Below are 57,671 nucleotides of genomic sequence, written 5' to 3' on the forward strand. Positions count from 1 at the left end.
CCACGGTTCCATTGATGCCATGGGTGGAGATCAAAATGCGGCCACGAAGGTTCAGCGACTCGCACAGCTCACGCTGCCACAGCTGAACTGCTTTAGGATCAGAAAGCGGGGTGAATGCGTAATAAAGAAGAATTTTTCCGGTAGCCACGGTTATTTAGTCTAATCCGATGTGCAGCTACCTTAAAACTGACGCTTTTACTCATAACGCAAAGCGTCAATCGGATCGAGCTTTGCTGCTTTATTAGCGGGGTAGTAGCCAAAGAATAGGCCAATAGCCATGGAAAAGAGCAAGGCAATCACAACTCCGCTCAGTGGAGGCAAAGAAATATAACCAATGGCACTGGATAGACCTAAACCAAGCGCACCACCTAAGAGCACGCCAAGGAGACCTCCGATGAAACAAATAATCATTGCTTCAACGACGAATTGAAGGCGAATGTCTCGGCGACGAGCACCAAGTGCTTTTCTCACACCAATCTCGCGGGTGCGCTCTGTGACAGACACCAACATAATGTTCATCACCCCAATGCCGCCCACAAGAAGTGAAATGCCACCAATTGCTGAGATACCTAAGCTCATGGCTCCGAGGATGGTATTGAACTCTTCAATCTGCTTACGGAAATCCAACATCGCAACATGGTGTGATTCATTGTTGGCGTAGAGGGCATCGAAATATGTTTGGAGTGAATCTTTAAGCGCGTCCTGATCCACGCCTTGGGCTGCGCGGATGCTTAATGTACTAAATCCGTCTTCTGCATGAATGATGTCATTGGCAACCGGATAGGGGGTGTAAGTATTTACGGTTGGCATACTTCCCACAAGGCCACCTGCAGCGGCTTCTTTATACACGCCTACAACTCGTAGAAATGTCTCTTGACCATTGAGTTCAAAAGCTACTTCAGATCCCAGCGCCAGTTGGGGGTTTGCGTCGAAAAGCGTATTAAAAGCATCTGGCGCGATGACCGCAATGGGGCGCTGAGCGGCAACATCGTCCTGCGTGATTGCGCGGCCATAGTGCATTTCGATGCCGTTCATCCACATGTAGTCCTCGTTGACGCCCTGCAGATCAGATTTAAGATCTGCGTCCTCCCCGATCAGGGTGCCTTGGGTGCCCATTCCGCCAACGCTGATTCCGGTGATGCTATCGCTGAAACGATCTCGGAGCGTGTCCATTGTTTCTTCCGGGATGAGGTTGCCGCTAGCACTCCCGGGGGCTGCGTAGGCGAACATATCAGCTTCAGGTTCATCCTCATCAGGGCGTTCTTCAACCTGCGCCGATAAATCATTTGCCCCCAAGCTCTCCAGACTGTCTAGAGTTTGGTCCTGCAAGGCTTTACCGATGGTCAAAATTCCAATGACTGATGCAATACCAATGATGACTCCCAGAAGCGTCAACAATGCGCGCATCTTGTTGCTTCTCAGGCTGGTTAAAGCCAAAAGAATTGATTCTGCAACGCTCATTAACGTTTCACCTCTGATCCAATGATGCGCCCATCAACCATGGTGACCACCCGATCCGATTCATCAGCGAGCTCAGGGTTATGCGTAATAAACACAATGGTTTTTCCCTGCTCCTTGTTGAGCTGGTGGAAAATATCCATCACCATCCGGCCAGTTGCAGAGTCCAAAGCACCCGTTGGTTCATCGGCAAGAATTATTTCTGGATCATTAGCCAACGCACGTGCAATAGCCACTCGCTGTTTCTGACCACCAGATAGTTCATTTGGCTCATGGTTTAAACGTTCACCCATGCCCACCATCTCCAACAATTCCACCGCACGACTGCGCCGCTGTTTAGCAGGAATTCCCGCATACATCATCGGCATCTCAACATTTTTCAATGCATCAATTCGCCCAATCAGATTGAAGTTTTGAAACACGAAGCCAATTGATTTAGCACGGTGACTAGCCAACGCATCATCACTGATATCCAGCACATCCACGCCATCAAGGGTGTAGCTGCCATCAGTGGGTTTATCCAACAAGCCAATGATGTTCATCATTGTTGATTTACCTGAACCAGACGTGCCCACAACAGAGACGAACTCACCGCGCTCCACATGGAAATCAACACCATGCAAAACTGTCAGTTCACCTTCGGTTCCGATGTTGTACGTCTTTACAATATTTGTCATTTCAATAAGGCTCATGGGATTAAATCGCCTGGCCATCAGGTGTTGGTGAGGTGGCGAAAGCTTGTGCCACTGTATCTGTCTGGAGTTTTACTTCTTGTCCGATGAGGTTTCGGTAGTTTCCGGGCTGGGTCAAAACTCGGGCATCTGATGAAATTCCAGGGCCGCTGACAGCGATATCAAAATCATCGGATTCCGCTGTGGTGACTTCTACTTCTTCCACTTTGTTATCGTCGCTGATAATCAAAACAGCATCCTTGCCTTGATCATTTTGGTACACGGCCTCCAACGGAACAGTCAGCGCATGTGGTGCGATTTCATGAACAATGCGTACGCGCGCTGATCCACCAAGGTTGAGGCCTTCACGGTCGCCGGTGACGGAGATTTCAATGGGGAAGGTGACATCAGTGTTCGTGGAGACACCTTGGCCACCTGCGGTACCTTCTTCCGTTACCGGAGCTGAAGCAGCAATCGGAGAGACCTTGGATACTCGGCCGGTAAACTCTTTAGTACCAGTTGACGGTGTAGTGAACGTGACCCTCGATCCAACAGCAACATTGCCGATCTCGGCTTCTTTCACATTGGCGGAAATTTTCAGCTCGGAATCATCAGCAACGCTCAACAAAGCACCGGATGCTGGTTGGCCTTGGGCTGCCTGCACAGATGAGACAATGCCGGAGTAAGGGGAACGCACCGTGGTGTTGTTGATATCCATCCGCAGTTGGGAAGTGGATCTGGCTGCGGCTTCATTATCTACTGACGCCAAACCTAAAGCTGCATCGATCGCGCTTGATTGGGCTTCCAATTGGTGCTGAGTGGATAGTTGGGCTGCTTCCAAGCTAAGTGCAGCGTCTTGCTGGGCAGCGTGTGCTGCAGCTACTGCGCGTTGAGCAGCAGCTAACTCAGCATCAACTTTTCCAAGTGAATCAATGTACACCCGTTCAGCTTTTTCTAGATCTTCGGTGGTTGATGCTACGCGCCGCTCAGCTTCCTCCAGCGTGGTGTAGGACTGCACATAGGTTTGATCCTGGCTGGGCCATGCGGATGTTTTTGTGGCAATTGCTTGTTCAAGCCCATCTACTTTTGTTTCAGCCGCGGCGATGGCTTCCGGGTCACCTGAAGTCCGTGCCTGGGCTAACTCAGCTTCCGCAGCGGCTAATGCTTCTCTGTCATCTAGCAGTCCAATGACATCGTTCAGGTTGCTGCGATCATTGTTGATCAGCCCAAAATCTGCACGTAGTCGCTCAATTTCCGCTGCATCTGCCTGCTCACGCGCTGCTTTAAGGGCATCTGATTGGGCAACCATGGTGGAATCCAAACCGCCATCCACATCTTTTTGCTTCGCCTCGAAATCACGAATGGCATCTTGATACCCTTGAGATGCGGTTCGAAGTGAAGACTGCGCAGAGTTAATCTCCGGGCTCAGACCGTTATCCAAAAGTTCTCTGGACTGCTCATATGCTTGTTGCGATTGTGCAATGGAATTACGGTTCGTCATTGCAGCTCGTGCATTATTGGCATCTGTTTCATCCAGCTGTCGTTGCAGGGCAGAGGCATCCAGCTCAGCCAAAACTTGATCAGCTGCCACTCGGTCACCAACAGCAACCGGCAAGTTCGCTACCGGCACAGTCAGACTCGTATAAATGGTGGTGGTTCGCGCAGCTTCAATGTTTCCATTGACAGAAACACGAGCCACGATCCCCTCCGAGGAAATCTCACGAACATCAGAAGTGGCAATCATCTGCTCATTTGACGAAGGGCGCAGAAAATACACAGCTGCAGCGACAATGATCAAAATCAGGACCACGGCCACAATGATGAGTTTCTTTGGGACCAAGGAAAGTGAGGGTGGTAGTGCCACAGTGAGATAGCCCCCGGAACGTTAAGCTCCGGGGCGCTCCTTTCTTAAGTTTTTGCAACAAGTCTGTATTTAAAAAACCAGGGTACGGACATACCATTCCCAGCACATCGGGGAATGCCCCTAACTTATTTTCCCTCCAAAATCCTCCGTTTTTACTCTCCCAAACGGGGGTAATGCTTGATCGATCAACTGAGTTGCTTGATCGATCAGGTCTGCTTTCAACTCGCAATCCCCACATTTTGGGTCATTTTCAGACGTAGCGTCGAACAGCGTGCGGCGAAGCTTATCGGTCGCGGCCAGTATCTTTTTTAAGAGGAGAAAATTTAAATGAGCAAGTCCACCATCAGGGTTGCCATCGCCGGAGTCGGAAACTGCGCAACCTCCCTCATTCAGGGTGTGGAATATTACCGAAACGCAGATCCTTCCGAAACCGTCCCAGGTTTGATGCACGTCCAATTCGGCGATTACCACGTCGGCGATATCGAATTTGTCGCCGCTTTTGATGTTGATGCCGAAAAAGTAGGCGTTGACCTGGCAGATGCCACCGAAGCCTCACAAAACTGCACCATCAAAATCGCCGACGTCCCGCAGACCGGCATCAACGTTTTACGCGGCCCCACCTTAGACGGCCTGGGCGATCACTACCGGGCGACCATCGACGAGTCCACCGCCGAGCCAGTCGACGTTGCCAAAGCGCTTATCGACGCAAAAGCCGACGTTTTGGTGTCCTACCTCCCAGTAGGCTCCGAAGAAGCCGATAAATTCTACGCACAAGCCGCCATCGATGCAGGCTGCGCCTTCGTTAACGCACTCCCAGTCTTTATCGCATCCGACCCAGAATGGGCTAAGAAGTTCACCGACGCTGGTGTCCCAATTGTTGGCGATGACATTAAATCCCAAATCGGCGCAACCATCACCCACCGAGTCTTGGCACGTCTTTTTGAAGAACGTGGTGTTCGCGTCGACCGCACCATGCAACTCAATGTCGGCGGCAACATGGATTTTAAAAACATGCTTGACCGCAACCGCCTAGAGTCCAAGAAAGTCTCCAAAACCCAGGCCGTGACCTCCAACATTCCAGATGGTCCACTGTCTGGAAAAGTGGAAGACCGCAACGTTCACATCGGACCATCCGACCACGTCCAATGGTTAGATGACCGCAAGTGGGCTTATGTCCGCCTCGAGGGCACCGCGTTTGGTGGAGTACCTCTCAACCTGGAGTACAAGCTCGAAGTGTGGGATTCACCCAACTCTGCCGGCATCATCATCGACGCTGTCCGCGCCGCAAAAATCGCCCTGGACCGTGGAATCGGCGGACCCATCATGCCAGCTAGCTCCTACCTGATGAAGTCCCCACCAGCGCAGCTTCCAGACGATGTTGCTAGGGAACGCCTGGAGGCATTCATCATCGAGGCATAACTACATGCGAGTCGGTCAACGTTGAAAATGAGATGACCCACACTGATAAGGTTAGTGTCGTGGAAATCCCCTCAATCAAAATGAACCGGCTCACGCTTCGAGATCAAGTGCATCAAACGCTTTTGAACTCGATCACCGACGGTACTTTGCGTCCTGGATCAGTGCTTCTAGAAACTGAACTTGCAGAGTCCTTTGGCGTGAGCAGAGGAACAGTGCGTGAAGCACTGCGGTCATTGCAGCAGGCTGGCTTGGTTGACAGCGATTCGCGTGGACGCAGTGCTGTTCACGAGCCAACTCCACGAGAAATTCAAGAGCTGTTTCGCGTTCGTGCAGCACTCGAGGGTTTGGCGATCCGTGAGATCATTGAGTTACCAAATCGTCAGGAAATTGTCGCTGAATTACGCAAACAACTCCCCCCAACACAAAAAGGGGAGTTTAACACTGTCTTGAATAAGGATTTGGCATTTCACGAGCAGATCTGTCGCGCATCAGGAAACACAATCCTACTCAATTCATGGAAGCACCTCGAAGCCCAAATGCGTATTGGGCTCTTTGCCGCTGCAAGGGAGGAATCCTTGGAGATCATGGACGGCAATCGCCATATTCCAGTTCTAGATGCGATTGAAAATGGCGATCCAGCTGCAGCGGAGGAGATTATACGCGCGCATATGGAGGAAGCCTCACTACAGTGGGATTCCTCCATGAGCTAATGCTTCAAAGAAGCATGCTTTAGCTTAAACTTTTTGGGACTCTTTAGTTTTCGCCCAATCATTAGTGGTTTCAGCGGTAATTTTGTCGACTTCATCACGCAGTTCCTTAGACCAGGTTTCTTTGGTGGATACCGCTGCGATCAGACCACATAGCGCATAAACCGCGAATAGAATTGCTGGCCCATACCAATCAAACTTGATGTAGAGCAGGGTTGTGGCAAATGGAGTAATCCCAGAGATCATTGCGGAGATCTGGTACGCCAGTGAAGCTCCTGAAGAACGTACGTTTGCGCTAAACAGTTCTGGGAACCATGCCCCTTGTGCACCCGCAAGGGCATTTTGGCAAACACAATAGGAGACAATGAACACCACAATCATGAGGATAGTGTTTCCTGTGTTGACCAGAACGAACATGGGGAATGCCCACACGATAGAGAATGCACAGACGTAGATGTATTGGGGGCGCCGTCCACGTTTGTCGGTGTTTCGACCCCACCAAACGGTAGCGAAGCTGCCCAGTGCAGCAGCGATACAGAGTGCCAATAGAGTGTCACTGTTATTGCCGATTGGTGGTTCATGGTTAACGATATAGCTCATCATGTAGGTGATTGCGACTGCATAACCTGCCGTTTCTGCAACGCGCAAACCAATGCCTCGAACGATGTTGCGCCAGTCAGTACGAAAGACCTCGACAATTGGAGACTTAACCACGGTGCCGGAGTTCTTAACTTCATCAAAGACCGGGGACTCAGGAACCTTGTTTCGAATGACCATGCCAACCACTACAAGGACTGCTGAGAAGAGGAATGGAGTCCTCCAGGCCCAGTCACCTGGTAATGCAACAGATACTAAGAACACAAGGTTGGCCAACAGAAGGCCCACAGGGAAGCCAGCTTGAACAAAGCTGGTGAAGAATCCCTTTCGCTTCCACGGTGCATGTTCGTATGTCATCAAAATTGCACCACCCCATTCCGCACCGAAGGCAAGGCCCTGGAGGATGCGCACGGTGACCAGCAAGATTGGGGCAAGTACGCCTACTTGATCATAGGTAGGGAGGCAACCGATGAGGAATGTTGCCAATCCCATGAGAAGCAGGGAAGCAACCAGGACAGGCTTTCGGCCGACCTTATCTCCTAGATGACCACCTATGACGCCTCCGATTGGTCGGGCGATGAACCCTACGCCGAGTGTTGCAAATGATGCAAGAACACCGGTCATGGGGTCTTGGCTGGGGAAGAACGCCGCACCGAGGTACAGAGCAGATGCGGTGCCGAATCCGATGAAATCATAACTTTCAATCATCGCACCAACAGCAGATCCACTGGCTACGCGCTTTGCATCTTTGGTGCCATGCACTGGCCCGCGGATATCAACTTTCGAGTCTTGCATTTTTGTCTCCTAGATTCCATCTCACACCCAGATTTGTGTGTTGCAGAACACTTTGCAACAAAACCGTGCCTCATGTCAACTGTTTAACTGATAATTGTCCTACTGTTGACATTAGGACAGCCGGCACCATAATGTGTGACCTACGTCAACTTTGATTGCTTTTAGTTGACGCGATCATTTACAAAATTCAGAAGTCAGGAGCTCTCAATGCCCACCGAAAACCAGTCCGTCCTTACCGCTGTCGTTACTGGCGGAGCCGCCCCTCGTGGCATCGGCCAAGCAACAGCGCGTCGATATGCGCAAGAAGGCTGGGCAGTTGCCATCCTCGACCTCAATGAAGCCGCTGCTAAGCAGCGCGCTGCCGAGATTTCTGCAGAAACTGGCGCTCCCACTATTGGTATCCAGTGCAACGTCACTGACCCTGTATCCGTTGCCGCAGCTGCTGAAGCTGTCAAGAACTCGGATCTACCAGCGGTTGGAGCGCTCGCAGCAATCGCAGGTGTGGCTTCTCCAGTAGACTTCCTCGATCTCACTCTCGATGAATTCAACCGCATCATCGCAGTGAATCTCACTGGAACTTTCCTAACTTGCCAAGCATTTTTGCCACAAATGATTGAAAGCGGATACGGACGCATAGTCACTACCTCATCGGTAACCGCCCAGCATGGTGGTGGAGTGTTCTCTAAGACGTCCTATGCTGCTGCCAAGGCTGGCATTCTCGGGTTGACCCGTGGCATCGCTCGCGAGTTTGCACACTTGGGCATCACCGCAAACTCGATTGCTCCGGGCGTTGTCGACACCGACATCCGCGTTGGCAGCACTCCTGATAGAGAAAAGCAGCTATCTGAATCTGTCCCACTAGGGCGCCAGGCAAGCCCTGAGGAGATTGCAGCGCTATATGTCTGGCTGAGTAGCAAAGACGCAGGCTACATCACTGGAACAACTCAGTCCATCAACGGCGGATCCTACGTATCCTAAGCAACTTTTACCTATAGAAGGAGAATCATGACCAGCACACTACCTCCGGCGCAATCAATTGATTTGCGCGTATCCACTATCAAAGAAGCTGCCTACAACATCCGCATGGGAGTTCTCGAGCAGGGTGAGGCCCAGGGTGAGGGCTACGTTGGCCAGGGACTTGGATCCGCGGATATTCTCGCCGCAGTGTATAAAGACCAGCTTCGCTACAAATCAGAAGATCCAGAATGGGAGAATCGCGATCACTTTCTCTTGTCCATTGGCCACTACGCGCTTGCCCTGTACTCAGCCCTGGCAGAAGCACAGGTTATTCCACGCGAAGAGCTTTTGACCTATGCAGCTGATAACTCTCGTCTTCCAATGTCTGCCATGAGTACCTACACTCCAGGCGTAGAAATCGCTGGAGGTTCTCTTGGCCACGGACTGGGACTGGGCGTCGGTCGAGCACTTGGATTGCGTGCTCAAGGCCGTGATGATCAAAAAGTCTTCGTACTTTTCTCTGATGGCGAGCTTGATGAAGGATCAACCTGGGAAGCTGCCATGGCTGCATCTCATTGGAAACTCGGAAATCTTATCGCCATCGTAGATATGAATGGTCTCCAAGCGGATGGTCCCACTGCTGAAGTATTGAGCAACGAACCTCAAGAGGACCGCTGGACTGCCTTCGGTTGGCACACCCAACGCGTCAATGGAAATGATCCGCAAGCCTTACTAGAGGCATTTGATGCTGTATCGAACAGCGCAAACGTCACAGGTCAGCCACACATCATCATTTGTGACACCACCGTGGGCAAGGGCGTCCCCATGCTAGAAAGTCGCGAAAAGCTTCATTTCATGAAGATTGCCACAGATGAATGGAGCGTATGTAAAGAGCAGCTCACCGATGGATTCAAGAACGAGGAAAACTAACATGACCACTGCAACCCAAAAGGCTCCGCTGCGTTCAGCAGCCATGATCGCATCGATTGCAGATGCAGGCGTTCCCACTACCAAGGCTCCACTGGGTGCTGCCTTAAACAAAGTGGCAGAAATCGATCCACGCATTGTGGGTCTTAGTGCAGACTTAGCCAAATACACCGACATGCATATTTTCAGAGATAAATTCCCTGACCGCTTTTTCCAAATGGGAATGGCAGAGCAGTCGCTACTCATGGCAGCGGCCGGTATGGCTGAAGTTGGGCTTGTACCTTTCGCCTCCACCTATTCGGTTTTTGCTACTCGACGAGCCTATGACTTTTTGTGCCTCGACATCGCTGAGCCCAACATCAACGTCAATATCATGGCAGCTCTCCCAGGTCTTACCACTGGATACGGCCCATCTCACCAGGCCACCGAGGATATCAACATTCTTCGTGGCATTCCCAATCTAACCATCATTGATCCTTGTGATGCTGTTGATATTGAGCAAGCCGTTCCTCAACTGGTAGATATCCCTGGCCCTACCTACACCCGGCTTCTGCGAGGCGCCGTCCCTCGCATCCTCGATCAGTACGATTATCAGTTTGAGGTAGGTAAGGCCAAGGTTGTTCGTCCAGGCGATGACGCTCTACTAGTTTCTTCCGGATTAATGACAATGCGTGCACTTCTCGTTGCCGAGGAACTATCCAAACAAGGAATTGAAGTCTCCGTGCTGCACTGCGCAACCATCAAGCCATTTGATGAGGAAACGGTGGTCAGGGAAGTCAATACTGATCGCACCGTTTTCACGTTGGAAAACCACACTGTGATCGGTGGACTGTTCAGCTGCGTTGCAGAAGCACTGGCTAAGCAGGGCATTGGAAAGAAAATTCACCACATCGCACTTCCAGATGAGTTCCTTGCAGCGGGAGCCTTACCCACTCTGCACGATCGTTATGGCCTTTCAAAGGAAGCTGTCCTTAAACGAGTGCTACAAGAAATTAAGTAGCTTAATTTTCCCTCCGCACCCGACGTCATTCACGGCGTCGGGTTGTTTCTTTTCCAATGGACCGATCTTTCTCTTTAACCGGTGTCCACTGCAACGGACAAAGCATGTGAGCTAAAACTCTAACCATTGCCTTAATGTCCTTAGTAACAAATCAGTTGCTTTAGGGAAAGGCGGTGAACATGAGTAATTCACAGTTGTCTGCGATAGTGCAGTTGTTGATCACGGAGGGTGATTTCCTCCGGGCGGCACAAGTGGCGCAACATTTGGATGTTTCCACCAAGACTGTTTACCGCCTGATTGAAAGCGCTAAGAAGGATCCGGCGTTTAGCAACATTATTGAAAGCCAGCGTGGTTTGGGTTTTCGGATTGCGCCGGGTCGTTTTGAAGATGCTGTGGAGTTAACGCACCGCCCGAAGCCGTTTACGGAGCCGATGAAGAATGATTTCTCCACTCCGGAGGCAAGGCGTCGTTCGATTTTGGTGAAGTTGTTGCTTAATTCGCCAGCTCCGGTGAGTGTTGTGGATATTCTTGGTGAGTTTTTCATCAGTGAGTTCACGTTGCGTGCTGATGAGCCTCATTTAAGAAGTTGGTGCGATGGTTTCGGCCTAACCTTGTCTAGGAAATCTGCGACTATGTCGATTTCAGGTTCAGAGAAGTCGGTGCGGTTGGCGTTGTCGGATACGTTTTCTGCAGCTTCGGAGAAGCCTTTCCTGGCGGCTACCACTTTGGGTGATGAGCGCATCTTGGGCACGGTTGAAAAGGCTGTGTCGCATATTGAGGAAACTCTTAATGCCACGGTGCCACAGCCGTATCGGATGAATTTGGAGTCTCACCTTTATATTGTGTTGCTGCGTGCGCGCCGAGCTGCGGTTTTATCAAATTCTCTTGAGTTGGGTACAGGGCCTCATCCTGGTGCTCCGTTTGCGGAGGTTTCCTTCGAGGCGTTGAAGGAGCTGCAGAAGCTCAGCGGTTTGAATCTTCATATTTCTGAAGCTGAGTACATCCGCAGGTACTTGGTGTCCTCTAGAACCATCGGAACCCCAGAACCACAAGCAGAATCACAAGCAGAAAACCCCGACTCCGAGCACCACACCGAGGGTTTAACTGTCACTGATCGTTTCATTGAGCTGGTCGCAGGGAAAGTCGCTGGCCCGTTCCACACGGAGAAGCTGCGGCAGGATCTTGCTGATCACATCACACCGATGCTTAATCGTTTGCGGTTTGAGGTGGTGGTGAAAAATCCGCTGATCGCGCAGATCCAGAAGGAGTACCGCGATGTGTATTTAGCGGTCACGGCTGCTGCGCCGATCATCGCGGAGGAATTCAATTTGCCGCCGATCAGTGATCATGAATCCGGTTACATTTCGCTGTATTTCGCTCGCGAAAAGGAGACTCACCGGCGTCCGATCAAGACTGCGGTGATGTGTGCTTCTGGGTTTGGGGTGTCGGAGTTGCTTCGCGTGAAGTTGGAGAATCGTTTCCCTGACCTGCAGATTCAAGGTGTTTACAGCCTGGAGGACTACCCGGCGCGTATCCCCGATGACATTGAGCTAATCGTGTCCAGCGTCAGTGTTCCTCGCACGGAGTTGTCTGCGCATGTGATTTTGGTTGATTCGATGCTGACGAAGGAGAGTGAGCGCAATGTCCGCGACTCCATCCGCAAGCTTCGCTGATATCGATATCCAGGTTTTAAAAGATAAAAGCTTAAAAGAGCTTGTCGACGCCGCGGTGCGGTTTGATCCAACCTCCACCGAGGACATCCTTGAAAAAATTCAACATCGTGATCAAATAGGCAGCACTGAGGTTGCACCAGGATTTTTTATCCCACATGTGGTGACAGATTCAGTTCCCCGGATCCAGCTGGTCCTGGGAACTGAAGGTGAAGTCACTTGGCTTTTAGTTCTCATGCCGTCCAATGCAGTACCGGAAAGTAAACGGGCACTTTCACTTCTTATGCGTCAGTTGGCGTATGAGGAGGAAGTTTCCCGGATTCGATCCTTTAGCTCCACGGAGCAGTTTCAGCACTATCTTGCAGTAATCGAAAGGAGAGACCAATGAGCACTCCACAGACCATTTCTGAGCTCATCGATCCAGAGCTCGTGGAACTTCGCGCACCTTATGCCAACAAACTAGAGGTGTTTCATGCGGTGGCTAATCGCCTCGCGGAAAAAGGTGCAGTCAGTGATCCCGATGCTTTTGTCCGCGATATCCAATTCCGCGAAACCCAAGGTAAAACGGGCATTGGTAATTTGATCGCCATCCCTCATGCAAAGAGTTCCGCTGTAAATAACCCGTCAGTGTCGGTGGTTGTTTTAGATCAGGAAATTGAGTGGGAAACCCTCGACGATGCTGGTGTTCAGGGAATCATTTTGTTTGCAGTCAATGACCAACCCGAGGGTGCCCGTGAGCATCTTCGCTTGCTGAGTCTTTTTGCCCGCAAGCTTGCGCACAAAGAAATCACCGATGCACTCATCAACGCATCTTCCACAGACGACGTCGTCGCCGCTTTCGCTTAGTTTAAGTCTTTTAAGGAATCATCATGAACATTGTTGGAATCGCTGCTTGCACCATGGGCGTTGCTCACACATACATTGCTTCCGAGAAGTTGGAAGCTGCAGCTAAGGCTGCTGGCCACACCATTGCTGTGGAAACTCAGGGCACGATTGGTATTGAGAACAAGTTGCCTCAAGATGCTGTTGCCGCTGCAGATATTGTCATTTTGGCCATTGATATTGCGATTGCTGGCCGTGAGCGTTTTGAAGGAAAGCGCATCATTGAGGTCCCTACTGAAGTAGCTATTAAGTCTCCTAAGAAGTTGATCGCTAAGGCTGAAGAAGTTCACCAAGCTGATCAGGCTGCTCTGCGCTAAGGATGATGAGCTGACATGAAAGATTCACTTGTGACTGCGTGGCAGAAGATTGGTTTCAAAAATCATCTTCTCACCGCCATTTCTTATCTGATTCCAGTAGTTACTGGCGCTGGTTTCCTCATTGCGATCGGCATGGCTTTGGGTGGTTCTACCAGCGCTGATCTCACTGACGGTTCCTACACCGTGTGGGATGCCATGGCTGTGATGGGCGCTCAAGGACTTGGTCTTTTGGGCATGATCATCAGTACCGGTATCGCGTTTTCGATTGCGGCGAAGCCTGGTATCGCGCCGGGTCTTATCGTTGGTATGACTGCCATTGCGGTGGATGCTGGTTTTATCGGTGGTTTACTTGGTGGTTTCATCGCCGGTTTCATTACCTTGGGTGTGATTCGTTATCTCAAGGTTCCACAGTGGGCGCGTTCGCTCATGCCGTTGGTGATTGTCCCGCTGGTTGCCTCCTTCTTGGGTGGCATGATCATGGTGTACGTCATCGGTACCCCAATTCAGCTTCTGACCACCTGGTTAACTGAGTACCTTTCTTCCCTCGGCACTGCATCATTGCTGGCTTACGGCATTGTTATCGGTGTGCTGGCGGCTATTGATTACGGCGGACCAATCAACAAGACGGTCTTCGCCTTCACCCTTACCCTCCAGGCAGCAGGTGTAAACGAACCCATTACCGCACTGATCGTGGTGAACACTGCAACCCCATTGGGATTCTGTGCAGCACACTGGATCGCCAAATTGTTCCGCAAGCAGATCTACACCCCAGTTGAAAAAGAAACTTTGCCTTCTGCTTTCCCCATGGGCCTAATTTCCATCGTGGAGTCCGTGCTGCCAATCGTGCTTAATGACCTGGTGCGTTGTGTTCTTGCAACCGGAATTGGTGCCGCATTTGGTGGCGCTACCGCGATGATCCTAGGTGCAGATGCCACGGTGCCTTTCGGTGGATTCCTGGTGATGCCAACGCTGAGTACTCCATGGACGTTCCTGGTTGCAGTCTTGGTCAATGCCTTTGTCACAGGACTGGTGCTGGCTCTCCTTAAACGAGATGTGCGCAAGATTGAGCATGTCTTGGAAGTGGAAGAAGAAGATATCGACGACGCAGAAATCAAGATCCTTTAGGAAGGCTTCACATCATGAACGATATTCGAATCTCCCCATCACTGATGACCATGGATTTAGATAAATTCCAGGAGCAGCTTAGTTTCCTCAATTCCCGTGTCGATTCCTATCACATCGACATCATGGACGGACACTTTGTGCCAAATCTAGCGCTGTCACCATGGTTTATGGAGGAAGTACGGAAAGTCTCCGACCTGCCTCTTTCAGCCCACGTGATGGCCATTGACCCCACGTTTTGGACCAATGAACTGATCAAAGTACGCGCAGATGTTATTTGCTTACATGCCGAGGTACTCAACGGTTTAGCGTTTAGGCTCTCTGATCAAATCCATAACGCCGGCCTAGATTTCGGAGTTGTGCTCAACCCAGAAACTCCCGTGAGCACAATCCTGCCGTATCTGGATGAGGTGCAAAAAGTGACACTGATGACTGTCGATCCAGGCTTTGCCGGTCAGCGTTTTCTACCTGGTTCTTTAGACAAGGTAGGGGAGCTGCGTGCACTGCGTGAAGAGCGTGGCCTTACCTTCGATATTGAAATCGACGGCTCTTTCAACGAACAGTCCTTTGTCACCATGACTGATACAAAGGCAGATATCTACATCATCGGTCGCAGTGGTCTTTTTGGCATCGATGACTCCATCGAGGTGGCATGGGAGACCTTCGCCGACGGTTTAGCGAAGGCCACCGGACTTAACGCTTCCGGTACAGGGCTTTACGCTGGTACTTCGGCTCTGAGGTAACTAGTACTCCAAGGTTGCGGAAGATACCCTCATCAACCGATCCCAGGATCGTGGTGGTGTGGACATCGCAGCCTTGGAGATTTTTCAATTCATCCAGTGCACGGCGTGCAGTATCTGAGTTTGCCGCTGATACAGACAACGCGATCAGAACTTCATCGGTGTGCAAGCGCGGGTTCCTGGAACCCAAGTGCTGGGTCTTTAGCGTTTGGATTGGTTCAATGGACTCAGGCGAAAGCAGATCCACATTGGATTCAATACCAGCCAGTTCCTTCAAAGCATTCAGCACCATCGCTGCGGAGCATCCAAGCAGTTCCGATGTTTTACCTGTAACGAGGCGTCCATCATTGAGTTCAATGGCACAACCTGGTGCACCGGTTGCTTCTTCAACTTCCAAAGCGCGAGCCACCACTTTGCGATCTTCAACGGTGCAACCGGCCTTGCTCATGACTATGGCGATGCGCGCTGAAATCGTATCGTCGGATTCCTCGCGGCGCTCGTCGACAAGCGCTTTGAAGTAACGCCGAACAATTTCTTGGCGGGCGGCTTCCTGGCACACCGCGTCGTCGATAATTGCATGTCCCACCATGTTCACGCCCATATCGGTGGGCGATTTATAAGGCGATGAGCCCGACAGCATTTCCAACATGGTTTTCAGCAGCGGGAATACTTCCACGTCGCGGTTGTAGCTGGTGGCCTTGGTGTCATAGGCGGCGAGGTGGAATGGATCAATGATGTTGATATCATCAAGATCCGCGGTGGCAGCCTCATAAGCCAAGTTAACCGGGTGTTCCAGCGGGAGATTCCAAATGGGGAAAGTCTCAAACTTTGCGTAGCCGGACTTGATTCCACGCTGGTGGTCGCCATAAATCTGGCTCAGGCATGTTGCGAGCTTTCCAGAACCCGGCCCCGGCGCGGTGACAACAACCAGGTTGCGGCTGGTTTCCACATACTCATTGATGCCGAAACCATCCTCGCTGACAATGCGGCGCGCATCAGTAGGATAACCCGGAATCACACGGTGAGCAGCTACTTTAAGACCAAGGCGCTCAAGGCGTTGCTTGAAAGCCAACGCCTGATAATTATCATCCTCCAGCTGGGTGAGCACCACATGCTCTGCCAAAAAACCCAACTCGCGGAACACATCAATGAGGCGCAAAACATCTTCCTCATAAGAAATATCCAGATCAGCGCGGGTTTTCTTGCGCTCCAAATCCTTCGCGTTGATGGCGACAAGAATTTCTAGCTCATCTTTCAATTCAGTGAGCATCGCAATTTTGTTGTCCGGCGTAAATCCGGGAAGGACACGGGAGGCGTGCATGTCGTCGAAAAGCTTTCCGCCCATTTCCAGATACAGCTTGCCGCCGATCTGCTCGCGCCGTTCGTTGATGTGCTGCGACTGCATCTTGATATAAAGGTCGCGGTCGAATCCGGTGCGCATAGCGTCAACTCCCCAGTTGCTTCAGCTGAAATCTAACCCCTGAAACATTACCCGGACACCCCACAAAATGGGCAAGCCTCCAGGGAGTCGATTTAAGGGGCCGAGATTGCTGAGTTACCTCTTTCCTTAGTGCGGGGAAGTTAGGCCGTTAGAGACGATTTTAGAGGCGGTTAATTTCGGGGCCATTAGTACGTCAGTGACTGGTGTGATTCCTGGAAGGCTGTTGAAAGCCCGCAGGGCAAGGATCCACCACATCCGCCACGAAATCGCGATTCTGTGGTGGATTCGAGCACAATTGAGCCTTGGAACCGCAAGGATCTACCACAAATCACAAAATTTTAAGCATTTGTGGTGGATCCTAGCAAAGCTTCCCCACGCCACCCTTGCAACTGACTTTGAAGACGATAGCTGTGGGACTTGCGGGCGTAAGCCTCCCCCTGCAGACACAAAGAACCCTTCTTCTTATTTTCCTTCAGCCCCTAACGCAAAAGCGCTAACCCCCGGGCTGGTGGGGGTCAGCGCTTTAGATGCTTGTCGACGTCTTACTCTTGGATATTTCCATCTGCATCAACAATGTGTGCGCGGATGAACCACTGGAACTTCTCCAGCTCCGCTGCCTGTCCGATGTAGATGTCTTCAGTGACTGGATCCACTGGGCCAGCTGCTGCCATGGACTCACGAACACCGGTGAGCACCTTTGTGTACACACGGTTTAGATCGTTGAGGTGATCTTGGGTGTTGCCTGCATTGCGCTCGTATTGAAGTGGAGTGCGATCAGCAACGTGGCCTTCTGGGGTTCCGACTGGCTCGCCACCAAGAGTGGAGATGCGCTCTGCCACTGCATCAGCGTATGCGCGAACTAGTTCAACCTGTGGGTCGAGCATTTCGTGAACGGCGATGAAGTTAGGGCCGGTGACGTTCCAGTGCACGTGCTTCAGAATGAGGTGAAGATCGTTGTAGTCGGTGAGACGCTCCTGCAGTCCATCAATAAGCTGCTTTGCGTCATTTTCATTGATTCCGGGGACTGTGTAGTTACTCATAGCTCTCATTATAGCCACTAATAATTAATTGTCACCCATCGTTAGCCTAAGCTTATATATATGAGGAAAACCTACCCTAAGAAGCTTCATTTTCGCAGGCCACAGTTAGTTTTTTATTAAACTAACACCTCGGCTACTAGGGTTGGTAATTATGCCAGAAGGACATGTGATTCATCGACTCGCCGGGGAACTTAAAAAGACCTTCGGCGATACCATTTTGGAAGCCACGTCACCGCAGGGACGGTTTGCTGCCGAGGCGTCGATAATCAACGGACATCGCATTACTGTCTCCGAAGCTTTTGGCAAACACCTCTTCGTAGAATTCGATGCAGACCACCCAGAACATATTTTGTATATTCACCTGGGTCTTATCGGCACCTTGCTATTTGAACCAGCGCAAGAGACTCGGGGGCAGATTCGCCTGCATCTTTCCGATGGGGAAATCGCGGCTAATTTACGTGGCCCCCAGTGGTGCAGGCTGATCACCGATGCAGAGCGCACCCAAGCCATTGGAAAATTAGGAGCAGATCCCATTCGAGATGATGCTGACCCTGAACCAATCCGGATTAAGGTTCAACGCTCAGGACGCAGTATCGGTTCATTGTTGATGGATCAAAAACTTTTTGCCGGTGTGGGAAATATTTACCGCGCAGAGACACTGTTCCGCCTTGGAATTTCACCATTCACCATTGGGAAAGACATCACCACGGCACAGTTTCGGTCCATTTGGGCAGACCTTGTCGGACTAATGAAAGAGGGTGTTGTTGCTGGTCGTATCGATACTGTGCGCCCAGAACACACCCCGGAAGCAATGGGCAGGCCACCTCGAAAAGATGATCACGGCGGCGAGGTATATACCTACCGGCGCACTGGCCAAGAATGCTACATCTGCGGTGCGATCATCAAGGAACAAGTAATGGAAGGGCGCAATCTATTTTGGTGCCCAGACTGCCAACGCTAGACAGCACTAGACAGAATCAACATCAGCTGTAATGATGGCACTACACGTTTAAAAAGATCAAGGAGATGGCCGTGCGCTTTTATCAGCAACTACAACTGCTGCATAGACTTGCGCCGTCATACCTTAAAAACGTGGTGAACTTTTAAAAACGTACACGTTTACACCCTCCCGGCGCGCTTGAGCAGTCAGCAGCCGGGAGGGTTTTTTGTATCCGACTGAAACCGAATCAAAGGAATCTCTAATGAATCATGTAATTAATTTTGCTTCCCACCTGGAAGATGCAGCCTTGAAGCAAGCAGAAGCTACCGCCACCATGCCGTTTATTTACCCACACGTGGCTTTGATGCCTGATGCTCACTACGGATTGGGTTCATCGGTGGGCACTGTGTTCGGCACGAAAGGCGCGATCATTCCTGCAGCAGTGGGTGTGGATATAGGTTGCGGGATGATAGGGGTGTGTACCAATTACACGGCCGCCGACTTGGAGGGGCGTGATTTGGTTGTCCTTCGGGATTACATCGAGCGGGTGACTCCTTTGTCTCCTGGAAATTACAATTCTTCCACGTTGAAGGAGACGGCTAAGCCGAAAATCGCGGAGTTGGAGGAGCTTGCTGCACGCGATGGGGTGGATTTGTCTCATTCGCCGACATGGAAACGCCAGTTGGGTTCACTTGGTGGAGGCAATCACTTCATTGAGTTGTGCCTTGATGAGTTGGATCGGGTGTGGATGTTTTTGCATTCCGGTTCCCGCGGTGTGGGTAACAAAATTGCGCAGAAACACATCAAGATTGCCCAGGCAGCGTGCGCGGGCGAGGAACTTCCAGATAAGGATCTTGCGTACTTGACTGAAGGAACAAAAGAATTCGACTCTTATATTTCGGAACTGAACTGGGCGCAGCGTTTTGCGTTCCTCAACAGGGAAGAAATGATGGATAGGTTCGCACGGGAGCTGGAGTTTTTCGTCGAAAAGCAGCTTGAAGAGGTCGAGCGCATCAACTGCCACCATAATTACACGGTCCGGGAGGAGCACTACGGGCAGACCGTGTGGCTCACCCGTAAGGGTGCCGTGTTGGCGAATGAGGGCACGCCGGCGCTGATTCCAGGTTCGATGGGCACCGCGTCCTACGTGGTCAGCGGCAAGGGCAATGCCGAGGCACTTCGCTCGGCGCCGCATGGGGCTGGCAGGCGGATGTCGCGCAACCAAGCTAAAAAACGCTTTTCGACGGCCGACCTTGACTCACGTATGACCGGTATTGTCTACCGGCCGGGCAAGGAGTGGATCGATGAGATTCCCGATGCGTACAAAGACATCGATCAAGTCATGGAAGACGCTGCCGATTTGGTACAGATTCGCCACAAATTGCGCCAGATCGTCAACGTGAAAGGCACCTAAAATGCATTGGCGGTAGAGTGCTAACGGATACTTTGATTTAAGGAGCAAAAAGGGGCGTGAATGGTTCTTAAAATTCGCCATCTGCTTCTTAAGCGTTTCATTCCGCTGCTGCTGAGCGTCATGGTCATCTGCGGATTAGTGTTGGCGTGGTTTGTGTTCCCCTCCAAAGCTGAACCCAAAAAAGTTGATGTAGTGCTGGTCATTGCTGGTGCAAGCGATGGCCGACACGAATACGGTGCTCAACTAGTCGAAGATGGCTATGCCAGCAACTACGTGGTCTCCAACCCCAGTGGCTCCCGCGACAAAGTTGGATATGCCCACTGTGCTGGCAATAAGCGCCCCGAAGGTGCCACCAGCTACTGCATGGATCCCTACCCAGTGATTACTTCTGGCGAAGCCCGCACATTTAATGACCTCGCAAAAGAACACGGGTGGGAGAGTGCGCTGGTGGTGACCAGCCGCACTCATACTCAGCGCGTGCGCACCATGTTTGATCAGTGCTACACCGGCGAATCCACAGTGCTTAACGTCAATAGCCTTGGTCGTACTGGCCTATATAACGCAGTACTCCATGAAATAGGTGGCTACATCAAATTTTGGATCACCGCACCGTGCGCTGACATAAGCTAGCGCTGTTCTAGGTTCAGCAGCCACTGCTTGGCTTCCAAGCCACCGCGGTATCCGCCTAAAGCTCCATCAGAACGCAACACCCGATGGCAGGGAGCAAAGATAGGCAGAGGATTAGTGGCGCACGCACTTCCGACTGCACGCACCGCCCCTGTGTTGTCTAGTTCCACAGCGATCTGCTTGTATGTTTTGCTTTCCCCATACGGGATGGAGAGTAGGAATTCTTGAACTTTGCCACGGAAGCTCAGTAAGTTCTGATTCGGCCATTCAAGCGGGGTGGTAAATACTTTGCGTTGACCTGCGAAGTATTCTTTTAATTCAGATACTGCCTGCTCCAAAATGGCGTTGGTTCCAGGGGTGGATCCTACAGTGCAGGCTGCATAATTTTCATCAGAAAACGCCACATATGTCAGTCCGTGATCGCTTGCCACAAGTAGGAGTTCACCAATCGGGGAATCATAACGTAAGTGGACCATGTTAGACCCTCACTACGATTTTTCCGGAAGTTCTGCCTTGCTCAACAAGGCGATGTCCTTCCATAATATTGTCTGCATTTAGACCATCCAGCACGGTTGCTGTCACGGCTTCGAATTGTCCGCGGTCAACCATGTCTGCAATTTTGTTCAAAATCTTTCCCTGCTCACCCATGTCTGGGGTGTTAAACATTGCGCGGGTAAACATGAACTCCCAGTGCACAGCAATTGCTTTTTGCTTGAACGCACCCAAGTTTGGATCCACCGGGTCATCAATGAGCACCAAGTGAGATTGAGGCTTCATCAGCGTGGCAAGTTCCACTTCGCGTGAAGTAGTCCAAGAGCTGAACACATAATCCACATTTGAGATCTGCTCACTCAAGTCCTTGGAGTGGTCAATCACCTCATGAGCGCCAAGTTTTTTCACCCATTCTGCTGACTCCGGGCGAGATGCAGTTGCCACCACTTTCAAACCAGTCAGCGCACGAGCGATTTGAATGAGAGCCGACGGCACACCACCAGATCCGCCCAACACCAACAATGTTCCGGTAGAAGATTGGTTAGCTCCCAATCGGTCAAACAGTGATTCCCACGCAGTTAGAGCTACCAGTGGGAGAGCAGCGGCGTCTTGTGGCTCAAAATTTTTTGGCGCGTGTCCAACAAGCCGTTCATCTACTACTTGATACTGCGCATTACTACCAGGACGTTGATTGGAACCTGCATAAAACACTTTGTCACCAGGAGCAAAGAGTGATACCTGCGAACCCACAGTCTCCACAGTGCCTGCAGCATCAAAACCTAAAATTTTTGGATGTTTTTGTTTCCCGGCGCGCATACGCACCTTGGTATCAACGGGATTAATGGAGACGGCTTCAATTTTGACTAACAAATCATGCGGGCCAGGTGTAGGGCGATCTAGTTCTACATCAACCAAGAAATCTGGCTGATCAGAAGCGATGGAATCTAGCATTGCAACAGCAGACATAGTGGGGTCTGGGGTGTCAATTTGTGCGCTCATGCCCCCGATGTTAGCCCTTGAGTAGTTTTTATGCCGATATTTTTTAGCCTTTTTAGAACCGGCAGAATTTTACCCGACTCAAGCGTTGCTGCATGAAACATATGACCTAAATTAAGGCTAGGCTACACTCTCCTGATGTGGATAAAAAATTTCTAATACCTTTGTTGTGTTCAGCACTATTCCTTGGCGCATGTGGGGCTTCAAGCGATTCTGCATCACCTAACAGTTCTTCCATTGACACCACACTTGGAGCAGTGGAAGTTCCCGCCGAAATTAACTCGGTAGTCATCCTCGAGGGTCGTCGCGACCTAGACATCGCTCTTGCACTAGGTTTGCCCATTGTGGGATACCCCTACGAAGAGGCAAGTTCACTAGACCTTGAATCACCTATGGCAACACAGCTAGAAAAGGCGAAGCGCGATGGGGCAGAAGAAATTTTCGCCGCCGATGACATCAGCCTCGAAGCAATCGCTGCAGCAGACCCAGACCTCATCATCTCCAGACTCAGCGATATTGAACCAATTCAAAACGATTTGGAAGCCATCGCCCCAACTCTTCCCGTCGGCGAGCAAGATACTTCCACATGGCAAGAAGATCTCCGACTTGTTGCACAAGCAACAGGCACCGAAGAACGCGCGGAAGAATTGATCAAAGAATACGAATCTCGAATCGACGCACTTTCTAAAGAGTATGCAGATGTACTGGCCGATAACACTTTTGCACCAGTGAGCTTCGGTGGCGAAAGCTTTGAAACTCGACCCAATAGGCTTTTATCCACTGTCCTTCGCGATCTTGGAGCGCAGCCTTCACATGCTTTCCAAGCAGCCATCGACGGGAAAGAAACCGAGTACAGCCTAGAGCAGGTTCTTACAGGTTTTAGCGATGCTGATGGACTAATCATGCTGGTTAATAGCCCAGAAACGTGGCAGGAGCTCCAGGAAAATCAGCTGTACCAGCAGCTGCCATCAATTATTGAGGGGCATGTCGTGCGTTCAGATAAACAGACTCATGAAGGTGGCCCTTTAACTGCACTGCATTCATTAGATGTCATTGAGCAGTTGCTCCAAACCTTCCAATAAGGCGCAATGTGGCATAGACACCCATCCTGGCCTTCAGTTAAGTTGATAACTTAGCCAAAGATTCACCTTTTTGATCTGGCTGAAATACTTTCTTCAGACTACTGTTTTCCGAGACTTACTTGAACGATTAAGAAATGGTTCAGAAATAAGCCAGAACCAGCCAAGGTAGATGTTGTACTTACCCAAACAATCACTACCTGGCAGACTCTCAACTCAAAACAGCCCAATCAAAAAGGAAGGCCCGCAGCCATGAGCACTATTGCCGCGCCCGAAGCACGGTTTCCTGTTGTTCCTTTGACCGCCATGAGTTTCGCGGCGTTTGTTTATGTCACCTTTGAGATGTTCGCCGTTGGACTCATTAAACCAATGGCTAGCGATCTCGGCGTGGCAGAATCCAGCATCGGTCTTTTGATGACTGTGTACGCAAGCGTGGTTGCTGTGGTGACCATCCCCGTCATGATGTGGGTATCGCGGTTTAATAAACGCACCGTCTTCTTGATTACCTTGGCTTTTCTCGCCACAGGAATTGCTATTCAAGCACTGACGGTCAATTACGGCATGCTGGCGATCGGCCGCACCATCGCTGCATTAACCCACGGAGTTTTTTGGGCTTTGGTTGGCCCAATGGCAGCTCGGATGTCTCCTGGTCACACGGGACGAGCAGTAGGTGTGGTCTCTATCGGATCCACCATGGCGTTAGTTGTTGGATCTCCTCTGGCAACGTGGATTGGCGAACTCATTGGTTGGCGCCCTGCCACGTGGATTTTGGGAGCACTCACGCTGGCAGCAGTTGCTGTGCTCATTCCCACGGTCCCGTCGCTTCCTCCACTGCTTGAAGCTGAAGCTAAGTCCAAGGATAAAAAGGCTCTCCCTTGGGGGCTGATCTCCTTGGTCATCTTCCTCCTGCTTGCAGTCACCGGCGTTTTTGCTGCCTACACTTATCTGGGCCTCATCATTGCCGAAACAGCAGGGGATAGCTTTGTCTCCATCGGACTATTCGTCTTTGGTGCGCTTGGACTCATTGGTGTCACGGTGGCAACCCGCACTGTGGATCGCCGGATGCTGCGCGGAAGTGTTCACACCACCACCTTGTTTGTCATCGCTGCTATTTTCGGACAGATTGCGTTTGGTTTAGAAGGTACGTTGGCAGCGATCGTCATCTTCTTAGCTGTCACTGTTTTCGGTGGCGCTTATGGCGCGCTTCCAACCTTGGGCACCACCATTTTCCTTCATGCTGGCCGCGATAATCCTGACACGGCATCGTCTATTTACGTCGTTACCTACCAAGTGGGTATTGCTTCAGGCGCAGCGTTGGGGGCGATGGCTGTTGACGCCAACTGGACCGCAGGCGCACTGTGGATCATGGCCGGTTTGTCGCTTGCCTCCACGTTGGTTTTGGCGCTGTGGTCGCGTCCGCTACTGAAATAAACAGCCCTCAAATCCACACTTCGCAAACAATTAAATTCATCACAAAATACCCCTGCACAAAATTAGCAATAAAGGTCAGGGGTATTTTACAAATGTTCACATTGCGGAGTTTTTGTTGAGCTACAGATTTGGCTAGTGTTTTTGTTCCAGAACCTTTAACCAGGTTTCAGCTTTCCACAAAACACCGATTAACAAGGCAAAATGATATGACCATCGACCTGCAACGCTCCACCCAAAACCTCACCCATGAGGAAATCTTCGAAGCACACGAGGGCGGAAAACTCTCCATTAATTCCACCCGCCCGTTGCGCGATATGCGTGATCTCTCCCTTGCCTACACCCCAGGTGTGGCCAAGGTCTGCGAAGCCATCAAGGAAGATCCAGAAGTTGCACGCACCCACACCGGAGTAGGAAACACCGTTGCAGTCATCTCCGATGGCACCGCAGTCCTCGGGCTTGGCGATATCGGACCACAAGCCTCCCTTCCCGTCATGGAAGGCAAAGCACAGCTGTTTAGCTCCTTCGCGGGTCTAAAAGCTATCCCAATCGTTTTGGATGTCCACGACGTTGACGCTTTGGTTGAAACCATCGCAGCCATCGCACCGTCCTTCGGCGCCATCAACCTGGAAGATATCTCCGCACCTCGCTGCTTTGAAGTTGAGCGCCGTCTCATCGAGCGCCTTGATATCCCAGTCATGCACGATGACCAGCACGGCACCGCCGTGGTTATCCTCGCAGCGCTGCGCAACTCCCTCAAGCTGCTTGATCGTAAGATCGAAGACCTCAAGATCGTTATTTCTGGCGCTGGTGCTGCTGGTGTCGCAGCCGTCGATATGCTGACCAATGCTGGCGCAACCGACATCGTGGTTCTTGACTCCCGAGGCATCCTCCACAACAGCCGCGAGGACCTTTCCCCTGTTAAGGCAGCACTTGCCGAAAAGACCAACCCACGCGGAATCAGCGGTGGCATCAACGAAGCCTTCACCGACGCAGACCTATTCATCGGCGTTTCTGGCGGCAATATCGGCGAAGAAGCCCTCAAGCTGATGGCTCCACAGCCAATCCTGTTCACCCTGGCAAACCCAACCCCGGAAATCGATCCTGAGCTGTCCCAGAAGTACGGCGCTATCGTTGCCACCGGCCGTTCTGACCTGCCAAACCAGATCAACAACGTGCTTGCATTCCCCGGCATTTTCGCTGGTGCCCTCGCAGCCAAGGCCAAGAAAATCACCCCCGAGATGAAGCTCGCTGCCGCCGAAGCAATCGCCGCCATCGCAGCCGAGGACCTCGAGGTCGGACGCATCGTGCCTACCGCGCTGGATCCCCGCGTCGCCCCAGCAGTCAAGGCAGCTGTCCAGGCCGCCGCCGAAGCGCAAAACGCTTAAAGATTTTGCTTATCGACGCCTCCCTCCACCTCAAAGGCGTCAATCAAAATAACACTGCCATTGGATAAGACGCAGCACCGCTCCAACGAGTTCAGGGCGACTTCTTAACAGGCGACTTCACGTGGTCGACTTCCCTCGGCTGAGGGCTGATTTCCTAGCGAAGTCGCCACCGTGAAGTCGAACTATAGAACTTCTGAAGCTACACCTTGGAATTAACCCGACTTGGGTCAAATTAGTGCTGTTTACCCCGTGTGGATTTAGGCGTTCGTGCACTTGACGACATAAGACCAAACCAGGAGACCCAGAAATCACGTTTTCGACGTTTGTGGGTCTCCTGGTTTGGTGTATCGCGTTCAATACCAAACTCAGAGACCCAACATTTAAGTTTTTGAAGATTCTGGGTCTCCTGGTTTGGTCGCTCTCACGTTTTGGTGCGACACCTGAAAAGTCATACCTCCCCAGAAGCGCTTTTAAGGGGTTTTCAAGGTCGAGCGCATACCAAAACTCATCCAAAAACCCGAGGCTTTAAACAAGCGATAAACGCCTATCGCTAAATTTCCTGGCAAACTTACACCGTAATAAATTGCGCGTTAGTCGGGTTTCAAGTGGTATGCGCCGAAGTGCTGTTACTGGAAAGTTCGTAGTCTCTGGCAAAAGCGGCAGGGCTTCGAAAGGCTAGACCAATTTGAGGTAGAGGGCGTCGAAAAGCTCTCTTGCCTTGGCGTAATGGTGCGCAAAGCGCGGCTGATGCGTGGTGCCAAATGGTGGCGTGGCGCGTGTGCCGCCTGGTTCGAGCTGCTCAAGTGCGATAAGTGCGGTGCCGCGGAGGGTGGCGCGCTTCATTTCCAGTGGGATGACTGGGGTGTCGAGGGCATCGGACAGCATCGCAAGAAACTCTGGGTGGTCAGTGGAGACTCGACCTGATGCGATAACACGCTCTGGTGCTGCGCCGGCCTTTTCCATGTGTTCCCATACGCGCTGGTAGGAAAGAGCTAGAGCTTCAAAGACGCCGCGCCACATATGTTCGGGGCCAGTTTGCTCCTGAACATTGGTGATTGTGGCTTGTGCGGAGGCAGCCCACCCAATCGAGCGTTCACCAGAGAAAAACGGCAGCACAGCTGGAGTGCCTTCGAAGGGTTCACGGATTAACACTTCATCGAGGTTTTCAGGCTTGACGATGGTGCGTTCCAACCAAGTGACGGCACGGCCAACATCATTGAGTGCGCCACCGACAATGCACTGATCATGAGAAACGCGATAGCACCACAAACCAGAAGGGATCTGTTCCGGAACGCTAGGAAGAATCACGCGCATGGCACCTGAAGTAGCTGCGGCCACTGCGACGGTTTTGGAATCTACAGCACCGGGGCCAATGTTGGATGGCCAGCCGTCTGGAATGGCGTGGAACCAGGGGATTTCTTCCAAGTGTTTCCATTTTTTGTGGGAAACTTGTGCGTCTGTGGCGGGCTCGTCAGGGTTGCGGATTTCACCGAATAGGGCAGGGTCAACGCCGATGTGCTCTAGAATTGGCAGATAAAGTTCACCGGTGTGGGCATCTAAAATGCCACTCCACGCAGCTATCGACGTAGCCATTCCGGTGATGCCCGCAAGTTTGAAATACACATACTCACCGATGGTCATCACGTACTTAGCTTGGTTGAATTCCTCCGGGAACTCCGTTTTCAGCCACAGCAGCCTCGATGGGTGATAAGAGGTGTGTAGACGAACGCCGGTGCGGCCATGGTAGGCCTCCTCATCGATCTCTGCGCGCAGCTGTTCTACATATTGCGCAGAACGGGAATCCGCGTACGTAATGCACGGGGTGAGAGCATTGCCTTCGGCGTCTACAAGAATCAGTGAAGAAGCGAAAGAATCAAGCGCAACAGCTTTGATTTGATCCTTAATCTTATGATCTTCAGCTGCTTTAAGAATGCCGTTTATCACTTCAGTGATCTCTGAAACCACCTGATCAGCATCGATGGTAGACACACCTTCACCTGTGGTGAATTCATGGGATTCGCGCTGCTTAGTGCCCTTGATTGGGCAGCCGGAGGCATCATAGAGACCACCACGAGATGCAGTGGAGCCAATATCCATGGCAAGAACATAAGGTCCACGTGAATCATCGAAAGGGATGGACATTGTTGGAATTGATCCCATGAAGCTTCCTTTAAAGGTCTGACTAATACTGAGCTTCTTTCAAGGATATAGCCTGATCACCCCGACCATGCATAAGCTTAAGCACTATATTGAGCTGATCCTAGATCGACTACTTTTTCAGGATCACCCAACCTGGGTCCTAAAGCCACCAAAACTACAAACACCACAGCTAAAATTAGGGCAAGCCAGACCCACACTTTGAAAAAGCGCACACCAAAAATCTTTGCGATCACTGCTCCTGCGGCAGCGCCAAGGGTGTTTAAAATAATGTCGTCGATATCGCTGTAGCCCAGCATGAATACGTACTGGGATACTTCGATGAGAAGACTAAAAGCTGCACCAAACACCGTTGTTTTCAGGACAGCATTCTTGTGCCAAGACCTCGTTCGTGCGGTTTTTAGGAGCGCATAAAGAAGCACACCGAACGGCACGAAAAATGCGAAATTTCCGCCATAACCAAATAGCGGAGAAAACCACGAGGCAGATTCACTGAAATCATTAAACGGAACAAAAGACACCGAACGATTCCTATGAGCTTCCGGCACCCACAGCAAACCGATGACAAAGAATGATTTCAACATCGTCAGCGAAACCATCACCGCGCTATAGGCAACCAACGCAATGGAAATCACCGGGGCAGAAGGAGCCTTCATGCGGTCAGATCAGCCTCCAAAACTTGAGTACAACATCATCGCCATGACAGCTAAAGAACCCGCCATGATCAAACCACTAATTTTCTTCAAAGACTTCGGCGATATTAACGCAGCCACCGATGCACCAATTAGGCCACCAATCGTATTACATAGCAGGTCATCAATATCTGAATAACCAATGGCAAACACCCACTGCAACACCTCAATGCTCAAGCTAATAACACCAGCAAACAACACTGTTTCTACGAAAGGGAAGCGGTGCTCCATTTTTCGCAGCATTCTGTACAAGAAGAAACCCAAGGGCATAAAAAGCCCAATATTTCCAAAGGTGTTGGTCCATGGCGCCCACCACACCGAAGGATTTTCAAAACCATTAAACAGCTCTAAATCAATCGACCTATACTGGTGGGCTTCTGGATTCCACAGGCCACCCAACGACAACCTGTTCTTCATCAAGGTCATCATCACAAGCAGCAGAGCGTATACGCCAAAAGAAAGTGCAAACAGCAAAGAAGAAGCATCAAAGCTCTTTTTCACTGCGGTTTCCTTCTTAGACGAGGCGTAAGTAGTAGACATGAGGCTCCACCCTAAGGTGAAGCCCTGTGCATTCACTGTTAGGTTTCCTTAAAAATTCTACTGATACCCAAAGACAGTGGGGTTTTTCGTCGAAAAGCAAGCTGCTAGCGCAATGGATCGAAGGGCTTGATGATCGCATTGGTGTTGCCCGTAGCCATCATCTCCGCCAAATACTTACCAGTCGCCGGGCCCAGCACAATGCCCCACATGCCATGACCACCGGCAACGTAAATATTCTTAGCCTTCGTCTGCCCAATCAGCGGACGCCCATCCGGGGTGACCGGGCGGGAACCCACCCACTCATCCTGACGATCCTCAAAATCAATACCCCTCATCACGCGCTTCGCCTGCGACACAATTGCATCAACCCGGCGCGGCTGAAACGGCTCATCAGGACCTCGGAACTCCATGGTGCCCGCGATGCGGAACCTACCCTGATACGGCGTGCACGCCATGCGGTGATGGGGAAGATACACAGAATGCTTAGCAGGAATATCCGTTGCTACCGAGAAAGAATAACCCCGACCAGCCTGAACCAGAGTTTTCACCCCATACTCACGCGTTAAACCTGGCAACCATGCACCCGTTGCCACAACAACCTTATCGGCTTCCTCACGGCTACCATCCGCCAAGATAACCGCTGGACGATCCCCCTTCGCCACGTGCACAACCTCCGCGCCAGCCCGGATAGTTCCACCCCGCTTCACCACTGCATCCGCCAACGATTGCACATACGGACCCGGCTCAATGAAACGCTGCCCCTCCAAGCGATACGCCACCTGGATTTCCTCATTCAACATCGGTGCAAGCTCTTGAGGATTATCCAAACGAGTCATTTCCACCGACTGGCCATGCCTGATCACACCATCAATTTCCTTGATGAACCCAGCCGACTGGCTTTCATCCTCAAAACCAATAACAAATGGGCCTTCGTGGGTAAGCCCTTCAACACCACCAATAGACAGCTCATCAAACGCCTCAAGCGCGACCTTATCAATCGCCGTGAGATCCGCCATCGTGGAATCCCACTTAGTTTGAAACGCTTGCGCCATGAACTTCGCCAAAAACAGCCACAACTTGGGATCCACCCTCAGCGGCATATGCATCGGCGAAACCGGATTAAACAACTCCTTTGGGCCATAAGTCCACAACCCCGGCTCCGACAAAGGAATCGTCTTCGCCGGCGCTAACCAACCAGCATTTCCCCATGACGACCCCGCGGCAACACCATCCCGATCCAGGACAGTCACCTCAAACCCGCGCTCCTGCAAGTGCCAAGCGGTGGATAACCCCACCATTCCAGCTCCAACAACAATGACTTTTCCAGACGAACTCATGAAACCCTCCTGAATGTGGGGTGGACTCCTAGTGCCCCCAGTATCCATGAGTCTGGATGCAAATGCTGTGGCTTCTTGTTTCTGGGGTAAAAGGTGGGGTGCTGGGTGGCTCAGGTGCTGGGTGGCTCAGGTGCTGGGTGGCTCAGGTGCTGGCTACTTTTTGCGGCCTTTAAGCACCATCCAACTTGCAAACGCAGCAAACACCACAATCAACGCCACAATGGTTCCAGCAATCAGAGGGGAAAAACCGCTCTCATTATCCTCAGATTCCGCTGCCTGATCGGACTCATTTGGTTGCTCGCTAGGACTTGAAGACTCTGAAGAACCTGCCGATACTTCATCAAACACTGGACCTGGCTCTGCATCACCATAGGCATCTGCCACCAGTCGGTACCGAACAGGTGCCGATTGACGATCACTTGCATCCCTCGTGGTGCCACCGCTGAAGTCGTTGTAGTGAACAGCCAGGTAGTAGTCACCTTCTAAGGTGAAAACGCTCGTTGCATTATTCGTTGATCCGAAACCTCCATCATTTGAAAACATATTCAAATACGTCAATGGAGAAGGAGCTTCGAAGTATTCACCAGCATTTTCCCTAATTGGAACATCGGTCCATAGATCAACACCCGCAGCCTGTCGGGTTGGAGAGAACACCGCAACACCTAGTTTATCGGTCACATTGGCATCATCAGGCGCAGTGTTTTCAACGACTTCGGCATAACCATGCAGCTGCTGACCTGTTGCCATAGGAAGACGATAAATATGGTTTTCACCTGGAACAATCTCAGCTTCAATGCCTTCACCCGGAGTGAGCTCTGGAGCATTACTAAACCATGATCCTCCAGTTAAAGGCTCCCAGGAATCTACGGTCGCAACATCAATATCTGGAATATCTCGTACTTGATCACCGAGAGGCAAATCTGAGGTGTCAGCGTGCGTTAGTCGCTTGACGACGATTTCTACCGGCAGCTCCTCATTCCACTGGAATGGCTCGCTACGGGTGACAGCCAAGGTCAGTTCATCAGTATCACACTCAGTGCCAATCACATCAGATTCAACATTTGCGACTAGAGGCTTCGCAAGTACGTTGTCCAGAATGGAATCTCCACCGATTTTTCGATGGCACGTCTCTGCCTGATCTCCACCGTATTGAAGCTCATTTTTGACACTCAAATAGTCACCACCAGAGCCCACCGTCACGGGTGCTATATAGCTTGTGGTGACCTGTACTCGTTCATAATCTGCGACGGGAATCGACCAGTACTGAGTAACCTCACCATCTTTATTTTCAAGCGCGGGAAGGTTCGCTTGGAACATTTTCACATCATCTGGAATCTGCGTGGGTTCTGTCTGAACGTCATTGCCATCTAATTGCTCCAGATCGGATTCATATCCGACTGCTGTGCGAGTAGCTGCGCGCTTGAGCTCAGCAACCAAAGAGTCTGCATCACTGGCATCTGCATAGGTACCATTACCAGCCTGGGCAATGCATTCCAGTTCCGCTCGAGCAGATTCATCCACGTTGAACCCCACGGTGTTTATCACCAGATCAACACCCTGATCAGCTAGTTCTTGGGCAACTTCACACACTGGTGGTGGGGTACAGGTGGCAATGCCATCAGATACCAAAACGATAGTTCCAGACTCACCTTCTGGTAATTCAGCTGCCGCTGCTTTGAGCGAATCCCCAATGGGTGTGTAACCGCGAGGTTGGAGCCCATCAATATGATCTTTTAGCTGATCTGGCTGACCGCTGGTTGGCCCGCGTACCACCGAAATATCCTGACAACCGGCTTCATATTCTTCGGGAGTTTCGCCGGTATTTCCGCCGTAGGTCACAAGACCTAAATCAAGGGTTCCTGCGAGCTCATCAATGAACTGGTTAGCTGCTTCTTTGGCTGCATCAGAGCGACTTTGGCCACCAGCATCTTCGGTGACCATCGACCCTGAGCTGTCCAGCACCATCATGGTGGGCACACCACGGGAAACAGATTGTGTAGTTGGGGATTCTGTTTGGGCCTGTGCTGATGACACTGGGGTGCTTAAGGTAAAAAGGAGAAAACTTGTTATTAATGCAAGGAAGGTTTTATGCCTTCGGTTGGGAAATCGTCTGGCAGGTTTTCTAAAGGACTGTCCGGCTAGTTGAACCATGAATACTCGCTTAGTCGTCAGGCAGAAACGTGGTAGACCATCAATGCTCCATTAGAGGAATGAACAGAAATTCCGCATAAATAAACATTGGTTCCCCAAATTAACAGCATTTCAAAGAGAGTGAATCCTTAGTTCACAACTTTTTCGCAACAATTACCTTGCCGGGTATTAGAGGAGTATTAGAGCAGGCATTAGGGCGGGCATGAGGGCGGGCAATAGAAAACCCCGCCTGTATCTGTTGATACAAACGGGGAATTTTAAAAAAGTTGCAGATTAGAAGCGTGGGAGCTGCAGGTTGATGCCAGCTTGTGCAGCAGCCTGCTCGATTGCTGAGAAGTTAGCGTATGCCAGGCCCCAAGCAGCAACTGCGGTTGCAGCGATGGTGTAGCCATACCATGCAGAACCGAATGGGGTTACCTCTTCGAAGTCCTTGGAGGAGCCCCAGATGTTGCGCTCGTACTCATTAGCCTCAAATGCATCTCCAACCTGAGAAGATGCGGAAGAGCCGGTGGAGCCAACGGAGGACTCATCGGCAATAGCTGGAGCAGCGGTCAAAGCGAGAGCACCCGCGGTGAGCAGAGCGACAGAAGCGGTACGAAGTTTACGCATGAGAAATTCCTTTAAGTTGATTGTCAGATACCCACGTGAAGAATAGCAGTATTCCTTTCTCTTGGCATGGTAATTGAAGAAAGTACCCCTTTTATGGGAGGTCGGCAGTGAAATTAACTTCCCCGCCTTGCGATCTGACTATTGGAAGCAACGTAATCTGCCCCACATTTACTTGATATGGGAACTATTTGGGTCATGGTGAGGGTTATACAGAGTATGACTACAGTTACCCAGAACGTACTGGCACTTGATGAAGACGCACAGAACCTCCTGTTCCGTGAGGCTCGCACTGCAAACGCTTTCACCGATGAACCCATCTCTGATGAGCAAATCCAGGCAATTTTTGACCTAGTCAAGTGGGCACCAACCTCCATGAACTCACAGCCTCTGCGCGTTGTGATCCTTCGTTCCGAAGAGGCCAAAGCCCGCCTCGTTCCATTGATGGCTGAAGGCAACCAGGCGAAAGTTGCGGCAGCTCCAGCCGTAGCGCTGCTTGCAGCGGATGTTGATTTCCATGAGGAAATGCCAAAGCTTTTCCCACCATTCCCAGGTGCTCGCGACATGTTCGATGCAGATGAAGCCTCACGTGCTTCCACTGCAGAGCTCAACGCTGGTCTCCAGATTGGTTACGTCATCATCGGCATCCGTGCTGCCGGCCTTGCAGCTGGACCAATGACTGGCATGGACGCAGAAGCTATTTCCAAGGAGTTCTTCCCAGACGGTCGCCACCGCGTTTTGGTAGCAATCAACATGGGCAAGCCTGCAGAAAACGCTTGGTACGATCGCTTGCCTCGTCTCGAGCTCGATGAAGTAATCGAGACCCTCTAAGATCCACTGAATTCGATTCCAAAATGCCCTGGCCGGGAAATGCATACTGGCCAGGGTATTTTTATACGTTTGTTCGAAAACCGACAAGTGATGTCTCACGGTTATGCAAAACTACGTCCATACTTTAATTGGTTTTAAAGAATGGACTCCCGGTGAATCGCACTTTACGTAAATACGGATGGCTTGTTGCTGTTATCCAAGAAAACCCAATGCCGTGGTTTAATGACGGCGAGGTGGATTGCATCACCTATGTCAATGATTTTTCGTGGAAAGCTCTTGATCTAGTGCCGAATGCTCCCATACTGGAGCGCCGTGACACCATGTCTGCGTTAGAAAACCAGCACCTACCAGTGGCTGATTTAGCCGAAGCCTTAAGGCATATTCGGGTGTTTAAATGCGCCGATGTAGATGAACAAGAATTAGTCCTCGCCTGGGATAGTGTTCGAACAAAATCAGCAGTTGAGAAAATCGAATCATTCAAATACTCGGACATAGCCGAAAAATATCCGTACGCATTCCTACCCGAATTAGTGTTTGAAGAACCTCGAGGAATTTTTGATTTTGAGCTGGAGGGATACACCCTCAAAGTAGGACAAAGCACGTTATCTGTTCCGTGGGAAATGGTCTATCTGGGCTATGTCCCACGAGGTCTGAAAAATTTTGGTGAATTAATGGACGCAGATGCCGGAGTGCTGCTGGAGGACGCGGTTCTAAAACCTCGGGAACTAATTTTTAAGATTCATGATTACCACGGCGACAACCCCTGGGTAAGAAAAGAAACCCTAGATTTCATGCTGGCAATAGCCACTGAAAACGGGTGGTTTCAAGCACTTAATCCAACGTTGAATCCCCTTTTGGCTTTTGATCTTATTTCTCGAATGCCCGATTTTCACATTGAGGATAGTTTCCACCCACACCCCATCAATCAGTCCTGGCAGAAACTTCAAAAAATTGCCAAAGCAGTGGAATCATGCGAAATACATCAATACTGCATGGACACATTAGAGCGGTACTATCGCAAAGCTGGAATGGTTGATCCTCCACAACAGTCAGACCAACCCGATCAACCCGATCAACCCGATCAAGTTGAACAAACCGACGAGGTTAGCAACTAAAAAAACCGCACGTGCACTGGAGCTTAACTCACCAGCGTGCACGTGCGGTTTTAACAACCCAAAAGGTTTATTTCACCACTAGGTTAACCATGCGTCCTGGAACAACGATCTGCTTGATCAGGTTCTTACCGGAGATTTGTTCCTGCACTTTCTCGTCGGCAAGCGCTGCTTCAATGACCTGCTCCTGGGTGGCGTCGGCTGCAACGGTGATGCGGCCGCGTACCTTGCCGTTGACCTGTACTGGCAGTTCGATTTCGTCGTCGACAAGCCATTTTTCCTCAAAGGTGGGGAATGGTTCGTAGGTGACGGTGTCGTCGTGGCCAAGTTTCTTCCACAGTTCCTCCGCGATGTGCGGTGCGATGGGGGAGACCATGATGATCAGTGGTACAACTGCGTCGGCTGGAATGGTGTTGGGGTAGGTCTTGGTCAGGTAGTTGACGTATTCGATGAGTTTTGCAACCACGGTATTGACGCGCAGGTTGGTGTAGTCATCACGGACACCTGCGATGGTGCGGTGGAGCTGCTTGTTGTCATCGTCGGTGAGTGCTTCATCGCGGGTGAGCACTTCGCCGGTGTTTTCATCAACAATCAAACGCCACATGCGCTGGAGGAAGCGCTGCGCACCCACAACGTCCTTGGTGGCCCATGGACGGGAGGTGTCCAAAGGTCCCATGGCCATTTCGTAAACGCGTAGGGTATCGGCACCGAAGTTGTTGCAGATATCGTCCGGCGCAACGGCGTTTTTCAGGGACTTGCCCATCTTGCCGTATTCCTGGTTGACTTCTTCGCCCTGGTAGAAGAATTTTCCATCCTTCTCTTCAACCTCATCAGCAGGTACGTAGACGCCACGGGAATCGGTGTAGGCAAATGCCTGGATGTACCCCTGGTTGTACAGGCGTCGGTATGGCTCCTTGGAGGTAACGTGGCCGAGGTCGAAGAGGACCTTGTGCCAGAAGCGTGCGTAGAGCAGGTGCAAAACTGCGTGCTCAACACCACCGACGTAGAGGTCTACGCCGCCTGGATCGTTTGGTCCGTGGGTTTCTGGGCGTGGGCCTGTCCAGTAGCGTTCGTTGTCGATGTTGCAGAATTGCTCGTCGTTGCTTGGATCGACGTAGCGCAGCTGGTACCAGGAGGAACCTGCCCACTGTGGCATGACGTTGGTGTCACGGGTGTACTTCTTCTTGCCGTCACCAAGGTCAAGCTCAACCTCAACCCATTCACGAGCCTTTGCCAGTGGTGGGGAAGGCTCAGAATCTGCATCTTCTGGGTCGAAGGAGACAGGTTTGTAGTCTTCTACCTCTGGCAGCTCGACGGGAAGCATGGATTCAGGCAGCGCGTGGGCTTGGCCGTTTTCGTCGTAGACGATTGGGAATGGCTCGCCCCAGTAACGCTGGCGGGCAAAGAGCCAATCGCGCAGCTTGTATTGGATGGTGCCGCGTCCAAGTTCTTTTTCTTCCAGCCATTCGATGGTCTGGGCAACGGCATCGTCCTTGGCTAGACCATTGATGTCTAGGCCGTTATCATTTGCGGAGTTAACGGCCTCACCAGATTCGGTGAATGCAGCTTCAGCGATGTTGCCACCTGCCACAACTTCCTTGATGGGCAGACCCAACACGGTGGCGAATTCATAGTCGCGATCGTCGTGAGCTGGAACAGCCATGATGGCACCAGTTCCGTAGCCGGTCAGAACGTAGTCAGCGATAAATACTGGAATTTGGTCGCCGTTGACTGGGTTGGTTGCGTAAACACCTAAGAAAACACCGGTTTTTTCCTTGTTTTCTTGGCGCTCCAAATCAGATTTCGCAGCAATGGAAGCACGGTACGCAGCGACAGCCTCAGCTGGCGTTGCCTGGCCATTGGTCCAGCGGGCATCAACTCCTTCGTAGGAACCAGCCTTTTCAAGGAATACGTCAACCAGCTCATGCTCGGGCGCAAGCACCATGTATGTTGCGCCAAACAAGGTATCCGGACGGGTGGTAAACACCGTGATGGTTTCACCTTCTGCGGTGAAATCAACCTCAGCACCGCGTGAACGGCCAATCCAGTTACGCTGCATGGACTTAACCTTCTCAGTCCAATCAAGCAGCTCTAGATCATCAATCAGACGATCCGAGTACGCGGTAATGCGCATCATCCACTGCGACAAATTCTTGCGGAAAACAGGGAAATTACCGCGCTCGGAACGGCCGTCCGCGGTCACTTCCTCGTTGGCCAACACGGTGCCCAAGCCTGGGCACCAATTCACGGTGGAGTTCGAGCGATAAACAAGGCGGTAGTCATCCACCGCTTTTTGCTTTTCGACGTCTCCCAGCTCGTTATAATCCGCCCCGTCCTTAGTTTTCAGCTCGCCAGACTCCAGCAGCGGAATCAACTCACTAATTGGGCGGGCTTTTTGCTGCTCTGCATCAAACCACGAATTAAAAATCTGCAGGAAGATCCACTGTGTCCACTTATAAAACTCAGGATCAGTGGTGGCTACAGAACGGCGCGCATCATGCCCAAGACCCAGTGCACCCAACTGGCGCTTCATGTTTTCAATATTCGCCATGGTGGTGGTACGAGGATGCGTACCAGTTTGGATTGCATACTGCTCCGCTGGAAGACCAAAGGCGTCATAGCCCAAGGTGTGCAAAACGTTCTTGCCCAACATGCGGTTGTAGCGGGCGAAAACATCAGTAGCAATGTAGCCAAGTGGGTGGCCTACGTGCAGACCAGCTCCTGAGGGGTACGGGAACATATCCTGGACAAACAGCTTGTCCTCCGGAAGTGCTTTACCGTCCGCAGGCGCTAAATCACCCACCGGGTTAGGTGCGTTAAACGTGCCATTTTCAGTCCAGTAATTCTGCCACTCACCCTCAATCTTGTTGGCGAGTTCCGGGGTATAACGGAACGCCAGGGGAGTGGTGCCTTCGCTCGGATTAGTCATGGTTAAACAGTGTAGTAGGTACACGGGACATCTCATGTGTGGAGGGCAATTCTTCTGCTTTTACATGCCCTTGAATAAGCCTTTGTCCGCTAGATAGACTAGTGAAATAATGTGGAAACCACTGCTCATCGCCATCGGCCTACTCAGTCTTATCTGCGGAGCGATCGGTGTTGTCCTGCCAGTGATTCCTACAACACCATTTTTGTTGTTGAGCGCCTTTTGCTTCGCGCGCAGCTCCGAGAAATTGCACAATTACCTGGTCTCGCACCGAATTTTCGGTGAGTATATTTCCAATTATTACAACCATGCGATGACGCCGCAGCATAAATTCCGCACACTGTTGATGTTGTGGTGCGGAATTATTCTTTCTTGCGTTCTCATCGGGGCGACTGTTCCGTGGATTGTTTTGCCAATTATTGCCACCTGCGTGAGCATCCACATCATTCGTTTAAAACCCCGACCAGATGCCACACCTACAGCAACTACTGTGAACGCTCCTGTAGAGGATTCAACCTCCGAGCCACGTTTTGCTGACGATCATAGGGCTTGATCGCTTCCAACAGTGTCCGTGTATCTAAATACGTCACGGAAAGGTCATAGTGAGCCTGCAAGTTCAGCCAGAACTGCGGATCAGGACCTAAATATGCCGCTAAACGCAATGCTGTATCAGCGGTAATTGCACGTTTTCCATGAACGATCTCATTGATCCTTCGTGGTGGCACACCTATCGCTCGCGCCAATCCGTTTTGGGACAGTCCCAAAGGTTCCATGAATTCTTCTCGAAGAATCTCACCCGGCATTACTGGCCGATCATCATTGGTGTGTTTGCCTGCGTCCTGCACCGGCATATCGCCCCCAGTCATTTTCTAGTTGAGTCTCATCATCATAACGCTTGACACTACAACTATGTCGTAAGGGGTACTTTTAGCGTGTTACCTGGACTATGACGTTTTGCGTCATGGCACATTTTGGCCTCAAATTAGATATAACGCACCGCGACATGGTGTTGATATTGGTCTTGAAATTTCTGCGTTAGCACTTATGATTTCAATGCAGATTTCATCTAGAAAAATTGCTCAGAAAACAATTCGCTCCAAAATTCAGGGACACTCATTCCTAGTTTTCAAATCCGAAATTGGGTCAAAGTGAAAGAGAAAAATTATCCCGCAATCCCTCAAACGTGGACCGGTCAAAGCAGTAGCCCACGCGCTGAATCACGGCGAATTCGATTTAAAAAGGGGGGTACTGGACGCAGCAGCCGATTTAAGCGATCAAAGCTTTCCAATGAACTTTCATATAGACAGGCACCTTTTAGGCCCTCAGAAACGATTTTAAGACGGTACTTTTTAACGGCATCCCGGCAATTTTTTAAGAAAGCGAGCAGAGAGCAAACACACGTGACAAGAATTCTTAAAAATCCAGAATCTTGACACCCCTGTTTGGCGGCGCTTCCTTAAGAACAGACTGGCATGACAAAATTCAGGGAAAATCGAAAATTTTGTCATGTGAGTCCGGTTTTTGGAATGCCCACCGCACGATTAAGGACATTCAAGCATCAACCATGAAAAATGGCCATGCTCCACTTGGGAACATGGCCATTGTCTTAAAAACTGGGGGTCTTAGAGCCAGCGTGGTGGCTCTGGGATCTCTCCAGTAGAGGAGGTGACTCCTTCTGAGCCACGACCTGCGGCATAGCGAACAATGCCAGCTAAGCTGCCCGAAATAACAACCTCTTCCTGCCCTGGGGTGGCGGGGTAGCGGGTGTTGGAGGGCTCGTCGAGAAGCACTAGGCCTTCACCGACTCCTTGGCTGGCCCATTTTTGAGTGATTTCGCCGGCTAGCGTGCGCAAAATTACCTCGGGGATGTTGCTGAAGGTCGCAACAACATCAAGGTCAACCGCATGGATCCAGACTTCTCGGGAACGCATCCACAAGATTTCGCTGGCTGGAACTGTGCGTCCCTGCGCTGTGAAGACTTCGTGCGACCAGGCTTCTTGGGAGGATTCTCGCCAATCTACATCCAGGCGCGCTACGGAGTGTTCGTGCAGGTTTCGCAGCGCATCGGGGTTGAGCGTGGAACCGTAGGCGATTTCCTCATTGCGTGCCTGTGGTGAGGCATACATTGGGGTTTTCTCACCGGTGTTTGCCCAGTGCATGAGGTTGCACAGTGCGATGGCGTTGTACGCCACGTGGGCAACGATGTGGGAGCGGGTCCAACCTTGAAGAAGGGTTGCTTCCCCAAAATCAGCGTTATCTACAAGCGATAGCTGACGGGAGTAATGGGATGTGCCCAACCTTGCCAGTGTCAGCCGCTCCTCTAGCGGAAGATCATGGAAAGTTGTCATTTATTCAAACACCGTCTTGTTTTCGATGTAGCCCAGGCCTTCGATCTCGACCTTGACGGTTTCGCCGTCGCCGATGTAGCGCTGTGGGTTACGTGCGTGGCCAACACCGCCTGGGGTTCCGGTGACAATGACGTCGCCTGCATCCAATGGGTAAATGTGGGTGATGTACTCAATGAGCTTTTCTGGGCTAAAGACCAGGTCATTGGTAGGGGTGGACTGAACCTTTTCGCCTTCCAGGTAGGTAGCCAGTTCGCCACCGAACTCGAATGCATCTGGGGTGGTCATCCAAGGGCCAAAACCAGCGGACTTTTCCAAAGACTTACCCTGGTGCCACTGTGGGGTCTTTGCAGGTGCTTTGTACTGGTAATCGCGGGTGGTGTAATCGTTCATCACTGCGTAACCGGCGATGTAGTCAGCTGCATCGGCTTCCTTAACGCGACGTGCACGCTTGCCAATAACAACGGCCATTTCGCCTTCCCAGTCAAGAGCCTTGTTAGCCCACTCTGGAACGACGACATCATCAAATGGGCCGATCAATGCATCAGGGAACTTAACAAAAAGGGTTGGGTTTTCTGGCAGGTCACGACCCATTTCCTTGATGTGGTTAGCGTAGTTAAGGCCAACGCAAACAATCTTTTTAGGAGCTGGAACTACCGCATCTAGGTCCTTGTTTTCAAAGGTTACAGTCTCGCCAGCGGCGTTTTCTGCCAGTTCACGCCAGTTGCTTTCCTGAAGCAGCTCGCTGACGTTGGCAAAACCGTCGATAGCGGTGGCGGTGTTGTCAGATTCAACACGAGCAGCGATGGTGGTGCCGTTGGTGCGGATTGTTGCAAGACGCATGTGTTTCTAGATTCCTTCCGGAGTAAAGGTACGTGCGAGGTTTAGAGCCTCGAAAATTGGAGTGTCAGAGAAGCAGAATAGGTCTACGCCGTCTGAGCCGGCGATGACATTCCACTTCTGCCACGACGGTACATTGATCACATCGCCGTGGTTGGCTTCAAAGGTTTTATCGCCAACATTAATTGTTGCAGAACCCTCAAATACCTGGAAGCAACGGTTTCCTACCTCATGGATGGGGGTAGTGGATGCTCCTGGGCGCAGACGGTGGAACTCTGCGCGAATGGTGGTCATGACATCGCCACCGGTAGTTGGGTTGGAGAAGCGAATCGCAGCGTGACCCGGCGCGACTGTTCCTGGGTATCCTGCTTCTTCCAATGCCAGCTGATCATTAAGTGCTGCGTCGGTGTGCTCCCAGGCGTAGCGCCCAATTGGTGAGTAGGAAGTTTTTCCTGGGAATGCGACTGGGCGCAGACCTGGGTGAGCCCAAAGGCGCTCAGAGCGGGATAGATCTGGGGTGGATTCATCGGTGAGCTTCTCGGTGCCGTATTCGAAGAAGCCGGTGTCCATTTGGTAGGCAAATGGGATGTCCAGGCCGTCCAACCAGGCCATTGGCTCGGTAGCGATGTTGTGGTGACCGTGGTAATTCCAGCCTGGGGTTAGCAGGAAATCTCCGCGCTTCATTGGTACTGGATCGCCGTTGACCACAGTCCACACGCCTTCACCCTCAATGACAAAGCGGAAAGCGTTTTGGGAGTGGCGGTGCTCTGGAGCGTTCTCGCCCGGAGCAAGGTACTGGATTGCTGCCCAAAGAGTAGGGGAGATGTAGGTGTTGCCATCAAGGCCTGGGTTTGCCAGACCGATAGCGCGGCGTTCACCACCACGACCAACTGGAACTAGTTCGCCGGAGCGCTGTGCTAGTTTCAGCAGCTCTGCCCAGTCCCATTTGTGCGCTACTGCACGTGGTTCTGGGTGGTTGGGCATAAGCCCACCGATTTGGGTCCACAGTGGTTTGAGGTGGATTTCATCCATGCGCTTGTACATGGCATCCAGCTCTGCTTGCTCTTCTGGGGTTGCTGGTGGGACTTCTTGCTTGACGTGTTCGGTTGAGTAATCGTTTTTACCTGGGGCGCCCATTGTTGGAGTCCTCCTTTACGGATGTCGTAGATGATCTAGTTACGAGGCTGATCGAGCAAAAATTTCGAGCAGGAAATCCAGCAGGAAATCCAGCAGGAAATCCAGCAGGAGATTTCCTACTTCTCCGACAGGCCAGGCTTCTTTTACATCTAGCGTTTAATTGTTTGTGACTTCGAACATATTGGTCTTTGTTTCGTGACTCAAGACAATTCCGCTATGCGGAAAATGAGATTACCGGGGGTGCTTGAAAGCGAAAAAATCCCCCCATTTACGCTTTTTCGGGCACTCGATAGTCTGCCAGAGCCCTATTTAAATCACGCATATGACGCTCCAATGCCTGCACAGCCTTTGGGTACACCTCCCTGAACCGATTTGACGGCACCGCCACGGTAATTGCACCTAGAACGTCACCAACGTCGTTGAGCAAAGGCTCCGCCACAGCACTGACATCTTGCTCAAAGAAGCCAAAGTTTGCGCCATGTCCTCGATCCCTGGTTCTGCGTAGACGTTTTCTTAAATTTTCAAATTCTTCATCCCCCAAGCTTGGATATAGCGCTCGAATTTCCCTTGCGGACATCTCTGCGAGCATCACCAAACCACCTGAGTTTTGGGTTGCTGGCATAACCTGACCTCGTCTATTTCCCACACGGACTGGGTTAGAGCCTTCAACACTGTGAATGAAGTGCACGCTATCGCCTTGCAAGATGACCAAATGAGTGGTTTCGCCAGTTTCTTTACTCATGGATTCCATGTGGTGGCTGCACTTGCGTGTTAAGTCAGCACCAAGTCCTGGCTGCAGCGCTGACGTCGCTAGTGCTGATCCCGGCAAATAGTTTCGGGACTCACTTCTTACTGCAAAACCACGGTAGACCAGCATCGACATGGAGCGATGGATCGTAGACGGGCTCACGCCAAGCTCCTGCGCAGCACCTGAAATAGTCAAGCTTCCTGCATCGCGGAGCAGCAAAATCAGCTGCAGGGCAATGTCAACAGAACTCAAGAAATCTTTCGGGGGTAGTCCTTGGGTGTGGGCAACTTTATCCATAATCACTCTTTCCATATAGCGGAATTACTTTGATTGTAACGTGGCTCACCTCGAATATGTGTCTATGACATCACACGCAGATGCGTCACAGGAAGAAGGAACGGGAGGACTGATGACACAGCCACCGCAAGGAGCGACAAGCTCCCAAGAAATAGAAAACAAAGGTTTCACCTTGTTGGGTATCAGTGGCCGACGCTTGGCCGCAGTACTCATTGGCTGGTTTTTTGTCGTTTTTGATGGCTATGACCTCATTGTCTATGGCACCGTCCAGTCAGCCCTAGCCAGAGAGTGGGGCTTAAGCTCCGCAACCTTGGGCACCATCGGATCTACTGCATTCTTTGGCATGGCAGTTGGTGCAGTTTTCATTGGCCGACTATCAGACCGTGTTGGCCGAAAAGCGGCAGTAATTGGTTCGGTTCTGATTCTTTCCGTTTTCACCATGTTGTGCGCTTTTGCACCAAACCCCTGGGTTTTCGGAGCGTTCCGGTTCATTGCAGGTCTTGGCTTAGGTGGCCTAGTGCCATCGGTTAATGCCATGGTTTCTGACCTGGTACCACGTAAAACCATGTCGGCTTGGGCAACTGTGATGATGTCTGGTGTGCCAATTGGTGGTTCTATCGCAGCCGTTCTAGCGCTTCCTATTGTTCCCTCCTCAGATGAGTGGGGTTGGCGTTTCATGTTCCTTATCGCGTTGGTTCCATTAGTCATTGGTCTTCCGATTGCTATGAAGGTTATTCCTTCCGATAAGGCAATCAAGGAAGATCATGAAAAGCGTGAAGGTCATGATCAGCCTGCAGGATTCAAGGATCTGTTGGTGGATCGCTACCGCTGGATTTCCATCTGGTTCGCGTTGGCTACTTTCGTTACCTTGCTGGCTTGGTATGGCCTGGGCACATGGTTGCCACGTCTCATGGAAACCGCAGGCTACGAATTCGGCCATGCCTTGATGTTCACCTTGGCTCTTAACCTTGGCGCCGTCATTGGTTCCGTAGTTACTGCATGGGCAGGCGATAATTTCGGCCCGATCCGTTCAGGTGTTGTTGCTGCAGGTATCGCGGGTATCGCACTGCTTCTGTTGCTCACATACCCTCCGGTCACCGTTGTGTACATCATCCTCATTTTGGCTGGCGTTGGTACTCACGGCACACAAATTTTGATCATTGCAGCGGTGGCAAACTTCTACCCAAGTAATCTCCGCGGCACTGCTCTTGGTTGGGCCTTGGGCGTTGGACGTATCGGTGCGGTTGTGGCACCTCAGCTCGCTGGTCTGCTGCTGGCGTGGAACCTGGGTGTGAACTCCAACTTCATCATGTTTGGCGCTGCAGCGTTGCTGTCTGCCATTTCGCTCAGCGTGCTGCGTCGCCTGCAGAACACTTACAGCATCAAACACAAATCCGAAGTCCAAGGCTAATTCTCTTTATCTCACAGTTAGGAAAACTCACCCATGTCTCTTCCACATTCTGACGAACTTAAAGGCCAAAAAATCATCATTTCCGGTGGCGGAATCGGTGGTGCAGCTGGTGCTTTAGCTCTTGCATTGCGTGGCGCAGATGTCACTCTTTATGAGCGCGCACCTGAGTTCAAGGAGGTCGGCGCTGGCCTCCAGATCGGTCCACACGGCTGGCGCATGCTGGAGTCCTGGGGTCTGCTCGATCAAATCGTTGCTGCAGGATACCTCCCAGAGGACATGCAGTTCCGCGATGCAATCAACCGTGAAACCATCTTGACCATGCGTTTCGATGAGGAATTCCAACAGCACTACGGTGGACGTTACCTGGTGATTCACCGCTCTGATCTGCTTAACATTCTGGTCACCAACGCCATCGAGGCAGGCGCAAAGCTCCACAACGGCATCCTCGTCACCGACTCCCGCACGGTCGAAGGCGGCATCGAGGTCGATATCGAATCCTCCATCAACGAGGGCGAAGATAGAAAGACTTTGCTTGCCGACGCCTTCCTCGCCTTCGACGGCATCCACTCCGTCATGCGTAAGAAGCTTGCCGACGACGCCCCCGTCGCCTCCTCCTACGTCGCATACCGAGGCACCTCCAAGCTGGCTGAAGATGAAGAAATGAAGGACCTCAAGTCCGTCATCGGCTACATCGGACCTCACGTTCACTTCATCCAGTACCCACTTCGTGGCGGTGAATTACTCAACCAGGTCGCTGTTTTCGAATCCCAGCGTTACCTCGAAGGCCGTGCAACCGGCGAGATCCCAGAAGACTGGGGCAACCCAGAAGAACTCGATCAGGCTTACAGCCACTGCGATCAGTTCATCCAGGATCGTTTGGGCACTTTGTGGCGCAACAACTGGTGGCAGATGTCAGACCGCGAGCCTTTAGAAAACTGGCGCATCGGCCGCATGTTGCTGCTTGGCGACGCCGCCCACCCACCACTCCAGTACCTCGCCTCAGGCGCAGTCATGGCCATGGAGGACGCCGAGGCAGTGGCACTGTTTGCGGCTGATGCTGCGCGTGCTGGAAACCTGGATTGGGAAGAAGTTCTGGCCGAGGTGGAAGCAGAACGCCGACCTCGCTGCAGCCGCATCCAAACCGTTGGCCGTTTCTGGGGTGAACTCTGGCACGTGGAAGGCACCGCACGCCTGATCCGCAATGAAGTTTTCCGCCAGGCTGACCGCAGCGGCTGGTTTGTTTACGCAGACTGGCTGTGGGGCTACGACGCTTCCAAGCGCGCCCACATCGCTAACCCTGAGCTGGGCGAAATGCCGGAAGCTTTGAAGGAATGGCGTTACGCTCTGCTCGAGCAAAACTAAATCATCTTAAGAAAACTCCCCGCACATTGACTTCAATGTGCGGGGAGTTTTGTTGTGCGCATGACTTTCATAACTGTTCATCGATTTTCTGAACTGCAGCTCTATAGCCGGATACTTTCCAGTTTCAGGCTTTCGGTGCTAGTTCTTAAGTATCTGGGTGTAACACCCTCCATACACCGGCGTACTCGACCAAAACTAAAAAACGATTCGGGACTTTTGGTCGCCAGAGCAAATTTACAGAGCCAGACAACGTCATATTTGACCAAGATTTCTTTTTCCAGAGGCCCCTTGGTCAGCAGGTGAATTAAGGTGCAAAAGCTGACACAAATAAGTCCGATCGCTTAAACAACCCGCTGTGGATGGTGGCCGAGAAATCCAAGGTGTCTCTGCTTGGGGGCTAAGCAACACTATGAAAGCTAGCTTTGCCATTCGCATAAATAAATATAAATGTTTTCTGAATATATTACTGCAGTACTGACAATATTTATATTCAGTCCATCATTCGTTCACTTAATGATCTTACCTTTAAGGCAATGCATTTCCTTCTACATGGGAAATGTTTTTTGACATTTTAAAAGTGAAAGGTCCTCATGACTTCCCGTCGCTATACCTCTGCTGTACTTATTGCAGCCTTGGCCTTCGGTTCCGCTGTATCCGTCGCCCATGCCCAAGACACAGATCTAGGTTCCCGCTTCACCCTCGGTGTGCTGCCTGACACCCAGTTCTACTCCCGATATTCAACTCCAGATACCGGGAACCTGTATGAACAGCGCTATGGATCTGAACCTTTTGCTACCCAAACCCAATGGTTGGTAGATAACCAAGAAGAGTTAAATATTCCATTCACTACACATTTGGGTGATGTGGTTGATCAGTCCCCAGTCATTCAGGAGTGGGAAGTCGCTGATCGTTCGATGCAGATCCTCGAAGAAGGAGGGATGAACTACTCAATCCTTCCAGGCAATCACGACATCACCTCTAATGGAACTCCAACTCGTTTCACGGAGTACTTCTCCGCAGAACGTGCTGCTGGAAACGATACCTTCGGTGAGCGTTACGGTGAAGCAAACAATGAATCCGAGTTCCATATCTTTAATGCAGAAGGGCAGCAGTACCTCGTTTTAGCTTTGGCATGGCGTGCTGATAATGCAGCACTCGCATGGGCGCAAAGTGTCATTGATGCACACCCAACGCTCCCTGTCATCCTCACCAGTCACGAGATCTCTAACATCGATGCAAACGGCGACATCTTCCTCTCTGACAGCTACGGCCAGGGTCTTTGGGACAGTTTCATTTCAAAAAATGACCAGATTTTCCTTACAATCAGCGGACACCACCACGGCGCGGGCTACCGAATCGACCGCAACGAGGCCGGACACGACGTTGTCAATGTCCTCCAAGACAACCAAATGGCCTACCAAGGTGGCAACGGCATCCTTGGCTTAATCCAATTTGATCTTTCTGGAAGCTCCCTGGATATGACGGCGCTTTCCCCGTGGGTAGCAGCCAAACCTGCTGATTCCTTGAATCAATTCGACCATTTGATTCCAGAAGGCTCCGGGGATTCCTGGAGTGTCGATATGGACTTCGCCGAGCGCTTTGACGGTTTTGCCCCAGAGTGGACGATTGGTGATGAAAACGATCCAGATTATGCTGTGAAGGCACGCGAGATCGTCTCCGCAGGCTATATCCCACCAACCATTGAAGCCGGTGATCTACCTGTCAATAACGACGATTTCCCACAGGTTGCAAACACCGCGGTGCACTGGCGCCCAGGTTCAACCACCATCGACGGAATGCAAGCTCAAGATGGTCAAGCTGTTGCTCCCGGCGCGGTTATTCCTGACATTGCCAATGGTGACGACATGGTCCGCGCTGAACTAAACATTCGCGGAGCAGAAGGCTCTCAAGCAACAGACATCACCTATGTAGCAGGAGACACCCACGAGCTCTCCTCTGATACCGGCTCGTTGAAGTGGGTTGATCCTGCAGGAAACAGCCAGCGATTGAATTGGTTTGAGACCGCTGCTGATGCCGCGATCAACTCTGAAGACTTTGAAGACGGCTACACCTTTGAGACCTTCATCAAGATCGATGACGCTTTCGACGGTGATAACCATTGGATGGGTGCGATCTCTAGGCAGGGCGAGCGCGGTGTAATCGCAGAAAACATGCCAGAAGGTGAAGAACCACCAGCTGCACTTGCAGTCTCTTCTCTTCGCGAACTTCAGTGGACCACTGTCGCCACCGAAGGCACCACTACCGGTACTTCAAACTGGTCTCATGAAGTGCCAAAGGGCGAATGGTTACACGTTGCTATCGTCAATAATCCAGACACTGACACCGTAGAAATGTTCGTCAACGGCGCACCAATTTTGCGTGATGTCATTGGTGCAGAAGGCCTTGCTACCGCTGGCGAAGCGTGGCTAATCGGAGCAAACATGTGGGAGGCAGATCCAGCAAACCCATGGTTCGGCCAGGTTGGAGAGACTCGCATCGTTCACGGCGCCATCGACCAAGACCAATGGCTAACTGCCCGCGCTGCAGATCACGGTATCCCTGCAGAGCCTTCAGGTTCTACCGCTGGATCTTCCACCGGTGGTTTCCTTGGAGTGTTTGCTGCCATCACAGGAATAATCGGTGGCGCCATCGCTCTGTTTACTTTGAACCATCCAGTGATCAACCAGCTTAAAGATCAGCTGCGCAGTTTCGGTCTGAACTTTTAGATAACGAGATTTAGGTTAAAACTGCCAAAGCATTATGAAGCTTGGGATAAGAGACAAAATGTGCTTACCCAAGCTGGCCTCTTAATACCGAATTCGAGAATCCAATCCCTTAACCCCCCAGATAAAAAATCGCACCAGCCACATAAGCCGGTGCGATCATAACTAGCGGAATTTTATTTGCGGTGATCCACATCCGATGGGGTGATATCAAAGGCAACGCGATCGTCTTCTTCGATGTCTTCTGGGGAAGTGGTGTGAAGCTTACCCTTTGCGTATTTGTTCACGATGACAGCAATGGCGCCGTCGCCGGTGACGTTGGCAGCAGTGCCGAAGGAGTCGATAGCGATGTAAGCAGCGATCATAAGGGCAACCTGCTCGGTGTCGAATCCAAGCATGGAAGACAGCATGCCTGTTGCGGCCATGATCGCACCGCCTGGAACGCCTGGTGCTGCAATCATGGTAATACCCAGCATGAGGAGGAAGCCGATAGCAAGACCTGCATTTACTTCCATGTCATACATAAAGACCACAGCGAAAGCGAAGAGGCTGATCTTCATCATCGAGCCAGCTAGGTGGATCGTGGCGCACAGTGGAACGACGAAGCCCGCAACGTTTACGTCGACATCGTTTTTCAAGGTCTGCTGGTAGGTCACCGGAATGGTTGCTGCTGATGAGGAAGTACCTAGCGCAGTGAAGTAGGCAGGAAGCATGTTCTTAAACAACTTCCATGGGTTCTTCTTAGCTACGACACCTGCGATGATGAACTGGATTGCCAGGAATACTAAGGTTCCGACAACTGCCAGAATCAGTACCTTTCCGAAAGCGGACATGATTTCCATGAGACCGCCGTTCATGCCCATGCCTAGGAAGATGCCGAAGATGAAGACTGGCAGCAGTGGAATGACAAAAGCAGTGATGGTTTTCATGACTACTCGTTCAAGCTCGCGGGTGACCTTGAAGAGGGTGTCTGATTTCACGACAGCCATGCCCAGTCCTAGGCAGAATGCCAACAACAAAGCGGTCATCACGTCGAATGGTGGTGGCATTTCGATGTTGAAGTATGGCTGCAAGGCATCGGCGTCGAGGTCAATCTCGGAAACCGCCTGGTGATCTTTGAGCATCCAAGGGTAGAGGGCTTGGGACGCGCCATAGGCAATGAGGCCAGAGAAAATGGTTGATGCATATGCGATGGCTGCAACGATGCCCAGCCATTTGCCGGCGCCTCGACCAAGACCTGCGATTGCAGGTGCAATGAGTGCGAAAATCAGCACTGGGATGAAAAAGCCCAGGAAGTTGCCAAATAGGCCGTTGAAGGTGGTGAAGATCTCAGCGAGCCACACCGGGAAGAAGAGGCTGCAGATGATTCCGAGGATGATCGCAATGATCACTCGGAACAGCAGCGACGAGCTCATACTCTTTATATCCATGGTTGTTCCTATGTTTCTAATCAGGAGCCGTCTAGAAAACGCAAGACAGCGCGTGATGGAATTTTGTGTGCGGCTTGGAAGTAGCAGGCCAATACCTTCGAAGATTATAAAAACCTGCCTGGAGCCTTAAAAACTCCACCAACCAACTGCGACGAGTGTCAGATTACTGCAGGTTTTCGGTCAAACCTAGTTGTTGGAAGCAAAGCATCATACCTTTAACCCCTTATTCCTGCAGTTTCGGATTACTCCCTGGAATGCGGGTGGGGATAGAGTTGTTGTTATGACGGTGATCGGAATTATTCTTGGCAGCCTGTTTGGCATTTTTGCAGTCCTTCTCATCGTGGTCGGTGCTTTGGGGTGGGCGGCTAAGCTCCCTGGCAACCCGGTTGTTGGCATTCGTGTCCCTGAGGTGCGTAAATCTCAGGAGATGTGGGATATGGCGCACCGCGTTGCTGGCCCGTTGTGGGTGCTGTCTGGAGTTTCCTTTGTTATTGCCTCGCTAGTTGCTTTTGTTGCGTCTGGTTGGATGTGGCTGGTCGTGGCTTTGGGTGTTGTCGCTGGCATTGTTTTCATTGGAATGGGTGCGGGCATGGCTGCACACACTGTTGCGATGGTTGATGCCAAGCGCAGTCGCGAAAACCCCGAAACTCCTGAAGCACCAGTGTCCGCTGAGATCGAAGAGGCCGGTGGTGTGACTATTACTTCACCGATTTTGAATAAGACTCCGCAGAATGCTCCCAAGATTGATTTGGATGCGGTGCGTAGAGCAGCGCAAACAAAGCAGGACCCCCAAAATGATCAATAATTGAGACAAGTATTCCACCATGTGATAAAGTCCCATTTTGTGAATAACCCTTGTCTCAGTCAAAGCACCCAGTGGTGGTGGCGCGCTAGCTAAGCGAGCCTGACACCTCAAGTTGTTTTCACTTTGATGAATTTTTTAAGGCTCGTACTTCGTTCGACGAAGAAGCGGGCCTTTTGTGGTTGTTAAACCACAACCGGCAAGCCCTGGATCGAATGAAGCTCGCAGCCAATAAAAACGAGTAATTATTTGATTTTCCCAGAAAGGCTTAAGCCCACAATGTTCTTCCCGGTAGGTGCCCCATGAGCGCTACTCCGCACGTTATTTCTTTAGACGTCCGCTATCACGAGGATGCTTCTGCGTTGTTTGCCCATTTGGGTGGCACAACGGCAGATGATGCAGCGTTGCTCGAAAGCGCTGATATCACCACCAAAAATGGTATTTCTTCCCTCGCGGTGTTGAAGAGCTCGGTGCGTATTACGTGCACCGGCAATAAGGTTGTCACTGAGCCTTTGACGGATTCGGGTAGGGAAGTGGTTGCGCGCCTCACGCAGCAGCTTGCCCAGTACAACACTGCTGAAAACACTTTTAGCTTCCCCGCCTCCGATGCAGTTGATGAGCGCGAGCGCCTCACCGCCCCTAGCACGATTGAGGTGTTGCGCAAGCTGCAGTTTGAGTCCGGTTACGACGATGCATCATTGCCTTTGCTCATGGGTGGTTTCGCGTTCGATTTCTTAGAAACTTTCGAAGCCCTGCCGGCAGTCGACTCCAGCGTTAATACTTACCCCGATTACCAGTTCGTGCTGGCCGAAATCGTCCTCGACATCAATCACCAAGACCAAACCGCCCAGCTCATCGGCGTATCCACCGCCCCAGGCGAGCTTGAGGCCGAGCTTAATAAGCTGGCATCGCTTATCGACGCCGCCCTCCCCGCAACCGAACACGCCTACCAAATCACCCCTCATGAAGGCGATACCTTGCGCGTGGTGGCGGATATCCCTGACGCGGAGTTTCGCACCCAAGTCAATGAGCTTAAGCAAAATATTTACAACGGCGATATCTACCAGGTTGTCCCGGCGCGTACGTTTACGGCACCATGCCCTGATGCCTTTGCGGCATATCTGCAATTGCGCGCAACCAACCCTTCGCCGTACATGTTCTATATCCGTGGCCTTGATCAGGGACGTTCCTATGAACTTTTCGGTGCTTCACCTGAGTCCAACTTGAAGTTCACCGCTTCTAACCGTGAGCTGCAGTTGTACCCGATTGCGGGCACTCGTCCCCGTGGGCTTAATCCTGATGGAACCATCAACGATGAGTTGGATATCCGCAATGAACTAGATATGCGCACTGATGCTAAAGAAATCGCGGAGCACACCATGCTTGTGGATCTTGCCCGCAATGATTTAGCTCGTGTTTCTGTTCCAGCGTCGCGCCGGGTTGCTGATCTTTTGCAGGTGGATCGTTATTCTCGCGTCATGCATTTGGTCTCACGCGCGACGGCAACGCTGGATCCTGAGCTTGATGCTTTAGATGCTTATCGTGCGTGTATGAATATGGGCACGTTGACCGGCGCTCCGAAGTTGCGTGCTATGGAGCTGCTGCGCGGCGTCGAAAAGCGTAGGCGTGGTTCTTATGGCGGGGCAGTAGGCTATCTGCGCGGCAATGGCGATATGGATAACTGCATTGTTATTCGTTCGGCTTTTGTTCAGGACGGTGTGGCTGCTGTGCAGGCTGGTGCTGGTGTGGTGCGTGATTCAAATCCCCAGTCGGAAGCCGACGAAACGTTGCACAAGGCGTATGCCGTATTGAATGCACTGGCGCTGGCTGCCGGTTCCACTTTGGAGGTTGTCCGATGACACACGTTGTATTGATCGATAATCGCGATTCTTTTGTATATAACCTGGTCGACGCGTTCGCCGTTGCTGGTTATAAGTGCACGGTATTCCGCAATACGGTGCCGGTAGAGACCATTTTGGCTGCTAATCCTGATCTGATTTGCTTGTCACCAGGCCCAGGTTATCCTGCAGATGCAGGCAACATGATGGCGCTGATCGAGCGCACGCTCGGACAGATCCCGTTGTTGGGCATTTGCCTTGGATACCAAGCACTCATTGAATATCACGGCGGCAAGGTCGAGCCCTGCGGGCCAGTGCACGGCACCACCGATAATATGATCCTTACTGATGCCGGTGTCCAAAGCCCTGTTTTTGCAGGTCTTGCTACAGATGTTGAACCTGATCACCCAGAGATTCCAGGCCGTAAGGTGCCGATTGGCCGCTATCACTCTCTTGGCTGCGTAGTTGCCCCAGAGGGCATCGAGTCCCTGGGCACCTGTGCTTCTGAGATCGGTGATGTGATCATGGCAGCTCAAACCACCGATGGCTTGGCTCTTGGCCTGCAGTTTCACCCCGAGTCCGTGCTGAGTCCAACTGGGCCTATCATTTTGTCGCGCTGTGTTGAGCAGCTCCTCGCTAACTAAAGAAAAGGAATTGATTCATGACTACTCCAGCAACTCTTAAAGTCTTAAACGATTACCTCGACAACCCTAACCCAACCCTTGAGCAGGCCATTGAGGTATTCACCCCGCTGACCGTGGGTGAATATGATGATGTGCATATCGCAGCACTTTTAGCCACGATTCGTACCCGTGGTGAGCAATTCGCGGATATCGCTGGCGCTGCAAAGGCATTCCTTGCTGCTGGACGCCCTTTCCCTGTGACTGGTGCAGGTTTGCTTGATTCTGCTGGTACTGGTGGAGATGGTGCGAACACCATCAACATCACCACTGGCGCTTCGTTGATCGCTGCTTCGGGTGGAGTGAAGCTGGTCAAACACGGTAACCGTTCGGTGAGCTCTAAATCCGGTTCTGCCGATGTGCTGGAGGCATTGAATATTCCACTGGGGCTTGACGTGGATCGTGCAGCTAAGTGGTTGGAAGCCGCTAACTTCACCTTCTTGTTTGCCCCTGCCTACAACCCTGCGATTGCGCATGTGCAGCCAGTGCGCCAGGCGCTGAAGTTCCCCACCATTTTCAACACCCTTGGGCCACTGCTGTCTCCTGCGCACCCAGAACGCCAGATCATGGGTGTGGCAAATGCTAAGGACGGCCAGGTTATTGCGGAGGTCTTCCGCGAGCTGGGGCGCAAGCGTGCACTAGTTGTACACGGTGCCGGTACTGATGAAATCGCAGTTCACGGCACCACGTTGGTGTGGGAGCTCGATGAAAACGGTGAGATCAAGCATTACACCATTGAGCCTGAGGATCTGGGATTGGGCCGCTATGAACTGGAAGATCTAAGGGGTGGCAATGGCACTGAGAACGCTGCAGCCATGCGCGCTACTTTCGCCGGTACCGGCCCTGATGCCCACCGTGATGCGCTGGCAGCGTCTGCTGGTGCGATGTTCTACCTCAACGGTGATGTCGATTCCCTAAAGGAAGGTGCGGAAAAAGCACTTGGGTTGCTTGCCGATGGCACCACTCAAGCATGGTTGGCTAAGCACGAAGAAATCGATTACTCAGAAAAGGAGTCTTCCAATGACAAGTAATAATTTGCCCACGGTGTTGGAAGGCATCGTTGAGGGGCGCCGCGGACATCTTGATGAAATCCGCGCGCGCATTGCTCATGTTGATGTTGATGCTCTGCCTAAGTCCACTAGGTCTTTATATGATTCCCTCAACCAAGGCAGGGGAGGGGCGCGCTTTATCATGGAGTGCAAGTCCGCATCCCCGTCTTTGGGCATGATTCGTGAGCATTACCAGCCAGGTGAAATCGCGCGCGTGTACTCCCGTTATGCAAGTGGCATTTCAGTGCTGTGCGAGCCGGATCGTTTCGGTGGCGATTATGATCACCTCGCTACGGTTGCAGCAACCACGCATGTGCCTGTGCTGTGCAAGGACTTCATCATTGATCCAGTCCAGATCCATGCAGCGCGCTACTTCGGTGCAGATGCTGTTTTGCTCATGCTGTCTGTGCTTGATGATGAAGAATATGCAGCACTTGCAGCTGAGGCGGCGCGTTTTAACCTCGATATCCTCACCGAGGTTATTGATGAGGAAGAAGTAGCCCGTGCCATCAAGTTGGGTGCAAACATCTTCGGAGTCAACCACCGAAATCTGCATGATTTGTCCATTGACCTGGATCGTTCACACCGACTATCCAAATTGATCCCTGCCGATGCTGTGCTGGTATCTGAATCCGGTGTCCGCGACGCTGAGACCGTACGCCAGCTGGGTGGACACTCCAATGCTTTCCTCGTCGGCTCGCAGCTAACCAGCCAGCCAAATGTCGATCTTGCTGCTCGCGAATTGGTCTACGGCCCCAATAAGGTCTGCGGACTAACCTCACCAACCGCAGCGCAAACCGCACGCGCAGCCGGCGCCGTATACGGCGGACTCATCTTCGAAGAGGCCTCACCGCGCAATGTTTCACGTGAAACATCGCAAAAAATCATCGCCGCAGAGCCCAACCTGCGCTACGTCGCAGTCAGTCGTCGCACCTCCGGCTACCAAGAATTGCTTGTCGACGGCATCTCCGCCGTACAAATCCACGCCCCACTGCAGGGCAGCGTGGAAGCAGAAAAGGCACTGATCGCAGCTGTGCGCGCCGAGGTCGGACCTGAGGTTGAAGTTTGGCGCGCGATCTCCATGTCCAGCCCCTTGGGGGCTGAAGTGGCACTCGCGGTGGAGGGCGACGTCGATAAGCTAATTCTTGATGCCCACGACGGTGGCAGCGGGGAAGTGTTCGACTGGGCAACCGTGCCCGCGGCCGTGAAGGCAAAATCCCTCCTGGCTGGCGGCATCTCCCCAGACAATGCCACGCAAGCACTGGCCGTAGGGTGCGCCGGTTTGGACATCAACTCCGGCGTGGAATATCCCGCAGGAGCAGGCACCTGGGCTGGGGCGAAAGATTCCGGTGCACTGCTGAAAATCTTCAACACAATCTCCACCTTCCACTACTAAAGGTTTAAATAGGATCATGACTGATAACAAACCCCTGGGTGGCTCTACGCTGCTGCCTGCATATTTTGGTGAATTCGGCGGACAATTCGTCGCAGAATCCCTGCTTCCTGCACTAGACCAGCTAGAAAAAGCATTCGTCGATGCCACTAACAGCCCAGAGTTCCGCGAAGAGCTCGGCGCTTACCTGCGCGATTACCTCGGCCGACCAACCCCACTCACCGAGTGCTCCAATCTGCCACTTGCTGGCGAAGGTAAAGGCTTTGCGCGGATCTTCCTCAAGCGAGAAGACCTAGTTCACGGCGGTGCGCACAAAACCAACCAGGTTATTGGCCAAGTACTGCTTGCAAAACGCATGGGCAAAACCCGCATCATCGCGGAAACCGGCGCGGGCCAGCACGGCACTGCAACCGCACTAGCCTGCGCCCTCATGGGACTTGAATGCGTTGTGTACATGGGTGCCAAAGACGTTGCCCGCCAACAACCCAATGTGTACCGCATGCAGCTACACGGCGCCAAGGTTATCCCTGTGGAATCCGGTTCCGGCACCCTGAAAGACGCCGTGAATGAAGCTCTGCGCGATTGGACCGCAACCTTCCACGAATCCCACTACCTCCTTGGCACTGCCGCTGGCCCACACCCTTTCCCAACCATCGTGCGTGAATTCCACAAGGTCATCTCCGAAGAAGCCAAGGCCCAAATGCTGGAGCGCACCGGCAAACTTCCCGATGTCGTGGTGGCCTGCGTGGGTGGTGGCTCCAACGCCATCGGTATGTTCGCGGATTTCATTGATGATGAAGGCGTAGAACTCGTAGGTGCTGAACCTGCCGGTGAAGGCCTTGATTCCGGCAAGCACGGCGCAACCATCACCAACGGACAAGTCGGCATTTTGCACGGCACTCGTTCCTACCTGATGCGCAACTCAGATGGCCAAGTCGAGGAATCCTACTCCATCTCCGCAGGTCTTGATTACCCAGGTGTTGGCCCACAGCACGCACACCTGCACGCCACGGGCCGAGCAACCTACGTGGGCATCACCGATGCTGAAGCCCTTCAAGCGTTCCAATACCTTGCACGTTACGAAGGCATCATCCCAGCACTAGAGTCCTCACACGCATTTGCCTATGCACTCAAGCGCGCTAAGACTGCCGAAGAAGATGGCAAGAACCTCACCATCCTCGTCTCCCTATCTGGTCGTGGTGACAAGGACGTTGACCACGTTCGCCGCACTCTAGAAGAAAACCCAGATCTGATCCTGAAGGACAACCGATGAGCCGCTACGAAGATCTTTTC

53 protein-coding genes (2 of these 53 running past the window's edge) are annotated in these 57,671 nt (G+C 51.7%); 31 read left to right on the plus strand and 22 right to left on the minus strand.

The genetic code is table 11. From position 1 onward, the window contains the following. The 4 genes in view from trhO to N24_RS15585 are tightly spaced (at most 47 nt apart) and all read right to left on the minus strand, a layout consistent with a single transcriptional unit that may run on beyond the window. Nucleotides 1-148 carry the 5' portion of an oxygen-dependent tRNA uridine(34) hydroxylase TrhO gene (gene trhO / locus N24_RS15570; protein WP_096459208.1) on the minus strand. It extends 791 nt beyond the left edge of the window, so only the first 148 of its 939 coding nucleotides appear in the window; it begins with the start codon at nucleotides 146-148; its stop codon lies beyond the left edge, outside the window. A gap of 47 nt (nucleotides 149-195) precedes the next feature. Next, entirely contained in the window at nucleotides 196-1,461 is a 1,266-nt protein-coding gene (locus N24_RS15575; protein ID WP_096459211.1) for an ABC transporter permease, read from the minus strand. Continuing rightward, a complete protein-coding gene (locus N24_RS15580) occupies nucleotides 1,461-2,150 on the minus strand; it encodes an ABC transporter ATP-binding protein (RefSeq protein ID WP_096459214.1) in 690 nt (229 codons plus the stop codon). Before N24_RS15580 ends, N24_RS15575 begins: the two co-directional genes overlap by 1 nt. A 4-nt stretch (nucleotides 2,151-2,154) precedes the next feature. Continuing rightward, complete coding sequence (locus N24_RS15585) at nucleotides 2,155-3,993, minus strand: efflux RND transporter periplasmic adaptor subunit (protein WP_231911045.1); 1,839 nt, start codon at nucleotides 3,991-3,993, stop codon at nucleotides 2,155-2,157. Nucleotides 3,994-4,320: 327 nt separating this feature from the next. Here N24_RS15585 and N24_RS15590 point away from each other — a divergent pair, with 327 nt between their 5' ends. Together N24_RS15590 and N24_RS15595 are read left to right on the plus strand one after the other, a co-directional pair. Further along, nucleotides 4,321-5,412 carry an inositol-3-phosphate synthase gene (locus N24_RS15590; protein ID WP_096459218.1) on the plus strand — a complete coding sequence of 364 codons (1,092 nt, stop codon included), beginning with the start codon at nucleotides 4,321-4,323 and terminating at the stop codon, nucleotides 5,410-5,412. Nucleotides 5,413-5,471: 59 nt separating this feature from the next. Further along, nucleotides 5,472-6,122, plus strand: coding sequence for a GntR family transcriptional regulator (locus N24_RS15595; RefSeq protein WP_167382151.1), 651 nt, complete (start codon nucleotides 5,472-5,474; stop codon nucleotides 6,120-6,122). 24 nt (nucleotides 6,123-6,146) lie between these two features. Here N24_RS15595 and N24_RS15600 read toward each other — a convergent pair whose 3' ends face one another. Continuing rightward, on the minus strand, nucleotides 6,147-7,511 hold the full coding sequence (locus tag N24_RS15600; protein WP_096459222.1) for an MFS transporter: 1,365 nt from the start codon (nucleotides 7,509-7,511) through the stop codon (nucleotides 6,147-6,149). 207 nt (nucleotides 7,512-7,718) lie between these two features. On the opposite strand from N24_RS15600, the gene N24_RS15605 reads away from it, so the two are divergent. From N24_RS15605 to alsE, 9 genes are all read left to right on the plus strand, one after another. Then, a complete protein-coding gene (locus tag N24_RS15605; protein WP_096459224.1) occupies nucleotides 7,719-8,489 on the plus strand; it encodes an SDR family NAD(P)-dependent oxidoreductase in 771 nt (256 codons plus the stop codon). Nucleotides 8,490-8,516: 27 nt separating this feature from the next. Further along, entirely contained in the window at nucleotides 8,517-9,398 is an 882-nt protein-coding gene (locus N24_RS15610; protein ID WP_096459226.1) for a transketolase, read from the plus strand. 1 nt (nucleotide 9,399) lies between these two features. Continuing rightward, nucleotides 9,400-10,395: a transketolase family protein gene (locus N24_RS15615; protein ID WP_096459228.1), complete on the plus strand. Its 996-nt coding sequence runs from the start codon at nucleotides 9,400-9,402 to the stop codon at nucleotides 10,393-10,395. 179 nt (nucleotides 10,396-10,574) lie between these two features. Next, complete coding sequence (locus N24_RS15620; RefSeq protein WP_096459230.1) at nucleotides 10,575-12,068, plus strand: BglG family transcription antiterminator; 1,494 nt, start codon at nucleotides 10,575-10,577, stop codon at nucleotides 12,066-12,068. Beyond that, a complete protein-coding gene (locus N24_RS15625) occupies nucleotides 12,037-12,453 on the plus strand; it encodes a PTS sugar transporter subunit IIA (protein WP_096459232.1) in 417 nt (138 codons plus the stop codon). The genes N24_RS15620 and N24_RS15625 overlap by 32 nt, the downstream gene beginning before the upstream one ends. After that, nucleotides 12,450-12,911 carry a PTS sugar transporter subunit IIA gene (locus N24_RS15630; protein ID WP_096459234.1) on the plus strand — a complete coding sequence of 154 codons (462 nt, stop codon included), beginning with the start codon at nucleotides 12,450-12,452 and terminating at the stop codon, nucleotides 12,909-12,911. Before N24_RS15625 ends, N24_RS15630 begins: the two co-directional genes overlap by 4 nt. Nucleotides 12,912-12,934: 23 nt before the next feature. Beyond that, a complete protein-coding gene (locus N24_RS15635; protein WP_096459236.1) occupies nucleotides 12,935-13,264 on the plus strand; it encodes a PTS fructose transporter subunit IIB in 330 nt (109 codons plus the stop codon). 15 nt (nucleotides 13,265-13,279) lie between these two features. Continuing rightward, on the plus strand, nucleotides 13,280-14,389 hold the full coding sequence (locus N24_RS15640) for a PTS fructose transporter subunit IIC (RefSeq protein WP_197702412.1): 1,110 nt from the start codon (nucleotides 13,280-13,282) through the stop codon (nucleotides 14,387-14,389). Nucleotides 14,390-14,403: 14 nt separating this feature from the next. Continuing rightward, nucleotides 14,404-15,129 (plus strand): D-allulose 6-phosphate 3-epimerase, encoded by a 726-nt coding sequence (alsE, locus tag N24_RS15645; protein WP_096459238.1) that lies wholly within the window; start codon nucleotides 14,404-14,406, stop codon nucleotides 15,127-15,129. Here the strand turns inward: alsE and N24_RS15650 are convergent. After that, on the minus strand, nucleotides 15,080-16,567 hold the full coding sequence (locus tag N24_RS15650) for a DUF1846 domain-containing protein (RefSeq protein WP_096459240.1): 1,488 nt from the start codon (nucleotides 16,565-16,567) through the stop codon (nucleotides 15,080-15,082). The two genes, alsE and N24_RS15650, sit on opposite strands and share 50 nt — an antisense overlap. Before the next feature lie 542 nt (nucleotides 16,568-17,109). Beyond that, nucleotides 17,110-17,607 carry a DNA starvation/stationary phase protection protein Dps gene (gene dps / locus N24_RS15655; protein WP_096459242.1) on the minus strand — a complete coding sequence of 166 codons (498 nt, stop codon included), beginning with the start codon at nucleotides 17,605-17,607 and terminating at the stop codon, nucleotides 17,110-17,112. Nucleotides 17,608-17,758: 151 nt separating this feature from the next. Here dps and N24_RS15660 point away from each other — a divergent pair, with 151 nt between their 5' ends. The 3 genes from N24_RS15660 (at nucleotide 17,759) to N24_RS15670 (ending at nucleotide 20,591) form a co-directional block, all read left to right on the plus strand. Further along, nucleotides 17,759-18,568 carry an Fpg/Nei family DNA glycosylase gene (locus N24_RS15660; RefSeq protein WP_096459244.1) on the plus strand — a complete coding sequence of 270 codons (810 nt, stop codon included), beginning with the start codon at nucleotides 17,759-17,761 and terminating at the stop codon, nucleotides 18,566-18,568. 241 nt (nucleotides 18,569-18,809) lie between these two features. Continuing rightward, nucleotides 18,810-19,961: an RtcB family protein gene (locus N24_RS15665; RefSeq protein ID WP_096459246.1), complete on the plus strand. Its 1,152-nt coding sequence runs from the start codon at nucleotides 18,810-18,812 to the stop codon at nucleotides 19,959-19,961. Between the two features lie 60 nt (nucleotides 19,962-20,021). After that, nucleotides 20,022-20,591 carry a YdcF family protein gene (locus tag N24_RS15670; protein WP_096459248.1) on the plus strand — a complete coding sequence of 190 codons (570 nt, stop codon included), beginning with the start codon at nucleotides 20,022-20,024 and terminating at the stop codon, nucleotides 20,589-20,591. Here the strand turns inward: N24_RS15670 and N24_RS15675 are convergent. Continuing rightward, entirely contained in the window at nucleotides 20,588-21,064 is a 477-nt protein-coding gene (locus N24_RS15675; RefSeq protein WP_096459250.1) for a methylated-DNA--[protein]-cysteine S-methyltransferase, read from the minus strand. The genes N24_RS15670 and N24_RS15675 overlap by 4 nt on opposite strands. Nucleotide 21,065: 1 nt before the next feature. After that, a complete protein-coding gene (locus N24_RS15680; RefSeq protein WP_096459252.1) occupies nucleotides 21,066-22,079 on the minus strand; it encodes a zinc-binding alcohol dehydrogenase family protein in 1,014 nt (337 codons plus the stop codon). Nucleotides 22,080-22,234: 155 nt separating this feature from the next. Here N24_RS15680 and N24_RS15685 point away from each other — a divergent pair, with 155 nt between their 5' ends. The 3 genes from N24_RS15685 to N24_RS15695 all read left to right on the plus strand — a co-directional run bounded on the left by N24_RS15685 (nucleotide 22,235) and on the right by N24_RS15695 (nucleotide 25,971). Next, nucleotides 22,235-23,158, plus strand: coding sequence for an ABC transporter substrate-binding protein (locus N24_RS15685; protein ID WP_096460337.1), 924 nt, complete (start codon nucleotides 22,235-22,237; stop codon nucleotides 23,156-23,158). A 249-nt stretch (nucleotides 23,159-23,407) separates the two neighbouring features. Next, the gene (locus tag N24_RS15690; protein WP_096459254.1) at nucleotides 23,408-24,586 is read left to right on the plus strand and encodes an MFS transporter; all 1,179 of its coding nucleotides are present in this window, start codon (nucleotides 23,408-23,410) and stop codon (nucleotides 24,584-24,586) included. Nucleotides 24,587-24,792: 206 nt separating this feature from the next. Further along, nucleotides 24,793-25,971, plus strand: coding sequence for an NAD(P)-dependent malic enzyme (locus tag N24_RS15695; RefSeq protein WP_096459256.1), 1,179 nt, complete (start codon nucleotides 24,793-24,795; stop codon nucleotides 25,969-25,971). Between the two features lie 675 nt (nucleotides 25,972-26,646). On the opposite strand, the gene N24_RS15700 is transcribed toward N24_RS15695, so the two are convergent. From N24_RS15700 to N24_RS15725, 6 genes are all read right to left on the minus strand, one after another. After that, nucleotides 26,647-28,131, minus strand: coding sequence for a gluconokinase (locus tag N24_RS15700; protein ID WP_096459258.1), 1,485 nt, complete (start codon nucleotides 28,129-28,131; stop codon nucleotides 26,647-26,649). Between the two features lie 77 nt (nucleotides 28,132-28,208). Then, nucleotides 28,209-28,784 carry a VanZ family protein gene (locus N24_RS15705; protein WP_096459260.1) on the minus strand — a complete coding sequence of 192 codons (576 nt, stop codon included), beginning with the start codon at nucleotides 28,782-28,784 and terminating at the stop codon, nucleotides 28,209-28,211. A gap of 9 nt (nucleotides 28,785-28,793) precedes the next feature. Further along, nucleotides 28,794-29,360 (minus strand): VanZ family protein, encoded by a 567-nt coding sequence (locus tag N24_RS15710; protein ID WP_096460340.1) that lies wholly within the window; start codon nucleotides 29,358-29,360, stop codon nucleotides 28,794-28,796. A gap of 104 nt (nucleotides 29,361-29,464) precedes the next feature. Then, complete coding sequence (locus N24_RS15715; protein ID WP_096459262.1) at nucleotides 29,465-30,697, minus strand: D-amino acid dehydrogenase; 1,233 nt, start codon at nucleotides 30,695-30,697, stop codon at nucleotides 29,465-29,467. A 153-nt stretch (nucleotides 30,698-30,850) separates the two neighbouring features. After that, complete coding sequence (locus N24_RS15720; RefSeq protein WP_231911047.1) at nucleotides 30,851-32,731, minus strand: VWA domain-containing protein; 1,881 nt, start codon at nucleotides 32,729-32,731, stop codon at nucleotides 30,851-30,853. A 390-nt stretch (nucleotides 32,732-33,121) separates the two neighbouring features. Then, the gene (locus N24_RS15725) at nucleotides 33,122-33,457 is read right to left on the minus strand and encodes a hypothetical protein (protein WP_096459264.1); all 336 of its coding nucleotides are present in this window, start codon (nucleotides 33,455-33,457) and stop codon (nucleotides 33,122-33,124) included. Nucleotides 33,458-33,673: 216 nt separating this feature from the next. On the opposite strand from N24_RS15725, the gene N24_RS15730 reads away from it, so the two are divergent. Both N24_RS15730 and N24_RS15735 read left to right on the plus strand, forming a co-directional pair. Further along, nucleotides 33,674-34,285, plus strand: coding sequence for a malonic semialdehyde reductase (locus N24_RS15730; RefSeq protein WP_096459266.1), 612 nt, complete (start codon nucleotides 33,674-33,676; stop codon nucleotides 34,283-34,285). A 233-nt stretch (nucleotides 34,286-34,518) separates the two neighbouring features. Next, nucleotides 34,519-35,400 carry a hypothetical protein gene (locus N24_RS15735; protein WP_231911048.1) on the plus strand — a complete coding sequence of 294 codons (882 nt, stop codon included), beginning with the start codon at nucleotides 34,519-34,521 and terminating at the stop codon, nucleotides 35,398-35,400. A 67-nt stretch (nucleotides 35,401-35,467) separates the two neighbouring features. On the opposite strand, the gene leuS is transcribed toward N24_RS15735, so the two are convergent. Then, nucleotides 35,468-38,326, minus strand: coding sequence for a leucine--tRNA ligase (leuS, locus tag N24_RS15740; RefSeq protein ID WP_096459268.1), 2,859 nt, complete (start codon nucleotides 38,324-38,326; stop codon nucleotides 35,468-35,470). 109 nt (nucleotides 38,327-38,435) lie between these two features. On the opposite strand from leuS, the gene N24_RS15745 reads away from it, so the two are divergent. Beyond that, the gene (locus tag N24_RS15745; RefSeq protein ID WP_096459270.1) at nucleotides 38,436-38,876 is read left to right on the plus strand and encodes a YbaN family protein; all 441 of its coding nucleotides are present in this window, start codon (nucleotides 38,436-38,438) and stop codon (nucleotides 38,874-38,876) included. Here N24_RS15745 and N24_RS15750 read toward each other — a convergent pair. The 5 genes from N24_RS15750 to N24_RS15770 all read right to left on the minus strand — a co-directional run bounded on the left by N24_RS15750 (nucleotide 38,809) and on the right by N24_RS15770 (nucleotide 43,690). Continuing rightward, nucleotides 38,809-39,174 (minus strand): HigA family addiction module antitoxin, encoded by a 366-nt coding sequence (locus N24_RS15750; RefSeq protein ID WP_096459272.1) that lies wholly within the window; start codon nucleotides 39,172-39,174, stop codon nucleotides 38,809-38,811. The genes N24_RS15745 and N24_RS15750 overlap by 68 nt on opposite strands. Before the next feature lie 771 nt (nucleotides 39,175-39,945). After that, the gene (locus tag N24_RS15755; protein ID WP_096459275.1) at nucleotides 39,946-40,671 is read right to left on the minus strand and encodes a maleylpyruvate isomerase family mycothiol-dependent enzyme; all 726 of its coding nucleotides are present in this window, start codon (nucleotides 40,669-40,671) and stop codon (nucleotides 39,946-39,948) included. Next, nucleotides 40,672-41,511, minus strand: a complete 840-nt coding sequence (locus tag N24_RS15760) for a fumarylacetoacetate hydrolase family protein (protein ID WP_096459278.1) — start codon at nucleotides 41,509-41,511, stop codon at nucleotides 40,672-40,674. It abuts the gene before it with no gap. A 6-nt stretch (nucleotides 41,512-41,517) separates the two neighbouring features. Beyond that, complete coding sequence (locus N24_RS15765; RefSeq protein ID WP_059290054.1) at nucleotides 41,518-42,645, minus strand: cupin domain-containing protein; 1,128 nt, start codon at nucleotides 42,643-42,645, stop codon at nucleotides 41,518-41,520. Between the two features lie 268 nt (nucleotides 42,646-42,913). Further along, nucleotides 42,914-43,690 carry an IclR family transcriptional regulator gene (locus tag N24_RS15770; RefSeq protein ID WP_096459281.1) on the minus strand — a complete coding sequence of 259 codons (777 nt, stop codon included), beginning with the start codon at nucleotides 43,688-43,690 and terminating at the stop codon, nucleotides 42,914-42,916. 112 nt (nucleotides 43,691-43,802) lie between these two features. Here N24_RS15770 and N24_RS15775 point away from each other — a divergent pair, with 112 nt between their 5' ends. The 3 genes from N24_RS15775 to N24_RS15785 all read left to right on the plus strand — a co-directional run bounded on the left by N24_RS15775 (nucleotide 43,803) and on the right by N24_RS15785 (nucleotide 49,189). Beyond that, nucleotides 43,803-45,101, plus strand: coding sequence for an MFS transporter (locus N24_RS15775; protein ID WP_167382208.1), 1,299 nt, complete (start codon nucleotides 43,803-43,805; stop codon nucleotides 45,099-45,101). A gap of 33 nt (nucleotides 45,102-45,134) precedes the next feature. Further along, nucleotides 45,135-46,463: a 3-hydroxybenzoate 6-hydroxylase gene (locus tag N24_RS15780; protein WP_096459287.1), complete on the plus strand. Its 1,329-nt coding sequence runs from the start codon at nucleotides 45,135-45,137 to the stop codon at nucleotides 46,461-46,463. A 590-nt stretch (nucleotides 46,464-47,053) separates the two neighbouring features. Beyond that, nucleotides 47,054-49,189 (plus strand): LamG-like jellyroll fold domain-containing protein, encoded by a 2,136-nt coding sequence (locus N24_RS15785; protein WP_096459290.1) that lies wholly within the window; start codon nucleotides 47,054-47,056, stop codon nucleotides 49,187-49,189. Nucleotides 49,190-49,362: 173 nt separating this feature from the next. Here the strand turns inward: N24_RS15785 and N24_RS15790 are convergent, their stop codons facing one another. Then, the gene (locus tag N24_RS15790) at nucleotides 49,363-50,601 is read right to left on the minus strand and encodes a dicarboxylate/amino acid:cation symporter (protein ID WP_096459293.1); all 1,239 of its coding nucleotides are present in this window, start codon (nucleotides 50,599-50,601) and stop codon (nucleotides 49,363-49,365) included. Nucleotides 50,602-50,896: 295 nt separating this feature from the next. Between N24_RS15790 and N24_RS15795 the strand changes: the two genes are divergently transcribed. The 8 genes from N24_RS15795 to trpA all read left to right on the plus strand — a co-directional run. Further along, nucleotides 50,897-51,421 carry an SdpI family protein gene (locus N24_RS15795; RefSeq protein ID WP_096459297.1) on the plus strand — a complete coding sequence of 175 codons (525 nt, stop codon included), beginning with the start codon at nucleotides 50,897-50,899 and terminating at the stop codon, nucleotides 51,419-51,421. 39 nt (nucleotides 51,422-51,460) lie between these two features. Next, nucleotides 51,461-51,514: a trp operon leader peptide gene (trpL, locus tag N24_RS16475; protein WP_197702446.1), complete on the plus strand. Its 54-nt coding sequence runs from the start codon at nucleotides 51,461-51,463 to the stop codon at nucleotides 51,512-51,514. A 206-nt stretch (nucleotides 51,515-51,720) separates the two neighbouring features. Continuing rightward, nucleotides 51,721-53,277 (plus strand): anthranilate synthase component 1, encoded by a 1,557-nt coding sequence (locus N24_RS15805; protein WP_096460346.1) that lies wholly within the window; start codon nucleotides 51,721-51,723, stop codon nucleotides 53,275-53,277. Next, nucleotides 53,274-53,900, plus strand: a complete 627-nt coding sequence (locus tag N24_RS15810) for an anthranilate synthase component II (RefSeq protein WP_096459300.1) — start codon at nucleotides 53,274-53,276, stop codon at nucleotides 53,898-53,900. The genes N24_RS15805 and N24_RS15810 overlap by 4 nt, the downstream gene beginning before the upstream one ends. Before the next feature lie 17 nt (nucleotides 53,901-53,917). Next, nucleotides 53,918-54,967 (plus strand): anthranilate phosphoribosyltransferase, encoded by a 1,050-nt coding sequence (trpD, locus tag N24_RS15815; protein ID WP_096459303.1) that lies wholly within the window; start codon nucleotides 53,918-53,920, stop codon nucleotides 54,965-54,967. Further along, nucleotides 54,957-56,381, plus strand: a complete 1,425-nt coding sequence (gene trpCF / locus N24_RS15820) for a bifunctional indole-3-glycerol-phosphate synthase TrpC/phosphoribosylanthranilate isomerase TrpF (RefSeq protein WP_096459306.1) — start codon at nucleotides 54,957-54,959, stop codon at nucleotides 56,379-56,381. The genes trpD and trpCF overlap by 11 nt, the downstream gene beginning before the upstream one ends. Before the next feature lie 16 nt (nucleotides 56,382-56,397). Further along, nucleotides 56,398-57,651: a tryptophan synthase subunit beta gene (trpB, locus tag N24_RS15825; RefSeq protein WP_096459309.1), complete on the plus strand. Its 1,254-nt coding sequence runs from the start codon at nucleotides 56,398-56,400 to the stop codon at nucleotides 57,649-57,651. Next, nucleotides 57,648-57,671, plus strand: partial view of a tryptophan synthase subunit alpha gene (gene trpA, locus N24_RS15830; RefSeq protein WP_096459312.1) — the beginning only. The gene runs 819 nt beyond the window's last position; the window shows 24 of its 843 coding nt (coding positions 1-24); the start codon lies at nucleotides 57,648-57,650; its stop codon lies beyond the right edge, outside the window. The genes trpB and trpA overlap by 4 nt, the downstream gene beginning before the upstream one ends.

It is taken from the genome of Corynebacterium suranareeae, from assembly GCF_002355155.1.
Lineage (GTDB): Bacteria > Actinomycetota > Actinomycetes > Mycobacteriales > Mycobacteriaceae > Corynebacterium > Corynebacterium suranareeae.

Coding starts and splice junctions, on each gene's coding strand:
- trpB (WP_096459309.1), top strand. CDS start 56,398: ATGACTGATAACAAACCCCTGGGTGGCTCTACGCTGCTGCCTGCATAT.
- dps (WP_096459242.1), bottom strand. CDS start 17,607: ATGAGTAACTACACAGTCCCCGGAATCAATGAAAATGACGCAAAGCAG.
- N24_RS15780 (WP_096459287.1), top strand. CDS start 45,135: ATGTCTCTTCCACATTCTGACGAACTTAAAGGCCAAAAAATCATCATT.
- N24_RS15710 (WP_096460340.1), bottom strand. CDS start 29,360: ATGTCTACTACTTACGCCTCGTCTAAGAAGGAAACCGCAGTGAAAAAG.
- trpCF (WP_096459306.1), top strand. CDS start 54,957: ATGACAAGTAATAATTTGCCCACGGTGTTGGAAGGCATCGTTGAGGGG.
- N24_RS15790 (WP_096459293.1), bottom strand. CDS start 50,601: ATGAGCTCGTCGCTGCTGTTCCGAGTGATCATTGCGATCATCCTCGGA.
- N24_RS15765 (WP_059290054.1), bottom strand. CDS start 42,645: ATGGGCGCCCCAGGTAAAAACGATTACTCAACCGAACACGTCAAGCAA.
- N24_RS15770 (WP_096459281.1), bottom strand. CDS start 43,690: ATGGATAAAGTTGCCCACACCCAAGGACTACCCCCGAAAGATTTCTTG.
- leuS (WP_096459268.1), bottom strand. CDS start 38,326: ATGACTAATCCGAGCGAAGGCACCACTCCCCTGGCGTTCCGTTATACC.
- N24_RS15750 (WP_096459272.1), bottom strand. CDS start 39,174: ATGCCGGTGCAGGACGCAGGCAAACACACCAATGATGATCGGCCAGTA.
- N24_RS15730 (WP_096459266.1), top strand. CDS start 33,674: ATGACTACAGTTACCCAGAACGTACTGGCACTTGATGAAGACGCACAG.
- N24_RS15665 (WP_096459246.1), top strand. CDS start 18,810: ATGAATCATGTAATTAATTTTGCTTCCCACCTGGAAGATGCAGCCTTG.
- N24_RS15760 (WP_096459278.1), bottom strand. CDS start 41,511: ATGCGTCTTGCAACAATCCGCACCAACGGCACCACCATCGCTGCTCGT.
- N24_RS15635 (WP_096459236.1), top strand. CDS start 12,935: ATGAACATTGTTGGAATCGCTGCTTGCACCATGGGCGTTGCTCACACA.
- N24_RS15755 (WP_096459275.1), bottom strand. CDS start 40,671: ATGACAACTTTCCATGATCTTCCGCTAGAGGAGCGGCTGACACTGGCA.
- N24_RS15640 (WP_197702412.1), top strand. CDS start 13,280: ATGAAAGATTCACTTGTGACTGCGTGGCAGAAGATTGGTTTCAAAAAT.
- N24_RS15625 (WP_096459232.1), top strand. CDS start 12,037: ATGTCCGCGACTCCATCCGCAAGCTTCGCTGATATCGATATCCAGGTT.
- N24_RS15605 (WP_096459224.1), top strand. CDS start 7,719: ATGCCCACCGAAAACCAGTCCGTCCTTACCGCTGTCGTTACTGGCGGA.
- N24_RS15620 (WP_096459230.1), top strand. CDS start 10,575: ATGAGTAATTCACAGTTGTCTGCGATAGTGCAGTTGTTGATCACGGAG.
- N24_RS15810 (WP_096459300.1), top strand. CDS start 53,274: ATGACACACGTTGTATTGATCGATAATCGCGATTCTTTTGTATATAAC.
- N24_RS15675 (WP_096459250.1), bottom strand. CDS start 21,064: ATGGTCCACTTACGTTATGATTCCCCGATTGGTGAACTCCTACTTGTG.
- N24_RS15580 (WP_096459214.1), bottom strand. CDS start 2,150: ATGAGCCTTATTGAAATGACAAATATTGTAAAGACGTACAACATCGGA.
- N24_RS15775 (WP_167382208.1), top strand. CDS start 43,803: ATGACACAGCCACCGCAAGGAGCGACAAGCTCCCAAGAAATAGAAAAC.
- N24_RS15785 (WP_096459290.1), top strand. CDS start 47,054: ATGACTTCCCGTCGCTATACCTCTGCTGTACTTATTGCAGCCTTGGCC.
- N24_RS15650 (WP_096459240.1), bottom strand. CDS start 16,567: ATGCGCACCGGATTCGACCGCGACCTTTATATCAAGATGCAGTCGCAG.
- N24_RS15670 (WP_096459248.1), top strand. CDS start 20,022: ATGGTTCTTAAAATTCGCCATCTGCTTCTTAAGCGTTTCATTCCGCTG.
- trpD (WP_096459303.1), top strand. CDS start 53,918: ATGACTACTCCAGCAACTCTTAAAGTCTTAAACGATTACCTCGACAAC.
- N24_RS15590 (WP_096459218.1), top strand. CDS start 4,321: ATGAGCAAGTCCACCATCAGGGTTGCCATCGCCGGAGTCGGAAACTGC.
- N24_RS15745 (WP_096459270.1), top strand. CDS start 38,436: ATGTGGAAACCACTGCTCATCGCCATCGGCCTACTCAGTCTTATCTGC.
- N24_RS15695 (WP_096459256.1), top strand. CDS start 24,793: ATGACCATCGACCTGCAACGCTCCACCCAAAACCTCACCCATGAGGAA.
- N24_RS15615 (WP_096459228.1), top strand. CDS start 9,400: ATGACCACTGCAACCCAAAAGGCTCCGCTGCGTTCAGCAGCCATGATC.
- N24_RS15610 (WP_096459226.1), top strand. CDS start 8,517: ATGACCAGCACACTACCTCCGGCGCAATCAATTGATTTGCGCGTATCC.
- N24_RS15705 (WP_096459260.1), bottom strand. CDS start 28,784: ATGAAGGCTCCTTCTGCCCCGGTGATTTCCATTGCGTTGGTTGCCTAT.
- N24_RS15575 (WP_096459211.1), bottom strand. CDS start 1,461: ATGAGCGTTGCAGAATCAATTCTTTTGGCTTTAACCAGCCTGAGAAGC.
- N24_RS15715 (WP_096459262.1), bottom strand. CDS start 30,697: ATGAGTTCGTCTGGAAAAGTCATTGTTGTTGGAGCTGGAATGGTGGGG.
- N24_RS15660 (WP_096459244.1), top strand. CDS start 17,759: ATGCCAGAAGGACATGTGATTCATCGACTCGCCGGGGAACTTAAAAAG.
- N24_RS15700 (WP_096459258.1), bottom strand. CDS start 28,131: ATGGGATCAATTCCAACAATGTCCATCCCTTTCGATGATTCACGTGGA.
- N24_RS15690 (WP_096459254.1), top strand. CDS start 23,408: ATGAGCACTATTGCCGCGCCCGAAGCACGGTTTCCTGTTGTTCCTTTG.
- N24_RS15725 (WP_096459264.1), bottom strand. CDS start 33,457: ATGCGTAAACTTCGTACCGCTTCTGTCGCTCTGCTCACCGCGGGTGCT.
- N24_RS15795 (WP_096459297.1), top strand. CDS start 50,897: ATGACGGTGATCGGAATTATTCTTGGCAGCCTGTTTGGCATTTTTGCA.
- N24_RS15805 (WP_096460346.1), top strand. CDS start 51,721: ATGAGCGCTACTCCGCACGTTATTTCTTTAGACGTCCGCTATCACGAG.
- alsE (WP_096459238.1), top strand. CDS start 14,404: ATGAACGATATTCGAATCTCCCCATCACTGATGACCATGGATTTAGAT.
- N24_RS15600 (WP_096459222.1), bottom strand. CDS start 7,511: ATGCAAGACTCGAAAGTTGATATCCGCGGGCCAGTGCATGGCACCAAA.
- N24_RS15630 (WP_096459234.1), top strand. CDS start 12,450: ATGAGCACTCCACAGACCATTTCTGAGCTCATCGATCCAGAGCTCGTG.
- N24_RS15680 (WP_096459252.1), bottom strand. CDS start 22,079: ATGAGCGCACAAATTGACACCCCAGACCCCACTATGTCTGCTGTTGCA.